This is a genomic window from Bradyrhizobium sp. CCBAU 11361 (assembly GCF_028128935.1).
GTDB lineage: Bacteria > Pseudomonadota > Alphaproteobacteria > Rhizobiales > Xanthobacteraceae > Bradyrhizobium > Bradyrhizobium niftali.
The window spans coordinates 57,150-114,820 of record NZ_LBJZ01000008.1 but is presented as its reverse complement, the minus strand read 5'-3'; the positions used below and the strand labels follow the sequence as shown (position 1 = coordinate 114,820).

Below are 57,671 nucleotides of genomic sequence, written 5' to 3'. Positions count from 1 at the left end.
GCGGTCCTCGCCATTGCCGATCAGCAGCAACTCGAAACGCCCGGTCCAGTTCGACGATGGCGGATCGTAGATGTGGCGCGTCGCGGCCTCGAAGGTCTGATGGCCCTTGTCGGCGAGACGATAGAAACTGTTGCGGCCGACCTTTTCACGCGTCAGCCAGCCGTCGGCCGCCAGGCGCGACATCGCGGTGCGCACCACACCGCTGTCGATGTCCAGGCTTTCGAAGAATTCCAGCAGCGTGCCGAGCCACACCGAGCCCCCGCGCGGCACGATGGCGTCGCCGAACACGGTGATGACGATGGAGCCGGTGCGCGACGGCTCGCGCTTGAGCTGGTCGATGATACGGGAGAGCGGATGCGCCATGCGCGAGGCATAGCGCGTTTGATGCGGGCGCGACAATGGACGGACGCGACAGCTTTACTCTCCCTCTCCCCGTTCTTACGGGGGCGCGACGAGCTTCGCTCGCGCTGAGAGGGTCGGGGTGAGGGGCTGCATCCGCAAACTCAGTGATAGACGGACTCGCGGAGAGTCCCCCTCACCCGGATCGCATCTCCGATGCGATCCGACCTCTCCCCGCAAGCGGGGCGAGGTGAAGAAGCCCGCTTACCGATGCGGATCGGGATACGCCAGGCTGCGCCAGCCACTGCGGTCGAAGGGCATCCACTGGCCTTCCTTCTGCGCAAGCCGGTCAGCTACGGCATAGACCGCGGCGGGGTGATGCCCCATGCCGCAATGGCTGCTCTCGATCTCGATGCTCTCGGTCTGCGCGCCCGACTTCTCCATGCAACCCTGCCAGGCGCAGACGCCGTCGGTGCGGCTGAAGATGGCGGTGGTCGGCACCGGCGGCGGCACGGCGAGCTCGCCGCCGAAGCGCGGATCGACCTGATCGGCCTTCTGCCCGCTCGCCCATTCGTAGACGCGCCAGGCATTGGTGGAGCGCGGATCGCCGGCAAAGGGGCTGCCGAGGGTGATCACCTGGCGCACGCGCTCGGGCATCATCTTGGCGAGTTGGCGCGCATAGAGGCCGCCGAGGCTCCAGCCGACCAGGCTGATCTTGCGGCCATGTTTGTCGCTGAGCTCCTGGACCAGATCGACCATCGCATGCTGCACGCCCGGACGCAGGCCGTAGTTGCGGCCCTGGCGCCAGCCGCTCACCGCGTAGCCCTTGCCGGACAGAAACGTGCGCAGCGCGCGCGTGGACGCGTCCGAGGCGACAAGGCCCGGGAGCACCAGCACCGGATGCCCATCGCCGCGCGGCGCGAGGCTCAGCAGCGGCAGCGCACCGAGGAATGCGCCGAACTCGTGGATCGCGCGCCCTTCCAGAAACATCAGGGTACGGGACGGCGGGCGCAGCGTCTGGGCAGTAGCGGTCATCAATGTTTCCCTTGGGAAGGCGCCGGCCGCGATGCCGGCAATGGGCATGAATTCCAATACGCCGGCTTCTTGAACGTTCCGCAGCGCAACATGAATCAGCTAGGCGGCCGGTTCCCGACATTCAAGCGGTAGAGACGCGGGGCCACAATAGGCCCGCGCGTTAATGCTAACGTCCGTGACGCAAAAGTCACAGCAATCGAAGCAGCAATTCTACGGAGTAGAGCGCGAGTCCGGCCAGGCCGCCGATCAGCGAGCCGTTGAAGCGGATGTATTGCAGGTCGCGGCCGATGTTGATTTCAATCAGCGAAATCAGCTGCGCCATGTCCCACGCCTTGACCTGGTCGGAGATGAAGGTGGAGACGCCGCTCTTCTGATCCGCGACGATGCTGCGCAGGACCGTCACCAGACCCTTGTTGATCTCGCCGCGCAGCTCGGAATCGCCGGCGAGCGCCTCGCCCGCGGCGACGAACATGCCGGCGAGATGATGCTGCAGCACCTGCGTCTCGCCGGAGGCGCTGCGCTCGATGAAGGAGCGTGTGTTGGCCCAGACGGTGCGGGCGAGATCGGCGAGCTCGGGCCGCGCCAGCAGATCGCGTTTCAGGCCGTCCATGCGATCGATGTAGGCCTGGTCGGTGCCGAGCCGGTCGACGAAGCTCAGCACCATGCGGTCGAACTCGCCGCGGAACGGATGTTTGGCATCGCTGCGCACCTCATTGAAGAAAGCGGTAGCGGACGCCACGATCTTGTTCACCAGAAACTTGTCGGCGCGGTAGAGCCTGAGCAGGGTCGGCAATTCCGCGCGCACCTTCTCGCGGATCATCGCCATCGTCTCCTTCTGGTTCAGCGTCTCGTGCATCACGCGCAGGAGATCGTCGAACAGGATCTGGTGCCGCCCCTCCGCGACGAAGCCGCGCAACGTGCCGGCCGCGAGTGGCGCAAGGTCGATCGCCTGGAGTTGCGAGGACATGCGGCGGATGATGAAGGTCATCAGGCCCGAGCTTTCGGTCGCGGAGAAGGCCTCCGGCAGCAGGCGCAGCGCGAAGCGCGCGAGATCATCGCTGCGCTTGCGGTCGCGCAGCCAGTCGGCAACGAAGGAGCCGAAATCGATCTCGTTCAGCTTGGCCTCGACGGGTCCGGCCTCGAGGAAATGCACCTGGATGAATTCGCCGAGCTTGTCGGCGATGCGGGCCTGGTTGCTCTGGATGATCGCGGTATGCGGGATCGGCAGGCCGAGCGGCCGCTTGAACAGCGCGACCACGGCATACCAGTCGGCGAGCCCGCCAATGGTCGCGGCTTCCGCGAAGGCTGCGATGAAGCCGAACACGGGATGCACGGGCAGAAGCCATTTCGCGACGACGAACAAGGCCAGCGTCGAGGCGAGCACCAGCGTCGCCAACGCTTTCACGCGGCGCAACTCGGCCGCGCGCTCGGCGTCGCCGGGAGTGTCGAAGGAGAAGGTGGCGGGTGGGGTCATGATTCACCGAGGTTACGTCATTCCGGGACGGTCCGCAGGACCGGACCCGGAATGACGACCGATCATGACGGCAGCGCAAAAAACAAGGCCCGCCGAAGCGGGCCTCAAAATTCAGTTTGTCAACGCGACCCGCAATCAGGCGGTCTTGTTGTAGACCTTGGCAAAGTTGTCCTGAGCGGACTTCGCGCCGTTGGCGGCAAGCTTGCCGAGATAGTCGGTGGTCGCCTTGGTGCGCGAGACGAAGGCTTCGCCGCGGGAGCGGAGCAGGCTCGACTGGATCTCGACGGCTTCGCTGAACGACTTGGCGGACGCGAGCTTGTCGATGCCCGAGAAGAACGCCTCGGCGTCCTCGTAGATCGCCTGCTGGATGTTGCGGCTGATCTTGCCGGCCTCGGTGACGGACTCAGTCACCGCGTTCTCGACGGCGGCAGTCACGCGCTCGGAGCCAGCGAACACCTCGGCAGCACGGTCCTTGGCGGTGTTGGCGGTCTTCTTGACGAACTCGCGGGCGGCCTCGGGAACTTCCAGGTTCTGGATGTTCTTGAAAGCGTCCTTGAAGCCCTCGAAGGCAGTGTTGGTTTCAGTGGTCATGGGGTTCTCTCCATCCTCATTGGGTTGAGCTATGGGCTCACCCCGTCCTCATTGGCCCGGGGCACGGCTTATATGGCATAGTTAATTGTGCGATGCAATATTCATATTGCACTGCGATATCACGAAATCGTGAACAGCCCTAACAGGAGGCAATATGATGCCTCCCTCAGCAATTGGTTCCCGAGCAACGGTGCCCGGCCGGTCTTTGTGATCCTAGTGCTGGACGGCGCCTGGCAGCCCATAGGCCTCCATCTGGGCCTGGACCTGCGCGATGTTGTGGCCAAGCACGACAATGTCGTGGGTCTTGCCGTCGACGTCGCGGACGTGGTCGCGCAGCAGCGCCTCGGCCTTGAAGCCGAGGCTTTCGAACAGCGCGATCGCCGCCTGCTGGTCGACCGTCATCTGGACCGAGAGCTTTTCCAGGCCTGCGCCGAGCGCCAGCGCAAAGGTCTCCTGCGACAGCGCCCGCCCCACCCCCTTCCCGCGCACGTCGAGCGAGACCACCATGCGGATCTCGCCGACATGGGGCGACCAGGAATGCGGATCGCGCACCAGCGTGCCGCAGCCGACGACCTTGCCGTCCTTCACCGCGAGCAAGCTCGTGATCGCACCTCGCTCGATCTCCTTGACCCAGGCCGAGAGCACTTTTGGCTCGCTGATGTTGCGTGGCAGGAAAAGGAGATCGTGCGTCGGCAGGCCCTTGCCGAAGGCCAGCACCGCGGCTTCGTCCGCAGGCGACATCAGGCGGATCTCGATCTCGCCGGCGTCGGTCTTGACCTGACGCGGATAGGAACGCTGCTCACTCATGTCGATCTCTTCCCCAGCCAGGAGTCCAGTTTCGGCCACAGCCGCTTCACCGCGTTGGCGCCGGCGACCAGCGAGACGTGACCGCCTTTCAGCATCACCTCCTCCTTGTCCGCCGATCCAATCTTCGCGATCAGGTGCTTTGCCGCATCATAGGGCACGATGTGGTCGTGCTCGGCGACCGCATGCAGGAACGGAACCTTGATGTCTTCGAGCTTCGCCGCGCGGCCGCCGACCGACATGGTGTCGTTGAACAGCTTGTTGTCCCACATCAGGTCCTTGGTGATGGTGCGGAAATATTCTCCAGCCAGCGGCAGCGTATCGGTCGCCCAGCGATCGAACATCCGGTAGGACTTGACGAACTCGTCGTTCCAGATGTTTTCCCAGAGCTGGATCTGGCTCACCGTGCGCGAGGCCGGACGCAGCATCTCGAACGAGGACAGGATCATCTCCGGCGGAACGTTGCCGACGCTGTCGACGAGGCGATCGACGTCGAAATAGCGGCGGTCGGAGAAATTGGAGAACAGCTTCATCTCGCGGAAGTCGATCGGCGTGGTGAAGCAGATCAAGTTCTTCATCGGCCCGTCCTTGTGGATCGAGCCATAGAGCAGCGACAGTACGCCGCCGAAGCAGTAGCCGATGACGGAGACGTCCTGCTCGCCGGAATCCGCCTGCACGCGGCGGACGCAATCCGGGATGAAGTCGAGGACGTAGTCCTCCATGCGCAGGCTCTTCTCTTCCGGACGCGGTGCGCTCCAGTCGAGCATGTAGACATCGTAGCCGCGCCTCAGGAGGAACTCGATGAAGCTCTGGCCGGGCACGAGGTCGAGGATGTAGCCGCGATTGGTGGTCGCCATCACGATCAGCACCGGCACGCGGTAGATCTCGTCCGACATCGGCCGATAATGGTAGAGGCTCATCGTGCCGCGCGAATGCAGCACGTCTTTCGGCGTCGAGCCGAGCGTCGGGCCGGAGGTCGAGAAATATTCGACGCCCTTGATGCTGCGCTGGATTGCGCGCTGCACCTCGGACTGGATGCGCTCCGGGATGGAAGCGAAATCAAGTCCCGTCGCCGCGTTCATTTGGGCTCTCCGCCTTCGGAGGGCGGGCGTTTCGTCCGCGGCGGCCGCGGCGCACCGTCGACGCCTTGCGAGATTCCGGAACCTGCCGCCATCTGGCTCAGCATCGACTTCATCTCGCCGATCTGGGCCTCGATGGACTGTAGCCGTTCCGCAAGACCCGTGACCTGCTCGCGGCTCGGCAGATTCATGCTGACAAGGTATTTCTCCATGAGCTCGCCGAGCTGCTTCTGAGCACCTGCAGCAACGCCGCCGGCTCGATTCATCGCTTGCGAGAACTCAGGCGACGACATGGCTTGATTGGCGAAAGAGTTGAACCCCTTCTCCATCTCGCCAACCATTTTCTGCCACACGGCAACGGGGTCGTTGGTCTTGTCGGTCATCGGCGTCCTCCTGAAATCGAGAGCTGCGATGCCCTTCTTTTTTTGCCATACGACACCGTTGCGCGGTGCCGGTCAACCGGCAAGCAGCGGGTGCGCTAATGTGCACGCCGCTTCTTTGCGGCGGGAAACCGTGCGATACAGCATCGATCAGCAGGAGGGACCGCGCCCGTGAACGCCCATCAGCCGCCCCAGACCGTCCGCGCCAACGGCATCGACATTTGCTACGAGATTTTTGGCGACGACAACGCCGAGCCGCTGCTGCTGATCATGGGGCTCGGGGCGCAGATGATCCATTGGGACGATGCGTTCTGCGAGCAGCTCGCCGTGCACGGCTTTCGCGTGATCCGCTTCGACAATCGCGACATCGGCAAGTCGAGCCATCTGACGGGCGGCAAACGCCTGACGCCGCTCGAGCTGCTGAAGCTTCGTTTCCTCAAGATTCCCGTCGCCGCAACCTACAAGCTGATTGACATGGCCAAGGACACCGTCGGCCTGATGGACGCGCTCGGCATCAAGTCGGCGCATCTGGTCGGCGCCTCCATGGGCGGCATGATCGCGCAGGAGGTGACGCTGTCGTTTCCGCAGCGCGTGCGCTCGCTGACCTCGATCATGTCGACGACGGGCAATCCGCGCGTGCCGCCGCCGACACGCGAAGCCGCCGCGATGCTGATGGCACCGCCGCCGCGCAGCAAGGAGGAGTTCATCGTCCGCTTCGGCCAGACCTGGAAGGTGCTGCGCGCCGGGTCCTTTCCGGAGGAGGAAGCGCTCGACCCTGGTCGTGCCGAGCGCGTGTTCGCGCGCGGGCTCAATCCGGCCGGCGTCGGCCGGCAACTGCGCGCCGTGCTTGCCTCCGGCAGCCGCAAGGAACGGCTGCATAGCGTGAAAGCACCGACGCTGGTGATACACGGCACGGTGGATCCCTTGGTCCATCCCGAAGGCGGCAAGGACACGGCGGCCTCGATCCCCGGCGCAAAGCTGTTGATGATCAACGGCATGGGCCACGCGCTGCCGATGCGCTTCTGGCCCGAGATCATCGGTGCCATCGATAAGCACGCGCATGGTGCGGCAGCACGGGCAGCGTAGACCGACGCAGGTCTCCTCACGGTGACCATGTGAGCTTCCGGTTACTCTCTTAACGCACGCCGGCACGGAAGCTATACAGGCCTCCCTCAATCGCAAGACAGAGGCTGCGGCCTCTCGGAGCTCCCATGCATCCCATCGTCCGGCCTGTCGCAATGATTGCGGCCTCCATTCTCATGCTGTCCCTCGGCAACGGCGCCGCGAGCGCCGGCAGCGCGCAGGAAGAGGCCAATCGCACCGCCGTGCTTGCCTTCTACGAGAAGGGCCTCAATCAGAAGGACGCCGATGCAGCCATCGCCTATATGGGCAATCGCTATGTGCAGCACAATCCAAACGCCGCCGATGGTCCGGACGGCTTCCGCAAGTTCATCGGCTTCCTCCGTGAAAAGTTTCCTAACTCGCACAGCGAGATCAAGCGCTCGTTCGTCGACGGCGACTATGTCATTCTCCACGTGCACGCGGTTCGCGAACCCGGCACAAGGGGCAACGCGATCGTCGACATCTTCAAGCTGGAAAACGGCAAGATCGTCGAGCACTGGGACGTCGTGCAGCCGATCCCGGAAAATCCGGCGAACAACAACACGATGTTCTAGCTCGGAGGCGTAGCCCGGATGGAGCGCAGCGTAATCCGGGATCACCTTGCATGCGGATCGATCGCCCCCGGATTGCGCGGAGCCTGTCATCGGGCGCGCATTCGCGCGACCCGTTGGCTCCATCCGGGCTACAAATAACCGCCTAGCCCTTCCTCGCGATCCAGATCACATGGCGCGCGCCGCCGCCTCTGCCGGTGGCGCGGACATTGACTTCATTCACGTCGAAGCCGGCGCTCCCAAGGCGCCTGGTGAATGCCGGGTTGGGCCCCGACGACCAGACGGCGAGCACGCCGCCCTGCCGCAGCGCCGTCTTGGCCGCTTTCAACCCGCTCGCGTTGTAGAGTGCATCATTGCCCTTCCGGGTCAGCCCTTCCGGCCCGTTGTCGACGTCGAGGAGAATGGCGTCGAAGGCCGATCCCTTCGTCCGGATGATTTCGGCGACATCGGTCTCGCGGATGCTCACCCTGACATCATCAAGACTGTCGCCGAAAACCTGCGACATCGGACCTCGCGCCCAGGCGACCACCGCCGGCACGAGCTCGGACACCACGATCTTCGCCTTGCTGCCGAGCACGGCAAGGGCTGCACGCAGCGTAAAGCCCATGCCGAGGCCGCCGATCAGGACGACGGGGTTTGCGACCTTCTCGATCTGCTTCGCCGCCAATGTCGCAAGCGCTGCCTCGGAGCCCGACAGGCGGCTGTTCATCAGCTCGTTGGTGCCGAGCATGATGGAGAACTCCTTGCCGCGCCGCATCAGGCGGAGCTCGCCATCGGAACCGGGGATTTGGGCGGTATCGATCTTTTCCCAGGGAATCATGCGCGAGCTTTAGCACGATCGGAAATCGTAGGGTGGGTTAGCCGAAGGCGTAACCCACCAACTTCGTTCTGCCTGCGCTGAAACATGGTGGGTTACGCTTCGCTAACCCACCCTACAATCTACGGCTAACCGCCCGCCCAGACGTCGAGCACATAGCGGTTCTTCGCGCCCATCTCCTCGATCCAGCGCGCACCGGCGGCGGCATCGCTACCGCTCTTCTCGCGATGGATCGCAACGAGCGCCGCCTTCACGTCGGGCTCCATTTTGCCGCCGTCACCGCAAACGTAGATGATGGCGCCCTGCTCGATCAGCGGCCAGACCTCGTCCTTCTGCGCTGCGATCACGTGCTGCACATAGGTCTTGGGTCCATCCGCGCGCGAGAATGCGGTGAAGAGCTCGGTGATGCCGCTTGCAGCCAAGGCCTTGAGCTCGTCGGCGTAGAGAAAATCCTGGTCGGGGTGGCGGCAGCCGAAGAACAGCATGGCCGGACCGAGCGCAGCGCCTTTCGCCTTGCGCGCGGCGCGCTCCTGGAGGAAGCCGCGGAACGGCGCAAGTCCCGTGCCCGGTCCGATCATGATGATCGGCACCGATGGATCATCCGGGAGCCGGAAGCCGGCCTTGGTCTCACGCACGGTGGCGTAGACGGCATCGCCCGCGCGCCGGTTGGCGAGATAGTTCGAGCAGATGCCCTTGTAGACGCCGCGTCCGGAGGCGGCCTGCCCTTCGACCACGCCGACCGTGACGCTGCAACGCGCCGAATCGACCGACGGCGAGGAGGAGATCGAGTAATAGCGCGGCGCCAGCAGCGAGAGCATTTCCAGATAAACGTGGAACGGCAATTCACAGGCCGGATACTCGAGCAGCAGGTCAAACACCGATTTGCGCCTCGCCAGAATCTCGGTGCGGTAGCGCTCGGCCGGCTCGGCCTCCTCGCCGACGAAGGCCAGCAGCTTCGGCTTGGTCACCGGGCAGCGCGTGTGCTCGGCCATGATCTGGATCTGCTTCCGCGTCGCCACCTGCTGCAGCTCGACGAACTCGCTGAGCAGGCGGCCGACCGACACGGCCTCGCCGACCGGCAATTGCGCGCGGCGGCCTTCGGCGACCTGAAGCCTGATCTGGTCGGCCGGCAGGAAGCCGAAGCGGCGGGCAACCGAATCCACCAGCGTCGGGTCGTTGCGCGGGACGACGCTCAAATGATCGCCGACGCGATAGGTGATATTGGACGGCAGCTGCACCTCGATATGGCGCGTCGATCGCTCCGACGGATTGGACCCGCTCTTGTTCTGAAGCTCGTCATTGACCAGCACCTTCATCGCCACTGCGCCGCCCTGGGCGACGATGGTGTTGACGGCGGTCACCGCGACAGGCTCGATCGCGTAGAGCGGGTCGTCCTCCGCGGTGCGGGTGAAGTTCCAGTCGATGCCGAACTCCTTGGTCGCGACCTGCGCAGCCGCCGGGAACCATTTCTGGAACTGGCCGTCGAGATCGCTGCGCGCATCGCCCTCGCCGCGCGGATAGACCGCGCGCGCGCCGTGCTTCGACAATTGCTCGTCGATGAAGCGCGGCACCGATTGATAGGTCGCGGCCCAGTCGCTGTTGCCGCAGCCGAATACGGCGTAGCGCACATTGGCAAAGGCATCCTTCGCCAGGTCGTCGCCGAGCCATTTGACGAATTGCGTCGCATTGTCCGGCGGCGCTCCGTTATAGGAGGCGCAGATGATCAGCACGCCGCCCTCCTGCGGCAGCTTGCCGACATACTCGTCGAGCGGCCCGAGATGCACGGCAAAGCCGTTGATCTCGGCAAGATCGGCCATGCGCGTCGCGAGTTCCTCGGCGGTGCCGAGATTGGAGCCGTAAAGCACCAGCATCGGCGTGTTGTGGCCGGGCCGCGCCGTCGGCTGGCGCGGTGCCTTTGGCCCTGAGGATGCAGCGGCGACTGGCCCGCCATAAGCACCGCGCTCGCGATCGGCGCGCGGGCGAACCTTGATCTTGAAGCCCTCCGGCTTCATCGTCAGCGTTTCCTTCAGGTGCATCTGGTAGCGCTGGTGGTCGATCAGCTTGAAACGCTGGAGGATCATGCCGAGTGCGAGCGCGGCCTCGTGCATGGCAAAGCCTCGGCCGATGCAGGCACGCTGGCCGTTGCCGAACGGCTTCCAGGCATTGATCGGCCGCTTGGCCTCCGCCTCGCGGCTGAAATTTTCGGGATCGAAGGCATCGGGATTTGGCCCCCAGACGGAGGGATCGCGATGCAGTGCCGTCACCAGAATGGTGATGAACGTGCCCTTCCTGAGCTTGTACTTGCCGCCGCCGATGGTCTCGTCGCTCAGCGGTGAGATGCCGTAGGCCGGCGCCGGTGGCCACAGCCGCAGCGCCTCTTTCAGGATCTGCGTGATGTAGGTGAGCTGTGTCACCTGCTGATAGGTCGGCTTCGCGTTGACATCGGGACCGAAGACGCGATCGACCTCGTCGTAGGCCTTCTTGAGAATGTCGGGATGCTTCAAGAGCGCATAGAGCGTATAGGACAACAGGCCGCTTGTGGTCTCGTGGCCAGCGATCAAGAACGTGTTGATCTGATAACGGATGTTGACGTCGTCCAGCTGCTCGCCGGTCGAGCGGTCGACGCCGGTCATCATCGCCGCGAGCATGTCCTTCTTGTCGTCGATCCCCTCTGCACTCTTGCGGCGCTCCGCGATGATCTCGTCGACCATCTTGTTCATGAAGGCGACGTCTTCGGCGAGCGTCTTGCGCCGCTTCTGCATCCAGATCTGCTCGAACGGCAGACCCCGCGTCATCATGATGGTTTCGAGCGAGCGCACCAGCGACTCGACGAAGGGATGGTAGTCGCGCCGGTAGAAGGAATTGAAGCGGTACTCGAAACCGCACAGGCCGATCGTATCCAGCGTCAGGGCGGTCATGTCGTGGACGACGTCGATCTCGTCATCGGCGTTGAGCCGCTCCCATTTGTTGACGAGCTGCTCGGCGATGTCGACCATGCTCGGGTGATAGGACTGCATGGCGCGGTTGCCGAAGGGCTGGAGCAGGATGTTGTGCGCCTTGCTCCAGTTCGGCTCGCGGGTGTCGGCCGTGAACAGGCCGTCGCCGCCGACCGCGCGCACGCGCCGCAGCGCGCCGCGCACCGTCTTGTCGAAGCGCTTCTCGTCGGAGAGCTCGTCGACGAGATCGTGGCCGGAGACGACGACGATCGGCGAGCCCATCATGTCGAGCCAGAAGATCGGCCCGAGCTCCTTGGCGAGCCGCGTCAGGTGCTGCACCGGGGCGGCCGAGTCCAGCGACAGCATGTTGCCGACCACCGGCTTGGTCGGCGGCTGCGGAATCGGGTCCAGACGATTCTTGGATGACATTGACGTGCGCTTCCCCCTCAGTAACCCTCGTCATTGCGAGGAGCTCGCGACAAAATTGCGAAGCAATTTTGCGCTGATGCGACGAAGCAATCCAGACCTTTACCGCGGAAGGATTCCTGGATTCCTTCGCTTCGCTCGCAATGACAAATTAGCCAAATCGCCTTCTACGCCATTCGATCAACTTGGCGCTGACCTCTTCTGGCTTCTCCTGCTGCGTCCAATGGCCGCTGTCGCGGACCAGATATTTTTCGAGATCGGGAATCAGCTTGTCCATGCCGTCGGCGGAAGACGGCGGCAACACCGCATCGTTCTCGGCCATGATCATCAGCGACGGCACGCGCACCGTATGATCGAGCCCTTCGGCGCGCATCCAGTTGCGCGACATGTTGCGGTACCAGTTGATGCCACCGGTGAAGCCGGTGCTGGTGAAATTGTCGACGAACACCTTCTTCTCTTCCGGCGACAGGATCGGCGTACGCGGATCGTGCTTCGCGTCGTAAGCCGCGATCATCTGCGGAAACGCGAGATTGACCCGCGGCGAAGCGCCCACGCCGGCAATCACTTCCTCTGCCGGCGCATCGGGCGGGCGCGGCGCCGGCTTGCGCATGAACGCATCGAAGGTCTGCTCGACGCGACTGCCAAAGATCCTGTCAGGTTCACGCGACGGGTCCTGGAACTGCACGATGTACATCTTGTCGCCAAACCGCGCGCGCAGCAGCTCGATCGGATCGGCCCAGGCACGGTTGGTATGCGGCGTGTTGATGCCGACAACCCCCGCAACCCGGTCGACGTGCCGCAACGGCATCTGCCAGACGATGAAGCCGCCCCAGTCGTGGCCGACGAAGATCGCCTTGTCGATCCCGAGATGATCGAGCAGACCGACGAGATCGCCGGTCAGGTGCTCGATATCGTAGTCCTCGACCGGCTCGGGCCGGTCGGTCGCGCCGTAACCACGCTGGTCCGGCGCGATCACCCGGATTCCGGCCTCGCTCAGCGCCTTGATCTGATGGCGCCAGGAGAAGGCGAGCTCCGGCCAGCCATGGCACAGCACCATCGGCGGGGCGTCGGAGACCGGACCCGCCTCGTAGTAACCCATGCGGATTCCGTTCGTCTGCACGAACTTGAGCGGCGGCATTTCGATCATCGGGACATTCCTACTCAGCAGCGCCCTTGACGTCGGCCTCTGGCGGCGCATAGGCCGCCTCCAGCAAAGCAAACTCCTCGGGCAGCATGTCGCACATCACCTGCACATGCGGAATGATGTTGGCGCCGACAATGAAACCGAAATCGAGCTGGTCGCGATAGCTCTGCACGGTGATGTTGAGCGCCTGCCCGTGCGTCGAGATTGACACCGGGAAGATATGCAACAGCTCGGCACCCGCGGCGTAGAGCGTCTGCCGCGGCCCGGGCACGTTGGACACCGTGATGTTGGCGGCCGGCGGCAGCACGTCCGACAGGTTCGAGCGGCTGTAGAGCAGCGCCAGGATCTGCACCATGATCGGCGCACCCAGCATCGAGATGTTGGACACTTGCGGCATGAGGGCGCGCAGCGGATGCGACATCTCCTTGGACTTGGTCGATTGCGCGATGATCGCCTCCAGTCGCGCCTTGGGATCGTCGATGTTGGTCGCGATCGCGCAGATCATGCCGAACACCTGGTTGTTGGCCTCGGTGTTGCCTTCCTCACGCAGCGAGATCGGCACGGCGGCGGTCAAGGATTTCGCCGGCAGCGTGCCGTATTGCTGGAGATAGCGGCGGACCACGCCGGAGGCGAGCGCCAGCACGACGTCGTTGAGCTTGCCGCCGGCCTGCTTGGCCAGCGCCTTCGCCCGCGACAGCGGGATCGACACGCCGGCGAAGCTGCGCTCCGAGGAGATGGTCTTGTTGAGCATGGTCGGCGGCGACACCATGCTGGCCAGGCTCTCGCGCGACTTCGGATCGGCGACCTTGCCGAGCACGTCGGACACGCTCTTGAGCACGGTCGGGATGTTGCCGGCGAAGCGCACCGCGCTCTCGATCTGGTACATCGCGTTGTCGAACAGGATCGAGCCGATGTCGCTCTTGCCGGTGCGCGGCAGCTGCAGGTTCTTCGCAGCCGCCGAGGCATCGAGCGGCTGGCTGAAGAGCTGCTGGTAGGAATCGAGCAGGTTGGCGGCGATGTCGCGCGGCTCCTGTCCGGGCTTGGCTCCCGCTGCCGGCGGATCGACCTTCCGCGGAATCGGCGAGATGTCGTAGATCATGTTGGTCAGCGCCGCACCGGCACCGCCGTCGATGGCGGCATGGTGCATCTTGGAATAGAGCCCGACCTCGTTGTCCTTCATGCCCTCGAACACGTAGAACTCCCACAGCGGGCGGGCGCGGTTCAGGAGCTTGGCGTGCATCCAGCCGACGATGCGCTCGAGCGTGGCGCGGTCGCGCGGCTGCGGCAGGCTGGCGCGGAAAATGTGACGGTCGATGTCGAACTGATCGTCCTCGACCCAGGAGGGATGATCGATGTCGAGCGGCGCCTTCTCCAGCCGCGCCTTCAGGATCGGCGCGATGTGCAGGCGCGAAACAATCATCGCCTTGAAGTCTTCGAAGAAGTCGCCCTTGTAATCGTCGGGCAGGCGAAAGATCGCCATGCTGCCGACATGCATCGGCATTTCCGGCGTTTCCAGATAGAGAAACGACGCATCCAGCGACGACAGCTTCTTACCGTCAGCCATAGTTCCCTCCCGCAAGATTTGACGGGCGCCTTGGACGGCGCTTCTCGTCAGGCCGATATTGCCCGCTCCGGCGGGGCATATGCAATGGCAAACGGCCCTGCCCGGTCAAATGGCGAAAATTCCCCCTCCGGTTGCGCCAGCCGGTCCGCCACGGCCCACAGCGCTGCGGGGTTCACGCCGAGCCCGATATGGCTCGCCAGGTGCACCTCGATGTTCTCGGCACGGTCCGAGGGGCGCAATAGGCAGGTCCGCCAGTTCACGACACCGTCGGCGCGGGAATAGATCGACGTCGCCGGCACCGGCAGATCGCCGGCGATCGCCTCGCGCAGGTCGGCAAAATCCTCGACCCGCTCGCCGGACAGCGCCTCGTAGAGCCGCGTGGCATTGGTCGCCCGCACATCGTTGGCGAAAGGACTGCCGAGCGTCACGACGTAACGGACCATGTCGGGCGCCTGGAGCGCGAGATCGCGGGCATAGACGCCGCCGAGGCTCCATCCGACCAGGCTGACCTTGCGCCCCGTCGCGGCGTGGATCTCGGCGAGGCGGACACGAAGAGCCTCCCGCATCCGCCCCAGTCCGCCGAGATTACGGCCCATCCGCCAGGCATGTGCCTCATGGCCGAGCTCACTGAGATAGCGCCGCATCGGCGCCATCGAAAGATCGCTAGCGAGAAAGCCGGGCAACGTCAGCACCGGATGGCCGTCGCCCCTGGGCGCGCGCATCAGGACCGGCGACAACAGCAGGCTGGCGTTGAACTCGAACAGCCCGCGGGCTTCGGCGAGCAGCAAACCAAGGCCCGGCGGACGAAGCCGGTCTGACGGTTGCGGCCCGTCCCGCCCGGGCGCCATTACTTCTTCTTGTCGCTGCTGCGCGTTCCGCCGAGGCCGGCCATGGTAACGAACATGTCCTGAAACCGCTCGGCGATCTTCGGATCGAAAGTGAACCAGCTCTGGATCAGCGATTCCGGCGAGACCTTGTCGATATTGCTCAGGACCTGCTGCTGTAGCTTGTCCATGACGGCAATCTGCATCGGCGAGACGTCCGGCAATCCGAAGAACTGACGGGCCTCGAGGGGGGTGCAGTCGATTTCGATGTTAACTTTCATGTCCCCTCCGGATGAGATTCGAGCAGTCTGTCCGAGTATCGCCGCGACACGGTGTGCAACGCAAGCGACCTCGGACGCGCTGTGGGGCGCAGGCTCCCGCAATCGGCGGGTATGGTCAATCAAATCGCTCGGCCGCGACCGCAGCGCGGACGGCCGAGACGCCAACGGCCGACAGGGCCAGTTTCCCTTTATCCCAGGACTTCACAGGTCGAAAGTCGAATGTCATTCGCGCGCCGACCTCCCCTAGATTGCCGGTCAGCATTGCTGCACAGCGGTGCAACTTGGCGCGTTCCTTGCTGGAATGGCGCTTGCACGGGTCGTGAACTCTGGGCAACATGGATTGATCAGCCCCGCCGAACAATCAAAAATCACGGCGCGGCAGAGTGGAGAGGGTTAAGAATGTCAGTCGGACGAACTCTGTTTGCGGCGACGCTCGCCGGTACGCTTGCGTTGGCGGTCTCGCCGGCGTCGAGCCAGACGCTACGTTATGCCAACCAGGGTGACCTGAAATCGCTCGATCCCTATACACTCAACGAGAGCACCACCCACGCCCATCTCGGTCACGTCTATCAAGGCCTCACCGCGCGCGACAAGGACCTCAAGATCATTCCGGCGCTGGCGGAAAGCTGGGAAACTCCAGAGCCGACCCGCTGGCGCTTCCATTTGCGCAAGGGCGTTAAATTCCACAACGGCGACCCCTTCACCGCCGACGACGTGGTGTTCTCGGCCGATCGCGTCCGCAAGAAGGGGTCGAACATGCAGACCCGCCTTGCGCCCGACGTCAAGGTGGTCAAGGTCGACGACTACACCGTCGATTTCGTCCTGCCCTCGCCCAACCCCATCCTGCATAACGCGTGGGATGTCTGGTACATCATGGACAAGAAATGGGCCGAGGAGAACAACGTCGTCGATCCGACGCCGGTGGCGGCGACCACGCCGAGCTACGCCTCGCTTCATGAGAACGGCACCGGTCCCTTCATCATCGAGAGCCATCAGCCCGGCGTGAAGACCGTGTTCAAGGCCAATCCCAATTACTGGGGCAAGGTCGAAGGCAATTTGAAGGAGATCATCTTCACTCCGATCTCCTCCGACGCCACCCGCGTCGCCGCCCTGCTCTCGGGCGAAGTCGACGTCATCGAGCCGGTGCCGATCCAGGACATCTCCCGCGTCGATTCCAGCCCGAATGCCCAGGTGCTGAAGGGGCCGGAGCTGCGCACCATCTTCATCGGCTTCGACCAGATGCGGGATGAGCTGCTCTACTCCAACATCAAGGGCAAGAACCCGTTCAAGGACATCAAGGTCCGCGAGGCGTTCTACAAGGCGATCGACATCGAGCTGATCAAGACGCGCGTGATGCGCGGGCTGGCGACGCCGTCGGCGCTGATGATCGCGCCGGAGCTGTTCATACTGTCCAAGGAATTCACGCGGCCGAAATTCGATCCCGACGGCGCCAAGAAGCTCCTGACCGAGGCCGGTTATCCCGATGGCTTCGAGGTCACCATGGATTGCCCGAACGATCGCTACGTCAACGACGCCGCGATCTGCCAGGCCGTCGTCGGCATGCTCGCCCGCATCGGCGTCAAGATCAATCTGCTGGCGCAGCCGAAGGCGCAGTACTTCGCCAAGGTGCTGAAGCAAGGCGGCTACCAGACCTCGTTCTACATGCTGGGCTGGACGCCGAGCACGATGGACTCCCACAACGTGCTCTTTGACATCATGGGCTGCCGCGACGATGCGAAATCCTCGCGGGGCGAGGCCAATCTCGGCGGCTACTGCAACAAGGAGTTCGACGCCATCACCGACAAGGTGCTGGTCGAAACCGACACCGCCAAGCGCAACCAGCTGATCAAGCAGGCCTACGAAATCGGCAACAAGGACTGGTCCTATATCCCGCTGCACCAGCAGGCGCTGGCCTGGGGCGTCTCGAAGAAGGTCAACCTGCCGCAGCGCGCCGACAATCTGGTCATGTTCCACTGGGCGACCAAGAAGGAATAGCGTCAGTTGAACACAAGGTCCCGGGAGCGTCAGGCTTCCGGGACCTTTCCTTTTTCCGGCTGACATAGGCGTCGGCTGCAAGCACACCCAAGGACAGTGGAAGAAATGCTCGCTTTCACTCTTCGCCGCGCCGTTCAGGCTATCGGCGTCATGTTCGCCGTCGGCATCATCGCGTTCTCGATGTTTCGATTCGCCGGCGATCCCGTGAACCAGATCGTCTCGATCGACACGTCGGCGGCCGAACGCCAAGCCGTGCGCAAGTCGCTCGGCCTCGATGATCCCGTGCCGGTGCAGTTCGTGCGCTATTTCGGCGATGCTGCGCAGTTCAAGTTCGGCATCTCCTATCAGTTCCGCCAGCCGGTCTCGACGCTATTGATGGAGCGCATGCCCGCGACGCTGGAACTTGCGATCTGCGCGACCGTATTTGCAATGGTGTTCGGCATCCTGATGGGCGTCTATTCGGCGCTGAAGCGCGACACCGCGCTCGCCAAATTATTCCAGGCGGTCTCATTGATCGGCATCTCGCTGCCGACGTTCCTGATCGGCATCCTCCTAATCTATCTGTTCGCGGTGACATTGGGCTGGCTGCCCTCCTTCGGCCGCGGCGAGGTGGTCAGGCTCGGCTGGTGGACGACGGGCCTGCTCACGCTGTCGGGCCTGAAGGCGCTGATCATGCCCTCGATCACGCTCGGCCTGTTCCAGATGACCTTGATCATGCGGCTGGTGCGCGCGGAGATGCTGGAAGTGCTGCGAACCGACTATATCCGCTTCGCGCGCGCCCGGGGGCTGACCACCCGTGCCATCCATTTCGGCCATGCGCTGAAGAACACGCTCATTCCCGTCATCACGGTAGCCGGGCTCCAGTTTGGCTCGGTTATTGCATTTTCGATCATCACCGAAACCGTGTTCCAGTGGCCGGGCATGGGACTTCTGTTCGTTCAGGCCGTGCAAAACGTCGATATCCCGATTATGGCCGCCTACCTGCTGATGGTCTCGCTGATTTTCGTCACCATCAATCTGGTGGTCGATATCCTCTACACCGTGGTCGATCCGCGCCTGCGCTCGACCGTCGGCCGCGCGACATAAGGCAACCTGCATGTCCGACGCAGTCGTCTCCAATTCCGACAAGCAGAGCACGCAGCCGACGCACGCCGCCCGCGGCTGGCTCAGCCGCGCGCTCGACAGCGACGTCTTCTATTCCTTCCGCCGCTCCAAGCTCACCATGGTTGCAGCGGCCATCACGGTCCTGTTCTTCCTGCTTGCGATCTTTGCCTCCTGGCTTGCGGTCCAGAACCCGTTCGATCCGGCGCAACTTCAGCTGATGAACTCGCGGATTTCGCCGCTGTGGACCGCCGACGGCCAGAGCCCGTTCCTGCTCGGCACCGATGAACAGGGCCGTGACGTGTTCTCCGCCATCCTCTACGGCATGCGCATCTCGCTCGCCGTCGGCGTGGCCGGCGTGATCTTTGCCGGTGCGCTCGGCATCGCGCTCGGCCTGATCGCCGGCTATTTCGGCGGCGCGGTGGACGGCGTGATCATGCGAATCGCCGACGTCCAACTCACCTTCCCCGCCATCCTGATCGCGCTGCTGGTCAATGGCATCGCCAAATCGATCCTCGGCAACCGACTGGATGCGACCAGCATGCTGGTGGTGCTGGTGATCTCGATCGGTCTGAGTTTCTGGGTGGGTTATGCCCGGACCGTGCGCGGTTCCGTGATGGTCGAGAAGAACAAGGACTACGTGGCCGCCGCGCAGCTGATCGGCCTGCCCGCTCCCGTGATCATGCTGCGGCACGTGCTGCCGAACACGATGGGCCCGATCCTGGTCATCGCCACCATCAACCTCGCGCTCGCCATCATCACCGAGGCGACGCTGTCCTTCCTCGGCGTCGGCCTGCCCGACACCATGCCCTCGCTCGGCACGCTGATCCGCATCGGCAACAACTATCTGTTCGCGGGCGAATGGTGGATCGTCGCCTTCCCCGGGCTCGCGCTCGCCGCGCTGATCCTCTCCATCAACCTGCTCGGCGACTGGCTGCGCGACGCGCTCAACCCGAAACTTCGATGAGTGTGCGTCGCCCATGACCGACCCTGTTCTCTCCGTCCGCAATCTCCAGGTGGAGTTCGCCTCCCGCCGCGGCACGTTGCGCGCCATCGACGACGTCTCCTTCGACATCGCCAAGGGCGAGGTGCTGGGGGTGGTCGGTGAATCCGGCGCCGGCAAATCCGTCACCGGCCTCGCGGTAATCGGCCTGATCGATCCTCCCGGCCGCATCGCCGGCGGCGAGATTCGTCTCGCAGGCATGCGCATCGACAATCTGCCGCCGGAGGAGATGCGCCGCATCCGTGGCAAACGCATCGGCATGATCTTCCAGGATCCCCTCACCTCGCTCAATCCGCTGTACCGGGTCGGCGACCAGATCGTGGAAACGATCCGGACCCACCTCAATCTGTCCGAACAGGCGGCTCGCCGCCGCGCCATCGACCTGCTCGCCGAAGTCGGGATTCCCGCGCCGGAAAAGCGCATCGACGGCTATCCGCACGAGTTCTCCGGCGGCATGCGCCAGCGCGTGGTGATTGCGCTCGCGATCTGCGCCGAGCCGGAGCTGATCATCGCGGACGAGCCGACCACGGCGCTCGACGTCTCCGTGCAGGCGCAGATCATCTCGCTGATCAAACGGCTCGGCCGCGACCACGGCACCGCGGTGATGCTGGTGACGCACGACATGGGCGTGATCGCGGAAACCTCGGATCGCGTCGCGGTGATGTATGCCGGCCGCGTCGCCGAGATCGGTCCGGTGCAGGACGTCGTGAGGAACCCGCTGCATCCCTACGCAAAAGGATTGATGGGCGCGATCCCGACGCTCGCGGGCGAGGACAAGCGCCTGGTGCAGATCCCCGGCTCCATGCCGCGCCTGTCGGCGATTCCGCGCGGCTGCTCGTTCAATCCGCGCTGCGCGTTCGCATTCGACCGCTGTCGTGTCGATCGGCCGGAGCCACTGCCGCGGGGCGCGCAATCGGTCGCCTGCCATCTCTATGATGATGTGCCGGCGGAGAGCGCGGCATGAGCGCCCCTTTCGTCCAGGCCACAAATCTGCGCCGCGTCTTCGACGTCTCGAAGCCCTGGCTGAACCGCGTGCTGGAAGGCGGGCATCTCGAATATCTCAAGGCTGTCGACAACGTCACCTTCGACATCAGGAAGGGCGAGACCTTTGCGCTGGTCGGCGAGTCCGGCTCCGGCAAGACCACGGTGGCGCGGATGGTGGTCGGCCTGTTGCCGCCGAGCTCCGGCGACGTCCAGATCGACGGCGTCTCGATGGCGGACCCGCGGCAGGCGCCGGCGCGGCGAAAGCTGCGCCGCCGCATCCAGATGATCTTCCAGGATCCCTATGCGAGCCTGAACCCGCGCTTCCGGGTCGATGCCATCATCTCCGAGCCGATCCGCGCCTTCGACCTGATCCAGGGCGAGCGCGACATCCAGGCGCGCGTCGGCGAGCTGCTCACCCTCGTCGGCCTGCATCCCGACGACCGGCTGAAGTTTCCGCATGAATTCTCCGGCGGCCAGCGCCAGCGTATCGCGATCGCGCGGGCGCTTGCCTCCGACGCCGAGTTCATCGTCTGCGACGAGCCGACCTCGGCGCTCGACGTCTCGGTACAGGCGCAGATCCTGAACCTGATGCGCGACCTCCAGGACAAGTTCGGCCTGACCTACATGTTCATCAGCCACAACCTTGCCGTGGTCCGCCACATGGCGAGCCGCGTCGGCGTGATGTATCTCGGCCGCATCGTCGAGATCGCGGAAGGACGCGAGCTGTTTGCCCGCCCGCGCATGCCCTACACCAAGATGCTGCTGGGCGCCGTGCCCGATCTTGCCATGAGCGGCCGCCAGCGCATTCCGGTCAAGGGCGAGATCCCGAACCCGATCAATCCGCCGCCCGGCTGCGCCTTCAATCCACGCTGTCCGCTGGCGTTCGATCTCTGCCGCAAGGAAGCCCCGGAGCTGATCGGTGGCGTCGCCTGCCATGCGGTTAACACCGCGCCGGTACCGGCGTGACGCGCGCGTGCCATGCGGCCTGCGCATTGGCGGCACGGCATCGCCTGTGATCAATTGCGCGCGCCACAACTAAGGTAACGAAATCCCATGGCCAGCAACGTCAATCCGGATCCCTTCACGACGCGTCCCGAGATCGAGGGCACGTTCGGGGTCGTCGCCACCACGCACTGGATCGCGACCGCCGTCGGCATGGCGATTCTGGAAAAGGGCGGCAACGCCTTCGATGCCGGCGTCGCCACCGCGTTCACGCTCCAGGTGGTCGAGCCGCATCTGAACGGCCCCGGCGGCGACGTGCCTGTTATCGTCCACGACGTGAAGCGCGGCCGCACCGAGGTGATCTGCGGCCAGGGCCCGGCGCCGGCGCGCGCCACCATTGCGCATTACAAGAGCGAAGGCCTCGACATGGTGCCGGGCACCGGCCTGCTCGCCGCCTGCGTGCCCGGGACCTTCGAATCCTGGATGATGCTCTTGCGAGACTACGGCACCATGCGCGTGCGCGACGTGCTGGAGCCCGCGATCTCCTATGCCCGCGACGGCTATCCGCTGGTCGAGCGCGCCTGCGCCACGATCCAGACCGTCGAGCAGCTATTCCGCAAGCACTGGCCGACCTCGGCCGCGGTCTACCTGCCGAACGGCGAAGTGCCGAGGCCCGGCACGCTCTTCACCAACAAGACGCTGGCCGCGACCTACGCCCGCATTCTCAGCGAGGCCGAGAGCGGCGACGGTGGCCGCGACTCCGAGATCGAGCGTGCGCGAAGGGCCTGGTCGCACGGCTTCGTCGCGGAAGCCATCGACAAATTCTGCCGCACGCAAGAGGTGATGGACGTCAGCGGCTCGCCGCATCGCGGCGTTCTCTCGGCCGACGACATGGCACGATGGCAGCCGACCGTCGAGGCGCCGCTCACCTACGACTATGGCCGCTTCACCGTCTGCAAGGCCGGCGTCTGGAGCCAGGGCCCGGTCACGCTGCAACAGCTCGCGCTGCTCAAGGGCTTTGCGCTCGACGGGCTCGACCCGACCGGGCCGGAATTCATCCATCTCCAGATCGAATGCGCCAAGCTCGCCTTCGCTGACCGCGAAAAGTTCTACGGCGATCCGAAGTTCAACGAGATCCCGATCGCGACGCTGCTGTCGGATGCCTATAACGACGAACGCCGCAAGCTCGTCACCGACAAGGCCTCGCTCGACTTCCGCCCCGGCTCGGTCGAGGGCTTTGGCGGTGTCGTCAAGCTACGGCGCGCCGAAGGCCAGCGCGAAGCGGTCGGCGCGCTTGGCGCCGGCGAGCCGACGGTCGGACGCTTCGGCGAGGTGCGCGGCGACACCGTGCATTTCGATATCATCGACAAGGCCGGCAATATGGTGTCGTCGACGCCGTCGGGCGGCTGGCTGCAATCTTCACCGATCATTCCTGAACTCGGCTTCTGCCTCGGCAGCCGCGCGCAGATGTTCTGGCTGGAGGAGGACCATCCCGCCGCACTCGCACCGGGCAAACGGCCGCGCACCACGCTGTCGCCGACCATGGCGCTGCGCGACGGCGAACCGTATCTCGCCTGGGGCTCGCCGGGCGGCGACCAGCAGGACCAATGGATCACGCAATTCTTCCTGCGCCACGTCCATTGCAATCTCAACCTTCAGGAATCGATCGACGCGCCGGCCTGGCATTCCGAGCATTTCCCGATCTCGTTCTGGCCGCGCACCGCGCGCCCCGGCGTGCTCGTGGTCGAGAACCGCGTACCGAAGGCGACGATCGAGACTCTGCGCGAGCGCGGACATATCGTCGAGATCGGGCCCGACTGGTCCGAGGGCCGCCTCACCGCGGCCTCGCGCGTCGGGGTGCGCCGCCGCGCCGCCGCTAATCCGCGCGGCATGCAAGGCTACGCAGCAGGACGCTGATGGACAGAATATGACCTGGTCGATCATCGCACGCGATCCTGCCACCGGCCAGTTCGGCATCGCGGTTGCAACCCGCTTCTTCGCCGTCGGCGCGCGCGTGCCCTATATCGCCGCCGGCCTCGGCGCGATCGCAACCCAAGCCTTCGTCAATCCTTATTACGGCATCGACGGCGTCAAGCTCTTGCGTGAAGGCCTGAACGCGCATGACGTGCTCGCCAGCCTGCTCGCGACCGACGACGGGCGCGAAAGCCGCCAGATCCACATCATGGACGCGAGCGGCGAGATTGCTGCGCATACCGGGCGCGACTGTGTCGACTGGTGCGGCCACATCGCCGGCAGCGGCTTCTCGATCGCAGGCAACATGCTCGCGGGCGCCGACGTGCTCGACGAGACCGCCAAGACCTACATCGCCAATGACAGCCTGCCCCTCCCGCGCCGCCTGCTCGCGGCGATGCGCGCGGGCGAAGCTGCCGGCGGCGACAAGCGCGGCAAGCAGTCCGCTGCACTCCTGATCCACGGCGAGGAGGAATGGCCGGCGCTGGACATTCGCGCCGACGATCATCCCGATCCGCTCGGCGAGCTCGAGCGGCTCGAACGGGTCAGCCACGAGCTCTGGGTGCACTTCCGCTCCTCCATGCCGACGCGGCAGAACCCGGCCGGCAACACCGATCGCAGCGTCATCGACGCAAGCATCGCCGCGGCCCGTGCAAGACGATCATGAGCACAAGCCCTCTCATCGAGATCAAGGATCTGCGCATCCGCTTCCACGGCGACGACGGCCGCGTCACCCACGCGGTCGACAGTGTCGATCTCAGCGTCGCCAATGGCGCGACCCTCGGCCTCGTCGGCGAATCCGGCTGCGGCAAGAGCGTGACATCGCTCGCGATCATGGGGTTGCTGCCGAAGCAAAGCGCGGAGATATCGGGCGCGATCCGCTTCGACGGCTTCGATTTGTTGAAGACCCCGGATCAGACCTTGCGCGATCTCCGCGGCAACCGGCTCGCGATGATCTTCCAGGAGCCGATGACCTCGCTCAACCCGAGCTTCACCATTGGCGACCAGATCATCGAGACGATCCTGCGCCATCGTGGCGGCTCGCGGCGCAGCGCACGGGAGCGCGCGATCGAGCTGTTGCGTCGCGTCCACATCCCCTCCCCCGAACGGCGCGTCGACGAATATCCGCACAAGCTCTCCGGCGGCATGCGCCAGCGCGTGATGATCGCGATGGCCCTGGCCTGCGACCCCCGCCTCCTGATCGCGGACGAGCCGACAACCGCGCTCGACGTCACCTTGCAGGCGCAGATCCTGGAGCTGATGCGGGAATTGAAGGCGGCGAGCGGCGCCGCGATCATCCTGATCACCCACGATCTCGGCGTGGTCGCCGAGGTCTGCGACGAGGTCGCGGTGATGTATGCCGGCGAGATCGTCGAGCGCGCGCCGGTGGATGAATTGTTCTCGACCCCGCAGCATCCCTACACCGTCGGCCTGCTCGGCTCGATCCCGCGGCTCGACCACCGAGCCGAGCAGCTTGCGACGATCGAAGGCATGGTCCCGAACATGGCGCAGCCGCCCGCCGGCTGCCGCTTCGCCGCACGCTGCCCCTTCGTGCTGGACGCCTGCACCAAGGCGCCGCCGCCGCTCGTGGAAATCAGCCCCGGTCACCTCTCGCGCTGCATCCGCGCGCCGCTCGAACTTCTGGTGTCGTGATGGCGCTGCTCGAGGTCGAAGGCCTGGTCAAGCATTTCGTCGCCGAGCGCTCGCTGTTCGGCCGGGCACTCGCGCATGTCAAAGCGGTCGATGGCGTCAGCTTCTCGCTCGAGGCGGGCAAGACGCTGGCCCTGGTCGGCGAATCCGGTTGCGGCAAATCCACCGTCAGCCGCCTGGTGCTGCGGCTGATCGAGCCGGATGCAGGCGCGATCCGTTTCGATGGCCGCGACCTGCTCTCGCTCGACGCCGGAGCGCTCCGCGCCTTCCGTCGCGAGGCGCAGATCATCTTCCAGGATCCCTACGCCTCGCTCAACCCGCGCATGACCGTCGGCCAGATCCTGACCGAGCCGCTGGCGCTGCACGATCTCGTTCCACCCGCACAGCGGCGCGAACGGGTCGCGGAAATCCTGCGGCTGGTCGGGCTGGAGCCGCGGCTCGAGCGACGCTATCCGCACGAATTCTCCGGCGGCCAGCGCCAGCGCATCGCGATTGCCCGCGCGCTCGCGGTCGAGCCAAAACTGATCATCTGCGACGAGCCGGTCTCGGCGCTCGACGTCTCGATCCGCTCGCAGATCCTCAACCTCCTGCGCGAGCTCCAGGACCGGCTCGGCCTTGCCTACATTTTCGTCTCGCACGACCTCGCCGTGGTCAAGCACATCGCCGACCATGTCGCGGTGATGAATCTCGGCCAGATCGTCGAGACCGCGGAGGCGGACGCGCTGTTCGCCGCGCCCCGGCACCCCTATAGCCGCGCGCTGCTGTCCGCGATTCCCGTGCCTAAACCGCGGGCAAAAAGCAGCCGGATTGTGCTCCAGGGGGAGATCCCCAGCGCGCTCAATCCGCCGCCGGGATGCCGCTTCCACACCCGCTGTCCCTATGTCGTGGACCGCTGCCGCAGCGAAATGCCTCAGCTTGTCTCGGATGGCATCGGACATGCAACAGCTTGCCACCGAACGTCGGAACTGCCGTCCTCCGCGGCCATCGTCCCCATGGATGGCGGTTTCTCGCCGGTTCTTGAAAAATTGGTTGCCGCCTTCAGCGGCGGTCCGGAAGCAGCACGCGGCGGCGGGGTTAGTCCATTGGGGACGGCCTCCGCATAGCCGTGAAATAGAGGTTGAGAGCGATGAGCTTTATCCGTTTGACAATCCTGGCGTCGGCCTTGCTGACGTCGCTCGTGGGCACGGCCCAGGCTCAGACCACGCTTCGCATCGGGATCGCCGAAGACCCTGATATCCTCGATCCCAGCATCGGCCGCACCTATGTCGGCCGCATCGTGTTCTCCGCGTTCTGCGACAAGCTGTTCGACATCGACGAGAAGCTCAACATCGTGCCGCTGCTCGCGCTGTCCCACGAGACATCGGCCGACGGCAAGGAGATGACGATCAAGCTCCGGCCAGGCGTCAAATTCCACGATGGCGAGCCGCTGGACGCCGAAGCCGCAAAATTCTCGATCGAGCGTCACATGACGCTGCCGACCTCGTTCCGCAAATCCGAGCTCGCCAGCGTCGATCATGTCGAGGTCGTCGATCCCCTCACCATCAAGCTGGTGCTGAAGACGCCGTACTCGCCGCTGATCGCCCAGCTCACCGACCGCTCCGGCATGATGGTCTCGCCCAAGGCGGCGAAGGAGGCCGGTGACAAGTTCGGCCTGCATCCGGTCTGCGCAGGTCCCTACAAGTTCGTCGAGCGCGTGCAGCAGGATCGCATGGTGTTCGAGAAGTTCGCCGACTACTGGAACAAGGACAACATCCATATCGACCGCGTCGTGTTCCTGCCGATCGTCGATGCCACGGTGCGCCTCGCCAACCTCAAGTCCGGCGGGCTCGATCTGATCGAGCGCGTGCTCGCCACCGACATCAAGGACGTCCGCGCCGATCCCAAGCTGGTGCTGTCGACGGCGCCCGAGCTCGGCTATCAGGGCCTGACCATCAACATCGGCAACGACAAGACCAAGGGGCCACTCAGCCAATCGGCGAAGGTGCGCCAGGCACTCAGCCTGTCGATCGATCGCGAGGCCATCAACCAGGTCGTATTCAACGGCGAGTTCACGCCGGGCAATCAATGGGTCAGCCCGACGCATCCGTACTATCAGAAGGCTTTCCCCATTCCGGGTCGCGACATCGCCAAGGCCAAGGCGCTGTTGAAGGAAGCCGGCGTCAGCCTGCCCGTCACCGTCGACTACATGGTGCCAAAGGGCACCGAGTACGAGGCCGTCGCCCAGGTCGTGCAGTCCATGGCCGCCGAAGCAGGCTTCGACATCAAGGTCCGCGTCGTCGAATTCGCGACCACCTTCAAGCAGGCGCAGGCCGGCGAGTTCCAGGTGTTCCAGATCAACTGGAGCGGACGCATCGATCCGGACGGCAATTCCTACATCTTCATGCGCAGCAAGGCGCCGCAGAACGACGGCGTGTACGCGAACCCCGAGGCCGATAAGCTGTTGGAAGAGGGACGGGCCACATCCAACGTCGAGGAGCGCAAGGCGACCTACGCCAAGCTGACCAAGGTCCTGCTCGACGACCTGCCGATCATCTACATCTATCATCGTACGCTCCTGATCGCGCATACGAAGAAGCTCGAGGGCTACCGGCAGATGCCTGATGGCCTCGTGCGCGTGGTCGGGTTGAAGTTCAAGTGATCGCGGCATCACCCGGGACACAGGTGGGGCCATGCTGAAGTTCCTCGCCCACCGCATCGCGCAGATCGTGCCGACGCTGTTCTTCGTGTCGGTGCTGATCTTTTCGCTCCAGCAATTGCTGCCCGGCGATCCGGCGCTGGTGATGGCCGGCGAGGAACGCGATCCCGCCGCGATCGAGCAGATCCGGCAGCAGTACAAGCTCGATCAGCCGATCCCCGTGCAATATGTCTACTGGCTCAAGGGCGTCCTCACGGGCAATTTCGGCGAGTCCTTGCGCAACAAGATGCCGGTGCGCGAGCTGATCGCACAGAAACTGCCGGTGACGCTCCAGCTCGGCTCGATGGCGATCCTGATCGCGTTCTTCATCGGCATTCCCGCCGGCATCGTCTCCGCGGTGAAGAAGGGCACGGCGTGGGACTATGGGGCGAATTTGTTTGCGCTGTGGGGCATCTCGACGCCCAATTTCTGGCTCGGAATCCTCTTGATCTTCCTGTTCTCGATCGAGCTCGGCTGGCTGCCGGCCTCGGGCTACGTGCCGCTCACCGAAAACTGGCGCGCGAGCCTGGCCGCCACCATCATGCCCGCCTTCGTGCTCGGCAACGCGATTTCCGCGATCCTGATGCGGCATACCCGCAGCGCCATGCTCCAGGTGCTGGAGAGCGACTATGTCCGCACGGCGCGCGCGAAAGGATTGTCGGAGCGCTCCGTCATCCTCAAGCACGCGATGCGCAATGCGCTGACGCCCATCATCACGCTCGGCGCGCTCGAGCTCGGCACGCTGTTGTCGGGCGCCGTGCTGACGGAGCAGATCTTCTCCATTCCCGGCTTCGGCAAGCTGATCGTGGACGCCGTCTTCAACCGCGACTATGCGGTGGTGCAGGGGGTGGTGCTGGTGACGGCCACGGTCTACATCACGCTGAACCTCGTTGCCGACGTCGCCTATATCCTCGTCAATCCGCGGCTGCGGGGCTAGCGCCATGACCGATGCCGCATTGCCCGCCGCCCCCTCCACCGCGCACGCGTCCGAACTTGACAGCCCGGCGCGCCGCGCACGGCGGCGGTTGTTCAAGCGCAAGGCCGCCGTATTCGGACTCGTCGTGATCACGGCGTTCATCCTGCTTGCGGCGCTTGCTCCTCTCATCGTCCCCTACGATCCCATCGCGACGAGCTGGAGCCTGGTGCGCAAGCCGCCGACCGCGGCGCACTGGTTCGGCACCGACGAGCTCGGCCGCGACATCCTCAGCCGCATCGTCTACGGCGCGCGCGCCTCCCTGCTCGCGGGCCTGATCTCGGTCGCAATCGCGCTCGGCGTCGGCGTGCCGCTCGGCCTGCTCGCCGGCTATCGCGGCGGATTTGTCGATGCGCTGATCAGCCGGATCACCGATGCAATGCTGGCCTGCCCGTTCCTGATCCTGGCGATCGCGCTGGCCGCGTTTCTCGGCCCGAGCCTCGGCAATGCCATGATCGCGATCGGCATCTCGGCGACCCCGATCTTCATCCGCCTGACCCGCGGCCAGGTGCTGAGCGTCAAGGCCGAGGATTATGTCGAGGCCGCGCGCGCCCTCGGCAACCCCGGCTGGCGGATCGCGTTCTCGCACATCCTGCCCAACATCCTGCCGGCGCTGCTGGTGCAGGCGACGCTGTCGATCGCCGCCGCCATCATCGCCGAGGCTGCGCTCTCATTCCTTGGGCTCGGCCAGCAGCCGCCCGCACCGTCCTGGGGCAGCATGCTCAACGCGGCGCAACGCTTCCTGACCCAGGCGCCGTGGATGGCGATCTGGCCAGGGCTCGCGATCTTTCTCGTGGTGCTGTCGCTGAACCTGCTCGGCGACGGCCTGCGCGACGCGCTCGACCCGCGACAGCGCTAGATCACCACTTCGCGCATCACGCGGCGACAATCCATCTCGTACTCGAGATCGACCACCGGCGGGCGGGCATAATGCCAGGTCAGGCCGGAGCGCAATGCGCCGCGGCGGACCAGCTCGTCGACCAGCGCATGGTGGAAGTCGTGCACAGAATAGGCCTGCACGCCCGTGGTGTCCTTCCAGCCGAAGCCGAAGGCTGCCATCCGGGTTTCCATCTGCGAGGTGGTGGTGAACCGCACCTTCTCGCGCAGCCCCTCCGGGCTGAGGTCGCGGTAGCGCACCGTGCGCTCGACATAGGTCCCGCTGCCCTCGCGCGCTTCGGCACCGCCGGCGATCACGAAGCTCGGGGCCTTCGACCGCGTCGGGCGCGTAAAGGAGAACGCATAGAACGACGGCTCGGACGGCGGATCGATCTCGGGACAGACATTGCTGCGCGCCACCGGATTGGTGGTGCCGTCGAAGATGCCCCATTCGGACAGCGTCTTCACATAGTGCAGGTTGAACGCACGGAAGCCCTCCTCGCTGAAGGCCACCGGCGAGCGCAGCTCGCAGGCGCAGAACGCGGTCAGCGGACGCCCTGCTTCCTGGATGAACTTCGCCGCCAACGCAAAACCCTCGGCCAGCGGAACCAGGCGATCGAAACGGACGCGCTCGATCTCATAGCCCTCGTCCGCGGCCGCACCGGCCGAATACTGGAACACGGACGGAATGAAACGGTAATTGCCGGCGGAGAATTCACGCGTCATGACGGGCTCCTATTCCAGTTGCATGCGAATGCCCTTGGCGCCGTTGAGCAGGCGCTTCAGGTGAAAACCGGCCAGCGGATCGTCGGCGTGCATCCCGACCAGCGCGGCAAAGGCCGGCATGGCGGCGGCGTCGCCGGCCTCCATCTTGGCAAAAGCCTCGGAATAGAGCGCCGTCACCGGCGCTTCGAATTTGGCCCGCGGCAGCGGTTCGAACGCGCGCAGCGGCTCGCTGCGCCCGCGCAGCATCAGCTCACCCACGGGACGGCCCTGAAAATTCTCGGCCGCCCCGGCGACGCTGGCGCTGACGCAGATGCGGGTGCCGAGATGCTTGTTGGCGGCTTCCAGCCGCGCCGCGATATTGATGGAGTCGCCATAGGCGGTGTAGTCGAAGAAGCGGTTGCCGCCGAAATTGCCGACCAGCGCCGGGCCGGCATGGGCGCCGATCCGGGTCGCCCCGAAATTCACGCCTCTCGCCCTCCAGCGCGCGGAGAAGTCCTCCGCCCAGGCGTCCAGATCATGGGCACAGGCGACCGCGCGCGTCGCAAAGTCCGGCTGGTCGCCGGGCGCGTTGAACAGCACCTGAATCGCATCGCCGATGATCTTGGCGACCGTCCCCTCATGCGCGAAGACGATCTCGGTCATGCCGCCGACATATTCGTTGAGGAGCTCGCCGAGCGTCTGCGGCGCCGCGCTCTCGACCAGCGACGTGAAACCGGTGATGTCGGTGAAGAGGGTGGCGACATCGCGCCACTGAACCTCCATGCCGCCCTCGACATCCGCAGCCAGGCGCCTTGCGATCTCCGGCGAGAAGAAACGCGACAGCGAGGCATGGGCGCGCTCGGCTTCCATCTGGCGCCGCCGCACCTCGCGCAGCATCTCCACGTGGCCGATGGTCTTCTGGATCGTGGCCTCCAGATCGGCGAAGTCGATCGGCTTGGTCAAGAAGTCGAACGCGCCGCGGTTCATGGCGATGCGGATGTTGCTCATGTCGCCATAGGCGGAGACGATGATGGTCGATTTCTTGTCCTCGGCCTCCTGGAGCTTTGCCAGCAGCGACAGCCCGTCCATCCGTGGCATGTTGATGTCGGAGACCACCATGTCGACATGCGGATTTTGCTCCAGCGCTTCCAGCGCCTCGAGGCCGTCGCGGGCGAACATGAGGGTGAGCAGCCCGTCGCGAATCTGCCTGCGGAACTTTTGCAGGATCAGCGCCTCGAGGTCCGGCTCGTCGTCGACGAAGAGGATGGTCGCAGTCATGCGGCTTGCTCGAGCCTCGTGTCGATCTCCTGGCGCAGCAGCGCAAAGTCGATCGGCTTGGTCAGGAGCCCGTGGGCGCCTCGCTCGATCGCCTTTCTGCGTGTCTCGGCGTCGCCATAGGCGGTAATCATGATGACGGGAACGTGCGGATAGTCGGCACGCACCTTCGGCAGCAGGTCGAGCCCGCTCATGCCGGGCATGTTGATGTCCGACAGAATCAGGATCAGCGAAGGATCGCGAACCTCGGCGGCACGCCTCAGCGCATCGGCCGCAGAGGGGGCAAACTCCATCTGGAAGCGTCCGGCGCGCAGGTCGCGCCGGAAGTGCTGCCTGAACAGCGGTTCGACGTCGGGCTCGTCATCGACGACCAGGATATAAACGTTCAATTCTTGCCTCCGGCAGTGTCGCCCGCTGCCATCGTGCGCGGCAGCGTGATGATGAATTCGGTGAATACACCCGGCTCGGTCTTCACGTCGATCGTGCCGCCATGCTGCTTCACGACGATGTCATGGCTCATGGACAGGCCGAGCCCGGTGCCCTCACCGGCCGGCTTGGTCGTGAAGAACGGATTGAATAGTTTCTCCTTCACCTCGGGCGGAATCCCGGTGCCGTTGTCGCGGATCCGGATCTCGACCTTGTCACCGAGGCTCCTGGTTGCGGCGCTCACGATCGGCTCAAAACCTTCCGCCGTGCCCTCCTTGCGCTTGGCCGCGGCATAGAAGCCGTTCGAGATCAGGTTGAGGAAGACGCGCGTGATCTCCTGCGGATAGATGTCGACCAGGCCGGCGGCGGGGTCGAACGCGCGCTGGAGCGTGACGTTGAAGGCGGGCCTTTCGGCGCGCGCGCCGTGATAGGCGAGATTGAGGCTCTCCTCCACGACAGCATTGATATCGATGGGGCGATGCTCGCCGGAGCCCTGGCGCGAATGCACCAGCATGTTCCTGACGATGGAATCGGCGCGCTTGCCGTGCTGCACCACCTTCTCGAGATTGCTCCTGAGCATGCCGGTCAGCTCGTCGACTTCCGCCTTGGTCTTGCCGTCGAGCGAGGCCGATTGCAGGGTCTCGTTGAGCTCGTCGATCAGCTCGGTCGAGACCGCGGAAAAATTGTTGACGAAGTTGAGCGGGTTCTTGATCTCGTGGGCGATCCCCGCCGTGAGCTGGCCGAGGGAGGCGAGCTTCTCGGTCTGGATCAAGCGATCCTGGGCGGCGCGCAATTCATCAAGGGACTGCGAGAGTTCCATGGTGCGCTGGCGCAACTCATTCAGCAGCCGCGTGTTTTCGATGGCGATGACGGCTTGCTTCGTGAAATTCTCGACCAGGGCTATTTGCTTGTCGGTGAACGGCCGAACTTCCTTGCGATAGACTGCGATCGTGCCGATCAGCTCGCTTTCCCTCAGCATCGGCACTATGACGATCGTGCGGGCGCCAGCGACATCGGAGATTCCGCGAATGCTTGAACCTCCAGCGAGATAGGCAGGAGTGTTTTGCACATCGTGAACGTGAACAACCTGACGTGTCCTGACGATGGCGGCGAGCGCGCTCTCCGGATGAGGACGGATCGCCACATCTCTTCGCGAAGCGGCGAACGCAGGCGGCACGTTGTAGTCAGCTGCGATGGTGAAACCTTCGCCGTCCCACAGATTCATGATCCCGAAACTCGCGCCACAGACCCGCGTGGCATTCTCGAGCATCTTGTGGAACACCGGCGTGAGTTCGCCCGGAGACGAACTAATCACCTGTAGTACCTCCGAAGTCGCCGTCTGTTGCTCCAGCGACTCGCTTAATTCGGCCGTTCGCACCTCGACCTTCTTTTCCAAGTCCGCGTAGGATTCCTGCAAGCGCGCGCCCATGTCGTTGAACTGGTCGGCGAGCCCTTCGAGCTCGTCACCGGTCCGGATCGCAATGCGCTGGGAGAAGTCGCCGCCCCCGATCCGCTCGGCGCCGCTGCGCAGCGCCTGGATCGGTCCCACCATGCGGCGCGCGAGGAATATCCCCGCAAGCACCGCGAAGATCGACGCCGCCAGCAGCACGATCGCAAGCCGCTGCAGCGAGGCATAGAGCGCGGCATAGGCCTCCTCGACCGGAAGCTCGACGAACATGGTCCAGTGCAGCGGCTCGATCGGGGCCGATGCGGTCAGCACCTTCTGCCCCTGGATGTTGCGCGCTTCGGGAAGCGGATCGGACATGGTACCGCCTCCGGCCTGCGCGGCGCGGACCTGCGCGAGGTTCGACATGTCGGTGTTGCGTAGGACCAGGCTGATATCGGGATGCGCGATCAGGCGCCCCTCCGGCCCGACCACATAGGCGTCTCCGTGCTCGCCGACCTTGATCTGGGAGACGACGTCCCAGATCAGCTTCAGATTGACCTCCGCGATGCTGACGACGGAATCCTTGCGCGCGCCGGCCAGCGCCAACGTCATGTAGGGTTCGGAGTCCCTGCGGAAATAGACCGGTCCGTAATAGACCTTGTGCGCGACCGCCTCGGTGAACTTCGGGTCGGTCGACAGGTCGATCCCGCTGTCGATTGCGTTCGTCGCCAGTCGCGAGACCCGCAACCGCTCCTTGCCGTTCGAATCCACCTGGGCGAGCTCGGTGATCCCTGGCACCTGGCGCAGCAGCCGCAGCGCGTCGAACCGGCGTTGCTCGATCGAGTCCGCCGACCACGGCAGCTGCGTGGTCCAGCCGAGCTGGCTCTCGATCTCCTTGACGAATTGGCCGATCTTGGCGGCCGCCGCCTCGGCCTGCTCATGCTGGACGCGGATCAGCGAGGCCTTGTGCTCACGATAGTAGAAGAAGACTTCGAACAGCCCGTTGGCAAGCAGCGCGACGGCGACGACGGCCACGAACAGTGCGACGTATTTGGTGAACAGCCGGATCCTGATCCCTCGCCCCGTCGCTTCGCCGGCCACGGCCCCATCCAGGGCCGCGCTCGGCGACGTCCTGGCTTGCGGGGTGTCGGGATGGAGGGAGAGGCTCATCCAGTGGAACCTAGCAAGAAGACGAGACCTTGTCTCTCGCGAGCCCAGCCAAGGCCCGTCCGACGGCCGCGGTGGCCACCGCATCAGCACCGGCGGGTACAACGAAAAAGGGCGGCAGCGGATTGGCCGCTGCCGCCCTCCGATTCGCTTGCTACCTCAGGTCGGCCGCAGCGCCTTGGAACCGAGGTCGAGCTCGTTGACCTGCTTGTTCCGCTCGGAATCCGCCGCCGCGCGATGGTCGGTCGCCAGCACCACGTAGACGGCGGGCAGCACGAACAGCGTGAACAGCGTGCCGATCGACATGCCGGCGACAACGACCAGACCGATCGAGAAGCGGCTGGCCGCACCCGCGCCGGTCGCGGTCAGGAGCGGGATCAGACCCGTCACCATCGCGGCCGTGGTCATCAGGATCGGCCGTAGGCGGATGCGGGCCGACATCTCGATGGCCGAGCGGCGGTCGAGCCGCTCGTTGATCTGGAGCTCGTTGGCGAACTCCACCATCAGGATGCCGTGCTTGGTGATCAGGCCGACCAGGGTGAGCAGACCGACCTGGGTGTAGATGTTCATGGTCGCGGCGCCGAAGAACAGCGGGATCAGCGCGCCGACGATCGCCATCGGCACCGAGATCATGATCACCAGCGGGTCACGCAAGCTCTCGAACTGGGCTGCCAGCACCAGGAAGATGATGATCAGCGCGAAGCCGAAGGTGATCGCGAGCTGGTTGCCTTCCTGCACATACTGCCTGGAGTCCGCGAGATAGTCGTGGCTGAAACCCTGCGGCAGCTTCTTGGCCTCGCTTTCGAGGAAGTCGACCGCAGCACCGACCGTCACGCCGGGCATCGGCACGGCCGAGAACGTCGCCGAATTGAGCTGGTTGTAGTGGGTCAGCGAGTTCGGATCGGTCTTGGTCCTGATCGAGACCACGGTCGACAGCGGAAGCTGCTGGCCGGTGTTGGTCGTCACATAGTAGCCGCCGAGCGATTCCGGTGAGAGCCGCTTGCCTCGGGGCACCTGTGGAATCACCTGGTAGGAGCGGCCCTCGAGATTGAAGCGGTTGATGTAATTGCCGCCGAGCAGCACCGCGAGCGTGCTGCCGAGGTTCTGCATGTTGACGCCGAGGTCCTGGGCCTTGGTGCGGTCGATCGTGACCTGCACGTTCGGCTGGTTATAGGCAAGGTCGCTGTCGGAGACGATGAACATGCCGCTCTTGCGCGCGGCGTCCTTCAGCTTCTCCATCTGCTCATAGACAGTCTGGAATCCGGCGGTGGAATTGATCACCATCTGCACCGGCAGGCCGCCGGGTCCGCCGGGCAACGGCGGCAGGTTGAAGGCGAAGGCCTGCACGCCCTCGATCTTGGAGAGCTCGGCCTGCACCAGGGGCTTCAACTGGATCGACGAGCGCTTGCGCTCCTCCCACGGCTTCAGCAGCATGCCGGCGATGCCGCCCTGCGGACCGTTGATGCCGTTCAGCACGAAGCGCAGATCGGTCTCCGGGAATTTCTGGAATTTCTCGTCGAGCTTCTCGCCGTAAAAATCGACATAGTCGATGTTGGCGTATTTCGGCGCCTTGGTCACCGCGAACACGATGCCCTGGTCTTCCTCCGGCGCCAGTTCCTTCGACGTGTGCATGTAGAGGAAGCCGACCAGCCCGAGGATCGTCACTGCGAACAGACCGGTAATGGCCTTGTAATCGAGCGAGCGGTCGAGCCTGCGGCCATACCAGCGCGTCAGCGCGCCGAACACCCTGTTCACCAACTTGGCGAACCGACCCTCTTCGGTGTTCTTCAGCAGCACCGAGCACATCATCGGCGACAGCGTCAGCGCGATCACGCCCGACACGATCACCGAGCCCGCGAGCGTGAAGGCGAATTCGCGAAACAGCGAGCCGGTGAGGCCGCCGAGGAAGCCGATCGGCGCGTACACGGCCGCGAGTGTGATGGTCATCGAGATGACGGGACCCACGATTTCGCGCGCGCCCTCTAGCGAAGCTTGAACCGGCGTCTTCCCTTCCTCCAGATGGCGGTGGATGTTCTCCACCACGACGATGGCGTCGTCGACGACGAGGCCGATCGCCAGCACCATCGCCAGCAGCGTCAGCAGGTTGAAGCTGAATCCCAGCGCCAGCATCAGCGTGCAGACGCCGATCATCGATAGCGGGATGGTGACGACAGGAATGATGACGGAGCGGAATGACGCCAGGAACAGGAAGATGACCACGATCACGATGATCACGGCTTCGCCCAGCGTCTTCTCGACCTCGTCGATCGAGGACTGGATGAACTTGGTGGAATCGTAGGCCACCTTCATCTTCATCGACGGCGGCAGGTTGCGCTCGAGCTCGGGGAACAGCGCGCGCACGCCCTTGACCAGCGTCAGCGGGTTGCCCTGCGGGGTCGCCTGCACTCCGATGAAGATCGCGTGCTCGCCGTTGAAGGCGACGCTCGCGTCCGTGCTTTGGGCTGCAAGCTCGACGGTGGCGATGTCCTCCATCCGCACGAAGCCGCCGTCCTTGGCCTTGACGATCATCTTTCTGAACTGGTTGACGTCTGTCAGGCCCGTATTCGTCGAGACGTTCGAGACGATCAGATAGCCCTTGGTCTGGCCTGCCGCGGACTGGAAGTTGTTGGCGGCGATCGCCGATGCGACGTCAGCCGGCGAGACATTGCGGCCGGCCATCTTCACGGGATCGAGCCACAGCCGCATCGCGAAGTTCTGGGCGCCAAGGATGTCGGCAGAGGCCACGCCGTCGACGGTCGACAGCACCGGCTGCACCACGCGCGTCAGATAGTCCGAGATTGCCGAGCCCGACAGCTCCTCGGAGGAGAAGCCGAGATACATCACCGCCGTGGTCTGGCCCGTCGTCTTGGTGACGATCGGGTCGTTGGATTCCTTCGGGATCAGGTATTTGACCGAGTTCGTCTTGGCCAGCACCTCGGTGAGCGCCTGGTTCGGATCGAAGTTCAGCTTGATGTAGACCTGGATCGTCGAGGTGCCGAGCACCGACGACGAGGTCATGTAATCGACGCCTTCCGCAGAAGCGACCGCCTGCTCGATCGGCGTGGTGATGAAGCCCTGGATCAAGTCCGCGGATGCGCCGGGATAGACGGTCGTGATGTTGATGACCGTGTTCGACAGTTTCGGATATTGCCGGATCGGCAGCACCATCGCCGCGCGCAGGCCGATCAGCAGGATCAGCAGGCTGACAACGACCGACAGGACCGGGCGTTTGATGAAAATATCAGTAAAGCGCATCGCGGCGATCTCGATTTCGTTGACTTGCACGAACATGATCCGGCCGTGCCGGATCATGCTGCGACGTTTGCGGTGTCAGTAGCGCGGCGGCTGCGCCGGGATCTGCGGGGCCGGGTCGGTCGAAATCGACACCGCCGCGCCCGATTGCAGCTTGAGCTGGCCGACGGCGACGACCTTGTCGCCCGGCTTCACGCCTTTGATGATTTCGACGCGGCCTTCGACCCGGTTGCCGGTCTGCACGAACGTGCGCACCGCGGAGAGGCTGGTCTTGCCGTCCTCTTCCTTCTTCTCGGTGATCACGAACACGGAGTCGCCGTACAGCGTGTAGTCGACCGCCGTCTCCGGGACGGTGATCACCGCCGGCTTGTCCGGCAGCACCACCGTGGTGGTCACGAACATGCCGGGCTTCAGGATCTTCTCCGGATTGGCGACGGTCGCCTGCACGCGGATGTTGCGGGTGTCGGTCGAGATCTGCGGCTCGATCGTGGTGATCTTGGCGTCGAAGGTGCGGCCCGGATAGGCGTCGACCTTCAGCCGGACCGCTTGGCCGACCTTGAGGTTGCCCGAGTCCTTTTCCGTCACCGTGAAGTTGGCCCAGAGCTCCGACAGATCGGTCAGCGACACGATCGCCGTACCGGCCGTCAGATATTGGCCGACCTCGACCTTGCGGACGCCGAGATCGCCGGAGAACGGCGCGCGCACGAACTTCTGCGAGATCAGCGCTTCGGTCTTGGCGATGCCGGCCAGCGCCTGGTCGTACGCGGCCTGCGCCGAATCGACGGTCGCCTGCGGGCCGAACTGGCGCGACGCCAGTTGCTTGGCACGATCGAGCGAGAGCTGCGCGACGGTCGCCTGCGCCTTGTAGTTGGCGAGATCGCCCTGATCGGGCGCGTCGAACAGCTGCGCCAGCGGCGTGCCGGCCTCGACATGCGAACCCGGCTCGAACTTGATCTCGGTGACGCGGCCGTTGACGTCGGCGCTGACATCGACCTGGTGCACGGCGGCGAGCCCGCCGACCGCGGTCAGCAGGTTAGGCACCACCTCGGACTTCGCCTCGGCCGCACTGACCACGGTCGGCGGCGGCTTGTTGTTGGCGAAGAACTGCTTGATCATCTGGCCGCGGAAGTAATTGAACCAGACGAGGCCGCCGACGAGCACGCCGAGCAGCGTGCCGACGATGACGAACCAGAGCACCGGCCGGACCGGACGCTTGGGAGCTTTGTCGATCGGTTCGCCCGAAATCTTGTGTTCGGTTACGATGTTCATGTCATGCACTTTCTGCAATCGCCGTCTTGCCGACACCCGGCGCCTGATCGCGGCCCAGATGTGAAGCAATTGCGGCGTCGTTAAGTCCGATACCTCTCAGGAGAAACTCACAGAGCTGACGCTCCAGATCGTTCGCCTTGCCGTAAGCGAGACAGGGCGTAGCCGGCAGCCTGGTCAGGGCCGCCGTCATCAACGAATGATGAGCAAACCAGAACAGGTTGAGTGGATCGCCAGTGCAGGGCCGCGCGTCCCCGGCGGCAACCGCACGCTCGAGCGAGGCGATGAAGACCGCCCCGATCAGCTTCTCGATCTTGGCATATAGCAAACGGGCGAATTCGCCATCATCCAAATGACTCGTGGCCATCAGTCGCAGGCGCTGGGCCTCTTCCTGGTCCGGACCATCGGCGATGCGGAGGAAGTGCTGGACCATGCCGCGGATCAGCTCGACCATGGTGGCGGTGGAGGGCTCCCGCTCGAGAAGGTCCGTCAGCGCCGGATCGGCTTCGCATTCGTCGCTGAGAATTTCAGCGTAGAGCGCCGCCTTGGAAGGGAAGTGCTTGAACAGCAGGGCTTCGGAAATGGCAGCGGCGGCCGCCACGCTCTTGGTCGTGGTGCCGGTATAGCCGTGTCGGGCAAAGCAGCGCTTTGCGGCGCCGAGGATCAATTGACGCCTCAGGTCGCTCGTCATTCGCAGTGAGCTCATGGGGTAGTGAGTAAGCACTCACCCACGCAAAAGTCAAGCATTATGCTGCATCGCAACCTGGAAGCGTTGTAATTTCAGTGGAAATTGCCCCACCTGCACGGCCTACGTGCAGGCGAGGTCGCCGCGGGGAATGGACCTAGATCGGCTGGAAGCCGAGATCGCCGCGGATCCGGTTGACGATGTAGGTCCCGTCCCGGCTCGGCAGGATCCGCTCAAGGCTGGCGCTGTCGATCTTCACATTGGCAAATCGCGGCCCCGCCGAGACGTCGTGGACGGCTTTGGCAAAGGCCGCGACCTCGGCCATGGTCGAGATCGCGCGGGCGTCCCGGATGCCGCAGGCCTTGGCGACGCCGACGAGGTCGGCGGCGGCCGAGGTGTGGCTGGTCTGGCCGCCGGTCTCGCCATAGGCCTCGTTGTCGAGCACCACGATGGAGAGGTTGGACGGCTTCTGGAGTCCGATGGTGGCAAGGCTGCCCATGCCCATCAGCATCTCGCCGTCGCCGGTGATGACCAGCACCGGCAGTTTCGGCTGCGCCAGCGCGAGCCCCAGCCCGATCATCGCGGCGCCGCCCATGCCGCCCCAGAGATAGAAGTTGCGGGCGTGATCGCCTGCGGCACACATGTCGTTGGTGGAGGCCCCGAGGCCGCCAATCGCAACCACATCCTTGCGGTCCGCAAGCAGCGTCGAGACGACCTGGCGACGGTCGAGGAGATTGGCCTTGCTCATCTGGTGAAGACCTTGGCGCCGATCAGGCGCTGCGACAACAGGACGGCGGTGGGCGTGAGCGCGTTGTAGGCCTGCGCTGCGGCTGCCTCCATCACCGCCGGCACCTCGGCCGCATTGGAGGCGCGCAGCACCTTGACGCCGGAGAGTTCGAACACGCCCTGCGTGGTCGATCCCATCGGCACCTGCCACGGATTGAACTCACCCCACTCGCCGCGCATGGTCACGAGCGTGAGGAACGGAAAGCGCAGGATCGGGATCAGCGACAGCATGTTGATGCAATTGCCGACCCCGCTCGATTGCATCAGCAGGACGCCGCGCTGCCCGCCGGTCCAGGCGCCCGCCAGAAGCGCCACGCCCTCCTCTTCCGTCGTCAAGGGAATCCCGCGCATCGTGGAGGACCCCAGCACGCGCTGGATCAGCTTCGAATGGCCGGCATCAGGCACGTAAGGCACCTGCCGGACGTCGAAGCGCTGCAATGTCGCGAAAATATCGTCGGGCCAATTCGGGGCCGTGTCGGCAGCGTCAGCGCGGGCGTGCATTTTCCTGTCCGGTCGGCTTGCAAATCACGGCACGACTGTAGACGGTGATCCGCGCCGCTCGAAAGAGCGAAAACGGCATATCGGTCTCAACCGGCGAGTATGGCGGCAATGAACGCAAGTGCGAAAGAACTGGCGGCGAATTTCGATCTCGAGAAGCTGACGCCGGAGTTCTACGACAACCCCTACCCGACCTATCGTGCACTGCGGGAGAACGAGCCGGTCAAGCGCCTGCCGAACGGCACCGTGTTCCTGACCCGCTACGACGACCTCGTCGCCACCTACAAGAACACCAAGTCGTTCAGCTCGGACAAGAAGCGCGAGTTCGCGCCGAAATACGGCGACACCCCGCTCTACGAGCATCACACCACGAGCCTCGTCTTCAACGATCCGCCGGCACACACCCGCGTGCGCCGCCTGATCATGGGCGCGCTGTCGCCGCGCGCGATCGCGGGGATGGAGGGCGATCTCGTCAAGCTGGTGGATGGCCTGCTCGATGCCATCGCCGCCAAGGGGCATTGCGAGCTGATCGAGGATTTTGCCGCCTCGATCCCGATCGAGGTGATCGGCAATCTGCTCGACGTGCCCCATGACGAGCGCGCGCCGCTGCGCGACTGGTCGCTGGCGATCCTCGGCGCCCTCGAACCCGTGGTGTCGAGCGAAGCGGCCGCGCGCGGCAACAAGGCGGTGAAGGACTTTCTCGCCTATCTCGAAACGCTGGTCGCGCGCCGGCGCCAGAAGCCCGGCAATCCCGACCGCGACGTGCTGACGCGCCTGATCCAGGGAGAAGGTAACGGCGAGCGGCTGACGGAGAAGGAGCTGCTGCACAATTGCATCTTCCTGCTCAATGCCGGACACGAGACCACCACCAACCTGATCGGCAACGGCCTCGTGGCACTGGACCGGAATCCGGACCAGAAGCAGCGGTTGATCGGCAACCCCGACATGATCAAGACAGCGGTGGAGGAGATGCTGCGCTACGAGAGCTCGAACCAGCTCGGCAACCGCATGACCACCGAACCCGTCGAGCTCGGCGGCGTCATGCTCGACGCCGGCACGTCGGTGACGCTGTGCATCGGTGCGGCCAACCGCGATCCCGCGCAGTTTCCCGCCCCCGAGAGCTTCGACATCGCGCGGACGCCGAACCGGCATCTCGCCTTCGCCACCGGCGCGCATCAATGCGCCGGCATGGCGCTGGCGCGGCTCGAGGGCGCCATCGCGATCTCGCGCTTCCTGGCGCGCTTCCCGAACTACGCCGTGAACGGCCAGCCGGTGCGCGGCGGACGGGTGCGGTTCCGCGGCTTTTTGAGCGTGCCCTGCGCGATTGGCTGAGGCCCGAAAACAAAAATGTCGAAAACGACCCCATGCACAGTAGCGGAGACTAACGGAAGATTGCCTCGGTGGATCCGCATAACCATTTGACAAGGGGAGGCAAACCAGCGGCTTCGCGCATCTCGCCGGGCCCGGATGAATTTGAGCGCGGTGCAGTCGGTTGTCGCCGGCACGCAACAATGGAGTGACGAAAGATGAGCTCGTCCGTCATTGATTACTTCGCAACGGAAGCACGCTTTGGCGCCCATAATTACGAGCCGATCGGGGTCGTCCTGTCGCGCGGCGAAGGTGTCTGGGTCTGGGATACCGACGGAAACCGTTATCTCGATTGCCTCTCGGCCTATTCCGCGGTCAGCCAGGGCCACTGCCACCCCAAGATCCTGGCGGCGATGGTGGAACAGGCACACCGGCTGACGCTCACCTCGCGCGCCTTCCACAACGACCAGCTCGCCCCGTTCTACGAGGAGATCGCGGCGCTGACCGGCTCCCACAAGGTGCTGCCGATGAACAGCGGCGCCGAGGCGGTCGAAAGCGCGATCAAGTCGGTGCGCAAATGGGGCTACGAGGTGAAAGGCGTGCCGGACGGCCAGGCCGAGATCATCGTCTGCGCCGACAATTTCCACGGACGCACGCTGGGCATCGTCGGCTTTTCAACGGACCCCGAGACCCGCGGACACTTTGGACCGTTCGCACCGGGCTTCAGGATCATCCCGTTCGGCGACGACGCGGCGCTCGAACAAGCGATCACGCCAAACACCGTCGCCTTCCTGGTCGAGCCGATCCAGGGCGAAGCCGGCGTCATCATTCCGCCAGCCGGCTATTTCACCAGGGTGCGGGAGCTCTGCACGGCCAACAACTTCATGCTGGTGCTCGACGAGATCCAGACCGGGCTCGGCCGCACCGGCAAGCTGCTCGCCGAACAGCACGAGGGAATCGAAGCGGACGTGACCCTGCTCGGCAAGGCCTTGTCCGGCGGCTTCTATCCCGTGTCGGCCGTGCTCTCGAACAACGAAGTGCTCGGGACATTGAGACCCGGGCAGCATGGTTCGACCTTCGGCGGCAACCCGCTTGCCTGTGCGGTGGCGCGCGCGGCGATGCGCGTGCTGGTCGAGGAAGGCATGATCGAGAACGCGGCCATGCAGGGCGCGCGCCTTCTGGAAGGCTTGAAGGACATCCGCGCCAACACGGTCCGCGACGTGCGCGGGCGCGGCCTGATGCTGGCGGTCGAGCTGCATCCCGAGGCCGGCCGCGCGCGCCGCTACTGCGAGGCGCTCCAGGGCAAGGGTATCCTCGCCAAGGATACCCATGGGCACACGATCCGCATCGCCCCGCCGCTGGTGATCACCAGCGACGAGGTCGACTGGGCGCTGGAGCAGTTCGCCACGACCCTGACGCAGGATTTCTCCTGACGCTGCCTGCGTCGGAAGATCGCAATGCCGGCCGCGGCCGACAACGAGTTAGCGGCCCGGCCAGAACCGGACTCGTGCAGCGCAGCAAATAGTGACGCATGGTCCTAAGGCAAAACTCTGCATGATCCCGGCAACCGGACGAACGGAGTGCGTGGAACCTATCGGAGCGACGGACGTTTTTGTCCGCGAATGAGCAGCGCCGTGCCCGGCGCAGCAAGCGCCGAGGCCGGCGCGCTGAGCTGCGCGGATCGGAGAAATGCTCATGAGACTCACTCTTTCAGTCATCAAAGCTGACGTTGGCTCCGTTGGCGGGCATACGAAACCGTCTTCACGCATGATGGCGACTGTCGAGGGCGAGGTTGCCAAGGCGATCTGCAATGGTCTGCTGATCGACGGTTTCATCTGCCACACCGGCGACGACATTGCGATCATCATGACGCACACACGGGGCGAAGGAAGCTCCGAGGTCCATCAACTCGCCTGGAAGACGTTCCTCGCGGCCACCTCGGTCGCGAAAACCTCCGGGCTCTATGGCGCTGGCCAGGATCTTCTCGCCGACGCGCCTTCCGGGAACATTCGCGGCGCCGGCCCAGGCGTCGCCGAGCTCAGCTTCGACCACAGCCTCTCCGGCGTGCGACCCGCGGAGTCCTTCATGGTGTTCGCGGCCGACAAATGCGGCCCCGGCGCCTACAACCTGCCGCTCTATCTCGCCTTTGCCGACCCCATGTACTGCGCTGGCCTGATGCTGCCTCCGATGATCAAGGGATTCCGTTTCCATGTCATCGACATGGACAACACAGCCGGCGACAGCCTGATCGAGCTCGACGCACCCGCCGACAGCTACCACATCGCCGCCCTGCTTCGCGACAACGAGCGCTTCGGCATCGATCGCATCATTTCTCGAACCCATGGCGAGGTCGTCGTGGCCGTTTCGGCACAGCGCCTCCACGCGATCGCAGGCAAGTACACCGGCAAGGATGATCCAGTCGCGATCGTCAGGAACCAGGGGATTTTCCCAGCTCCGGAGGAAATAATCTCGCCGTTCGCCAAAGCGCACTTCGTGGGCGGCGATGCACGCGGCTCGCATGTGATGCCGCTCATGCCGGTGCCACTCAACACGCCCGTTACCGGCATGTACTGCCTGCCGATCGTTTCTTGCGTCGGCTTTTCGATCGACAGGGAAGGCCGCTTTGCCGAGTCCTACACCGATTTCTTCGACAACCCGGCATGGGATGAGGTCCGCCGGCGCGCCCAGCGCAAGGCCATCGAGATGCGCAGCCAAGGCTGGTCTGGCGCCGCCATGCTACCCTATTCCGAACTGGAATATGGCGGCTTCCGCGACACCGTGTCCGGACTGCTGAAGCGTTTTCGACTGCGCGACGACCGCAAGCCGGAAGCGGCCGAGTAGCGACCGCCTCCAATCAGAAGCTGGAGCGACGTTCACCGTTCAATCGACAGATGCAGGCGCTATGACGACATGCCGATCCGGGAGGTGGACATGGCAAAAAAACGCATCGGCATTCTCACGGGCGGCGGCGACGTCGCCGGCCTCAATGCAGTCATCAAGAGCGTGACTTATCGCGGCAGTGAGGACGACATCGAGGTTGTCGGTCTGCGCCGTGGTTGGGAGGCCCTCACGCACCTGAACCTCGACGACCCAAACAGCAGGTCTCACTACGTCATCCCGCTGAACCGTGAAAACACTCGAACCATCGACCGGCGCGGCGGCACCGTGCTGCACTCGAGCCGCGTCAATCCCTCCAAGATACAAAAGCTGCCCGATCATCTCGTCGGCAATGATGTTCCGGTCTCGCTGAGCACCAAGGGCAGCATCGCGACAAAGACATGGGACCTCACCGGCCGGGTGCTCGCTAACCTTTCGGGACTTGGCATCGAACACCTGATCGCCATCGGCGGCGACGACACGCTCAGTTATGCGGCCAAGCTCAACGAACTCGGCGTCAAGATCATCGCCATCCCGAAGACGATGGATAATGACGTCCGCAACACCGAGTATTGCATCGGCTTCTCGACCGCGATCACCCGCGCCAGCGATGCCATCCAGCGGCAGCGCACCACCGTCGGCTCGCATGAGCGAATTGGCATTTTCCGCGTCTTTGGCCGCGATGCCGGATTTACGGCACTCTACACCGCGTATGCGACCTCGATACGATGCGTCATACCGGAGTATAAGGTCGACCTCGACAAGCTGATCCGGTTGCTCATCGAGGACAAGCGCGCCAATCCAAGCAACTACGCGCTGATCGTGCTCAGCGAGGGAGCTCAGTGGGAAGGCTACAAGCTGCAGGAATACGGCGAGCCCGACGCCTACGGTCACCGCAAGAAGGCCAACGTGGCGGAATCGCTTGCCGACGAGATCAAGCGGCGCACCGGCGAGGAGACGATCACCTCCGATCTCACCTACGATTTGCGATCGGGCGATCCGGACTTCATCGACAAGCTTGTGGCCCTGACTTTCGGTAACATGGCCTACGATGCCATGCTGGAAAGCAAGACCGGCCTCATGTCGGCGCTGGTCGAGGGCCGCTACGACCTCGTGCCCATCCCTGACGCCAAGCTCGGTCCGCGCAAATTGGACGTTGCGAGCAGCTACAACACGGAGCGCTACCGCCCCATCTACGCCAACAAGCAGGGGCTGCCGATCTTTCTTAACCGCGCGTCCTAGCGTGCCGCACCGGGCGAGCCAGCAGTAAGTCCGACCAATGTCCGTTCTGCCGCTGAAAGCGGAAGTCAATTCAGCGGGCTCACGCTGACGGCCGCCAAGCTGGTCGAACCCGCCCTGGACGAGTTCTCTGCCACGCTGAGCGGCGAGCAGAAGGCGCGCTTCAACGCGCTGCAACAGGTCGCAAGCCCGGGAGGGCAGCGCTCGTGACCGCCGTCCTGTGCCGTTCGATGTAGGTGCGCAGCACCTCGTCCAAGGCCCCTGCCCGCAATTGGCTCAAGCTGGACAGCCGCTTGAGGTCGACTGGGCGCTGGAGCAGTTCGCCACGACCCTGACGCAGGAATTCTCCTGACGCTGCCTGCGTCGGAAGATCGCAATGCCAGCCGCAGCCAACAACGAACGATTCCGCCACCCGCGCGTTAAGAGTCGTGGGCGGTTACTAGCTGGGAGCGACGATCATGCGTCCGCGTGGCGTTTGCGTGACTGCTTTTTTGGTTGGTGTCTCGATGCTGGCGACGAGCGTCGGCGCGTCCGCCCAGGGACCCGGCCAGGGACACGGAAGAGGTGGACCACCGGGGCCGGCCGCAGCGCCGGCGGCTCGGCCGGCAGCACCTCCACCTGCAATGGCCCGTCCGGCAGCACCACCACCTGCAATGGCCCGTCCGGCGGCGCCGCCAGCCATGGCGCGTCCCGCCGCGCCGGCATTCCATCCCCCGGCCATGCAGCAGCGACCGGCCATGGCGCCGCGTCCGGCGCCGCACATCGCCTCACCGCCGCCGCGCCCGACTCCCCACTTCGCTGCACCGCCGCAGCGGGCTGCCCCGCACATAGCGGCACCCCGGCCTGAACTTCATCGGGCGCCGGCAGCGCCGCAACGTCCGGCCATGGCACCGCGACCGGCGCCGCATATCGCCGCCCCCTCCCGTCCAGGCGCAGCGCCGGCCGTAAGCGAGCGGCTGTCGCGACGCGAGCAGATCGATCAGCGCGCGCAACAGCATCAGCAAAAGATCCAACAGCGCCAGCAGATGGTACAGCAGCGGCAGCGCGAGATGCTGTCGCGCCAGACCGCGGACCGCCAGACCCGCATCGATCGCCTGCAGCAGCGCGTGCAGCAATTGCAATCGCAAAAGCCGGAAGGCGTGCGGGCGCAACGCGAGCAGCAACGGATGCTCCAGACGCAGAACCGCCTGCTGCAGCGCGAGCAGCGCACGCAGCAAACTGATCTGGCGCGCCAGCAGCGGCTGGGACTGCAGGCTCCCGCTGCAACCGCAGCGGCGGCCGCCGCGCGCGCCGCCGAGCGCGGCCGGTTTGCCGCGCGCTTCCGAGACCGAGAGCAGACCACCGCGCAAACCCAAGCGGCCCTCGTCACCCGTCAAAGCGGCTGGTATCCCCGGCAGGCCTGGCGACACCGCCATCCCGCAGTGTTCGTGGCGTGGCTTGGGCCCGTGTTCTGGCCTTACGCCTACTCCGACATTTTTGACTACACGTTCTGGTCCTACGCTTACGAGCCCGGCTATTGGGCGTACGCGTATGACGACTTCGTCGACACCGTGTTCTGGGGTGGTGACAGCCCCTATTCCGCCTATGCCAGCATCAACCCGTACGACTATCCGCAAGCCGGCGGCGGCTCCCGCGCGCGCCAGCGCGCCAGCGTGAGCCCGCAAACGCTACAGCAATTGTGCGGCACACCGGACAAGGGTGTCACCGCCTGGCCGCTTGCCGATATCGCGCGGGCGGTGCGGCCGACGCCGGAGCAACGCGCACTGCTCGACGAATTGAAGACCGCGGCGACCAACGCTGCCGGTGTGTTCAAGGACTCCTGCGCAGAGACTTATGCGCTGACTCCGCCCGGCCGCTTGCGGGCGATGATGAACCGCGTCAGCGCGACGCTGGAAGCGGTCAAGATCGTGCGGCCGGCACTGGAGAATTTCTACAACTCGCTCAGTGACGAGCAGCAGGCCCGCTTCAACGCGCTCGGCCCCAATGTCGGCGACCGCTCGCCGCAGCAGCAGGAAGCCGGCGCCCAGGAAGCCCGTGCCGAGGCCTGCGGCGATCCGAAGTCCGGCCTGACCCAGTTGCCGATCCAGAGGATCGAGGCTGTGCTCCACCCCGCGGGCAAACAAAAGGAAGCGCTCGACCGTCTCAGCGAAGCGACGACGAAGGGCGTTGAGGGCCTGCAGGCGGCCTGCCCGAACGATGTGCCGCTGACGCCGGTCGGACGGCTGGAGGCGATGCAACGCCGGCTCGAGGCCATGCTGACGGCCGCCAAGCTGGTCGAACCTGCCCTCGACGAGTTCTATGCCACGCTGAGCAGCGAGCAGAAGGCGCGCTTCAACACGCTGCAGCAGGTGGCAGGCCCGTGAGGGCCGCGCGCGCGGGAGCTACACGTCCTGTGCCGCTCGGGGTGCGGACCGTTACTGATTGCACGCTTTGCAAAAAGCATATTCGCACCAGGGCCGGAATCGGGGGTCAGTCGGCGTGTGTATTCAAGCCCGGCATGCCAATTCCTAACGTTTGGCCTCGTCCTCCCAGTCCACCCACTCCACATCATTGATTTCCAGGTAACTGGAAACGGCTGCGCCAATGGTTGGGAAAAAATACTGCTCGCCAAGCTGCGAGAACAGTCCAAATCTCTTCAGCTTGTCCTTGACTGGATCCTTCAGTTCGGCAAAGCAGAACTCGATACCCTGTGCGTGCAGCGCCTCGTCCAATTCGGCGACCGTATCGCCGGCGGAGACGTCCACGCTGGTGACAGGCTCCGCCGCAACGACCAGCCAGCGTACCGGCGTCGGCGATTTCGCCACGGCGTCCAGTACGCGCTCTTTGAAGAATTCGGCGTTGGCGAAGAACAGCGGCGCATCCCACCGAAACAGGACCAGCCCGGGGATTTGGCGTGCATCCGGATATCTTGTGATGTCGTGATAACCTTTGACGCCATGGGCGCGACCCAACACGGCGGAGTGTGGGCGCCAACCGTCCCACAAGAACTCGGCGATGGCGATTGCTATTGCCAGACCAATTCCTGGAATCACTCCGAGCACCGCCACGCCGACAAAGCAGACCATCGATAGCCAAAACTCCCACTGCTGAATCCGATAGATTCGCTTGAGGTCGGTGACCTCAAACAAGCCGATCGCAGCGGCGATTACGACGGCCGCCAATGCAGCGGTGGGCAGATGCTGAAGCAGGTTTGGTGCCACCAGCAGAAGGACGGCGATGGCAAGCGCGCCGATGACGCTGGTTAGCTGGGTACGGGCGCCGGCGGCTTCTGCAACGGGAGTGCGCGAAGCGCTGCTGCTGATCGGGAAGCCCTGAAAAAAGCCGGTTGCCAGATTGGCCGCGCCAAGCCCCACCATCTCCTGGTTGGGATCGACATGAGTGCCCAATCGTGCGGAGTAGGCGCGCGAAAGCACGCTGGTGTCAGCGAACGATACCAGCGCGATTGCGCAGCCGCCGACCAGTACCGGGACGATATCGCCGTAGGTGATCCAGGGGATCGCGAAACCCGGCAGGCCCTGCGGAAGAGGACCCAAAACCGCCACGCCGTAACGAGTCCCAAGATCAAGCGCACCGACGATGGCGGTCGCCCCAACTACTGCAATCAGAATGCCCGGCAGCCGCTTGTTGTTCTGGAGCAGCAGGATGGCCATCAGCGTGCCGAGCCCAATCCCGAATGCGACCCAGTTTGTCTTTCCTCCAAGGATTGCATCGGCGATCGCCCATAGGCTTCGTAAAGGTCCTTCGCTCTCGATCGAGAAGCCGAACAGCTTTGGCAGTTGGCTGATCAAAACGGTCAATGCAATTCCGTTCATATAGCCGTACCTTATCGGCTTGGAGAGCAGCTCGGTGACGAAACCCAGGCGCGCGATGCCGGCTAGAATGCATACCGTCCCCGAAACGATCGCCATCATCGCAGCGAGCGTTGCGGCGCGAAGAGGATCGCCACCAGACAGTGGGGCGACAACGCCAAGGATGACAGCTGCCAGCGCCGAGTCAGGGCCCAGCACGAGGATGCGGCTGGGGCCAAACAACGCGTAGACCAACAGCGGTACGATCGTTGCGTACAGACCAGAGATGCCAGGCAAGCCCGATGCTGTCGCGTAGGCAATTCCAACCGGGACCAGCATCGTCGCCAGAACGAGTCCGGCGAAGATATCGCGCGGAAGCCACGCCGCCTCATATCGGCGGAGGGTTTCGATTGCCGGCAGCCAGTCGGTCCAATGCTTCATTGGCGGTCACTTCCAGACCCGGCCGGGCTCGTTGGCCACACTCACGCATTGGCCGCGCTTGGCCCAGCCAGAACCCAGTCTAGGCTGCTGCGTCCCCCGACAGGTGGAAAAATGTCACATCTCCGCTCATTCGCGCCAATTTTGCCAGGTCCGCGGCATGTCCGTTCTGGAGTCATTTGCGACCGGGTCGAGCCAGCAGGAAGTCCGACCATTGTCCGTTCTGCCGCTGAAAGCGGAAGTCAATTCAGAGGGGCCATGCTGAGGGCCGCCAAGCTGGTCGAGCCCGCCCTGGACGAGCTCTACGCCATGCTGAGCAGCGAGCAGAAGGCGCGCTTCAACACGCTGCAACAGGTGGCAGGCCCGTGGGGGCGGCGTCGCATTCTCTCGTTGCAATTGCGCAGCGGCCGAACGACGTGGGGTGAGGTAATCGCTCTGTCGCAACGCTCGACGAGAATATGCGTGTCCGGGCCGCGGTTCCCTCCGAGAAGCGCGGAGGCACGGGATTCAACCGGCAGCTCGTTCTGACCTCACGCGGCCGGAATCGTCTTCTGGCCAGCCTCATTCGTGTTTGTGATCGCTTGCGACCGCTCCATCTCGTCCGAGCCTGTGGCGTTGCACTGCTGGAAGTAAGAAGACAACTCAAGATCGGCCAGGTGATCCCAGTATTCTGCTTCTGCGAGCAGCTTCCATTTGTTCATGCTGTTGTATGCGGCCTGTTGACGGCACAGCGAACCCATCGCACGCAAGCGTTGCACCTTCTCCACTGCGAACCTCCTTCGCGCTTGTTTGCTTACAGGCGCATTTGTGTTGTCACAGCTTTGCAGATTGAATTGACGAGTGATAGTCCGGTGTTTGACGGTCAATCGATGACAGCGCAATCGTCTGACTTTTCAGCGAATAGTCGGGCCGAACGACGCCGGCATCGACGGCAGCAAAAGACGCGGCGCGGCAAAACTCGCTAGCCTTGCCACGCCGATCACAACAATGGCCCCGACGATTGCACGCCGGGGCCATTCAAGATCATCAGGCATGGGTACATCCGCCGGGCCTGCTGATCGTTGATGCCACCGATTACCTCATCCGATCTGGCACAGAGTGTGGCGAGGCTGCGGCATCGGGGCGATGACATTCTGCTTGAAAGCCGATGGCTGTCCACCTCATCATTTGGTGGTACTCCGACCAGCGCGCTGATCCGCACGAGCTGGCCCCTTCATCGTGGGAGCCGGGGGCCAACCGACACTCGCCTCAATTAAGATTGCGCGAGCCTCAGCAGGCAAGCTTCGGTTCACCGGAAGCGCCAGACCTGCGCCTAGATGCTAGTGCCTTTTATGCGTTACTAAACGAAGGCATTAAACCTCAGCGAGTTCCTGCATGAGTGCCTTTGCGGAACGAAGCTCTGTGGTTTCGAAGCCTTCCGTAAACCTGCCGTAAACGGAGCCAAGGAGGCCTTGCGCATCGGCCATCCGGCCCTGGTCGCGCCAAAGCCGAGCCAGACTCATGGCCGCACGCAGTTCAAAAGATTTCGCGCTTTGGCTCTGGGCAATCTTGAGCGCAGCTTGCAAGTAATTCTCGACTTCCTCAGCTGGGGCACCACGAATGTGATGCAGTTCGCCATCTAAGCATGCAAGTTCCGCCTCCCACATATGTTCTTCGTTGCGCGCTGCGATGGCCCTCGCTTCCGCCAGGGTGGCCAAGCCGTTTTCGTCGTCACCCAACCGGCGGTACGTCGCCGCGAGCATCCACAAGTACCGGACCTGGTACCAACCGGCTCCGAGCATGTCCCGCTCGTTCAGACTGAGGCGCATGAGCGCCAGACCGCCATCTATGTTACCTTCTTGTGCCACTGCCCAACCCTGCAGGATGAGGCCGCTCAAGCGCCAATAATTCAGGCTGTGCTGATCGGCGAGATCGATGACAGCATCGGCGTGCGCATGCACAGCCGCGATGTCACCCATCAGCTCCGCAAGCCCCGCGCCGCCATAGACCTGCACGTGCGCAGTAAGGTTCGTCTGGTTTAGCTCCGCAGCGTATTCAAACGCCGCGCGGCTGGTCATCAGGGCCTGCTCGGGGTAGCCTAGGATCCAAAGCACAACTGCCAGGTAGGGTAACGCCGAGGCCTTCGGGTCATGTACATAGTGAACTGGCGGTGGCCGATGCGTGTCTGGCTGATAACGACTCAGGATCGTTTCGAGCTCCGAGCGAGCCGTAAGAAAGTCGCCGGCATGCATGGCGGTTAGCGCCGCCAAACGATGTGTTGCTAATTCAAGTGCCGTGTCGCCGGTGCGCTCGGCGGCGCGCTGTGCCTCGGCAACGAGGCTCTGCATGGCACCAAAGTCGCCGCGCACGAAGTGGAAAATGAACTTCCCGCTAAGAGTAGCGAACAAGGCACCCGTGTCGTCGAGTTCATAACAGAGCGCGTGAGCCCTGCTGAAGGCCGTGCCCAGTTGCGGAGCCGTGTATCCGTGAATGGCAATCAGCGGACCTCCGATCGCCGTTTGCAGCGCGAGTTCCTGGCGATCACGCTCCGGTCCTTGTGGATTGGATTTGAGTGCCTCCAGTCCCCTTGTGAGGTGAGTAATCGCTTCGAGATTGGCGGAACGTCCCGCTGCAATCCGGCCGGCCCGCAGCCAATAGCCGACTGCCTTTCCCGCCAGCCCACCCTGCGTAAGGTGTGAAGCAATCGTCTCCGGCTCGGCCTCCGCGCGGGCAGGATACTGTTCTTCGAGAGCTGCAGCGATGCGGGCATGGATCAGCTGCCGCTTGCTCTTTAAGAGGCTCTCATGCGCGATGTCCTGGACCAGCGCGTGTTTGAAGCTGTAGCCGATATCCGGAGGTGCTCCACGCCGGAATATGAGCTCGGCTCTTAATAACTCATTGAGAGCACGCTGGAGCGCGTGTTCGTCGAGCGCTGTAACTGATCGCAAGAGGTCGTGTCCGAATTCGCGACCGATGCAAGCAGCGATCTGCGCGACTTCCTTGACCGGCGCCAACCGATCGAGGCGGGCCATCAAGGAATCCTGGAGCGTCGTCGGGATCGCCAGCGGCGGCAACGGGCCTATCAACTCATAGCGGTTGCCATGGTCTTTGAGCAGTCCGGACTCAACGACGGCCTTGGTAAGCTCCTCGACAAATAACGGCACGCCATCAGTTTTGGCCAAAATCTGCTCAAGCACCTCTTGTGGAAGTATTTTGCCGCCAGTGATCCGGTCAACGACAGCCGTCCCTTGCCTGCGACCCAGTCTGCGTAAAGAGAGCGCTGTCACGTGCCCATGACCTGTCCAGCGCGGAACGAACTCGGGCCGGAAGGTGACAATCATCAGAATCGGAAGTTGCTGCACCTCGTCAATCGCCCGGTCGAGGAGTTCGAGCATCGTGGGGTCTGCCCAGTGAACATCCTCGTAAACGGCGAGAACGGGCTGCTTTGCCGCCAGGCCTTGTATTTGCTCCAGGAGAGCCTGGAATGTCCGCTCCTTCTTCTGATGTGGACTAAGTGCAAGTGGCGGGTATCGCTCACCCGTCGGGATTGACATGAGATCCGCCAGAACCGGCGCGCACCCACGCACGTCGTTTGTAGCAAGAGCGAGCATGGCCTCGAGTTTGTCGAGCTGCTCTTCGGGAGCGTCCTCTCGCCGTATTCCTGCTGCCCGCTCGAGGAGGCCAATGATCGGGTACAACGCAGTGCTGGTATGGAACGGAGAACAGAAATGGCTCAGTGGCGTGTGCGGCGCACCTGCGAGGTGGTCGCGCAGCGCCCGCACGAGCCGGGACTTGCCAATGCCTGCTTCGCCGCCGAGCAGGACAATCTGTCCCTCTCGCTCTTTCGCCTGCTCCCAGCGGTCCAAGAGCAATGCAAGTTCTTGATTCCGCCCGACGAGCGCGGTCGTTGCCATACCGTGCTGGGCATCGAACCGACTCTCGGCCGCGCCCTCGCCAAGGACAAGCCAAGCCTGCACTGGTTCCGGGAAACCCTTGAGAGGCACCGTGCCGAGGTCCTGGTACATGAAGGCTTCGGCGAGTAGGCGGCGCGTTGACTCGGCGATCACCACGTCACCAGGCTCGGCCAGACTCTGCAGTCGGGCAGCCAGGTTCGGGGTTTCGCCGATCACCGCGCGCTCGCGAGCATCTCCCTCGCCTATCAGTTCGCCGACCACGACGAGACCGGTTGCAATGCCGACGCGAGCGGCAAGCGCTACACCGCCCGGCTCGGTGAGGGAGGCGACCGCCTTGGTCACTCGAAGCCCGGCGCGGACGGCACGCTCCGCCTCATCTTCATGCGCCCGCGGCCAACCGAAATACGCGAGAACGCCGTCGCCCAAGAGCTTGGCTATGTGGCCTTCGAACCTCGCGATCTCGCCCGCCACGCTGTTGTGGTAGGCCTGCATCAGGTCACGCAGTTCCTCGGGGTCGCGCCCTGAGGCGAGCGCGGTTGAACCGACCAAGTCGACGAACATGACCGTAAGCTGCCGACGGTCCGCCTCCGAGGGTAGTGCCGGCCTTATCTGTTCAGTTGGCTCAACAGCATCAATGGAGACGGGAACGACCGATGTTGAGCGTGCTTGAATCGCCCTCAGTACGGTCTTGCGCGGGCCGAGCGGCAAGCCAAGTTCTCGCAGATCGGCTTCAGTCAGATACTGCAGGACATCAGGCGTGACTTCGGCTTCCTGGAAGGCCTGAGTGTAGCGCTCCAGCCCAAGACTGCGAAGCCATTCGGCTATATCCACGCGAAGTCTCCTCGCGCGGCGCCAAGCGATACGACGGCGAGCTCAGTTGAAGGTATGCAACCTCAGCTTCAATGAGCCATCCGCTTGACGCTCGAACACATGGGTGGCAATGCCGCCAGCACTTTGGCGGCTCCCATCGGGTCCCTTGCCTTTGGCCGTCCATTTTGCGGTACTGTAGACGACCTTCTCATCTCCACCCACGTCTATGATCGTAAGTTTGTGATCAGTGAATCCGCCTGAAAACAGCCCAGCGAAAAAATTCTCGATTTCTTCCGGACCCGATATGACCTGATGCGTTGGTGGCAGCACTTTAGCGTTCGAAATATAGGCTGCGGCGACCGCTTTAGCGTCAGCTTTGTTGAACGCCGAATCCCAGGCGGCATAAGCTCCACTAACTTCAGCTCCAACGTCGAAGCCCGTCGAGGAGGCCAAGTTCGTCATGATTCCCTCCCTCAGGTTAAGCCTTGGTGACGAGTGCATCCTATCACTGCAGGGCAGTGCGCGAAATCGAGAACGTGCGGGAACCGGGCTAGATCGAAGGATCTAACGAAGGCATATCCATAATATCCATACTTCCGCTCACTCATTCGCGGCGAGCAGCGAGCAGAAGGTGCGCTTCAACACGCTGCAACATGTCGCAGGCCCGTGAGGGAAGCGTCGCATTCTCGCGTTGTAATTGCGCAGCGGCCCCACGACGTGGGTGACGTATTCGCCGTGCCTCAAGGCTCGACGAGAAGATGCGTATCCGGGCCGCTGCTCCCTGCGAGAAGTGCGGTGGCACGGAATGCAAGCGACAGCCTCATTCCGTCCTCACGCGGCGGAAATCGTCTCTCGTCGAGCGTCATCCGTGTTTGTGATCGCTTGAGGCCGCTCTAGCTCATTCGAGCCGGTGGCATTGCATTGCTGGGAGTAAGAAGACAGCTCGAGATGAGCTAGGTGATCCCAGTATTCTGCTTCTGCGAGCAGCTTCCATTTGTTCATGCTGTTGTACGCGGCCTGTTGACGGCACAGCGAACCCATCGCACGCAAGCGTCGCACTTTCTCCACTGCCTCCACTGCGAACCTCCCTTCGCGCTTGTTTGCTTACAAGCGCATTGTGTTGTCACAGCTTTGCAGATTGAATTGACGAGTGATAGTCCGGTGTTTGACGGTCAATCGATGACAGCGCAATCGTCTGACTTTTCAGCGAATAGTCGGGCCGAACGACGCCGGCATCGGCGGCAGCAAAAGACGCGGCGCGACAAAAATCGCTGGCCTTGCCACGCCGATCACAACAATGGCCCCGACGATTGCTCGTCGGGGCCATTCAAGATCATCAGGCAGGGGTACATCCGCCGGGCCTGCTGATCGTTGATGCACCGATTACCGCATCCGATCTGGCACAGAGTGTGGCGAGGCTGCGGCATCGGGGTGATGACATTCTGCTTGAAAGCCGATGGCTGTCCACCTCTCGTTGGTGGTACTCCTACCAGCTCGCCGTCGGATGCGTCGCACGGACGATTTCCAGCCAGATCCAACGGGGCACAGCACCGACGTGGCGTGCTTCTTAACTCGTTAACCACATGTCCGGCATTCGGCCGAGAGCGACCCAATGCGGTCAAGGGCCCACGGTCCGAGATCGGCCAGAAGCTGCGACTTGAATTGCCTCCTCGTCTTCAGTTGCAGGCCGAGGACGGAGGACTGAGTTACTGGGCCTCGGCGATCTTCGGTCCGGATGACAGCATCTGCGCGTTAGCTGCCGAGGGCCGGTTCGACGGCGATGCCGGGTCCGGCGATCGGGAAGCGGCGTCGGGCGGCGCTCCCTGGGATGGTCGACGGGCCGCGGTTCCCGGAAGCACGATCACTTTCGCTCCGACTTTCACCCGCTCATAGAGGTCCTCGACGTCCTCGTTGGTCAGCCGGATACAGCCGGACGAAACCCGCTTCCCGATCGTATCGGGCTTGTTGGTGCCGTGAATTCTATATTCGGTCTCGCCCAGATACATCGCCCGAGCGCCGAGCGGGTTGCCGGGACCGCCCGCCATGAACCGTGGCAAATAAGGCTGGCGCGAGACCATCTCCGCAGGCGGACGCCAATCCGGCCATTCTGCCTTACGAGCCACAGTCTGCTCACCGGACCATGCGAAACCTTCGCGGCCAACACCGATGCCGTAGCGCAGTGCCTGCGTGTCGTTCAGAACGAAATAAAGGAATGTGTTTTTGGTATCGATGATCACGGTGCCCGGCGTCTGGCGGCTGGCGTAATCAACCACCTGCCGGACAAATGCTCCGGGACCGTCAGCGGCTTTTGGCGGTTCGACCAGGGGGGCCGGGG

The 57,671-nt window shown here is 64.0% G+C and carries 49 protein-coding genes and 1 pseudogene (2 of these 50 cut by a window edge); 21 read left to right on the top strand and 29 right to left on the bottom strand.

The features are described from left to right. The 7 genes from paaX to XI08_RS04180 all read right to left on the bottom strand — a co-directional run. Nucleotides 1-363: the beginning of a phenylacetic acid degradation operon negative regulatory protein PaaX gene (paaX, locus tag XI08_RS04210; protein ID WP_271573467.1), read on the bottom strand. Its footprint begins 504 nt before the window's first position; 363 of the gene's 867 nt are visible here — the first part of the coding sequence; its start codon is at nucleotides 361-363; its stop codon lies beyond the left edge, outside the window. A gap of 240 nt (nucleotides 364-603) precedes the next feature. Next, the gene (locus tag XI08_RS04205) at nucleotides 604-1,374 is read right to left on the bottom strand and encodes an alpha/beta fold hydrolase (protein ID WP_271573466.1); all 771 of its coding nucleotides are present in this window, start codon (nucleotides 1,372-1,374) and stop codon (nucleotides 604-606) included. Nucleotides 1,375-1,561: 187 nt separating this feature from the next. Beyond that, nucleotides 1,562-2,848, bottom strand: coding sequence for a DUF445 domain-containing protein (locus tag XI08_RS04200; protein ID WP_271573465.1), 1,287 nt, complete (start codon nucleotides 2,846-2,848; stop codon nucleotides 1,562-1,564). A 135-nt stretch (nucleotides 2,849-2,983) separates the two neighbouring features. Next, entirely contained in the window at nucleotides 2,984-3,439 is a 456-nt protein-coding gene (locus XI08_RS04195) for a phasin (protein WP_135172383.1), read from the bottom strand. A 213-nt stretch (nucleotides 3,440-3,652) separates the two neighbouring features. After that, a complete protein-coding gene (locus XI08_RS04190) occupies nucleotides 3,653-4,246 on the bottom strand; it encodes a GNAT family N-acetyltransferase (protein WP_027543985.1) in 594 nt (197 codons plus the stop codon). Further along, a complete protein-coding gene (locus tag XI08_RS04185; RefSeq protein ID WP_027543984.1) occupies nucleotides 4,243-5,325 on the bottom strand; it encodes a PHA/PHB synthase family protein in 1,083 nt (360 codons plus the stop codon). Before XI08_RS04185 ends, XI08_RS04190 begins: the two co-directional genes overlap by 4 nt. Continuing rightward, nucleotides 5,322-5,705 carry a hypothetical protein gene (locus tag XI08_RS04180; RefSeq protein ID WP_271573464.1) on the bottom strand — a complete coding sequence of 128 codons (384 nt, stop codon included), beginning with the start codon at nucleotides 5,703-5,705 and terminating at the stop codon, nucleotides 5,322-5,324. The genes XI08_RS04185 and XI08_RS04180 overlap by 4 nt, the downstream gene beginning before the upstream one ends. A 168-nt stretch (nucleotides 5,706-5,873) precedes the next feature. Between XI08_RS04180 and XI08_RS04175 the strand changes: the two genes are divergently transcribed. After that, nucleotides 5,874-6,788 carry an alpha/beta fold hydrolase gene (locus XI08_RS04175; RefSeq protein WP_271573463.1) on the top strand — a complete coding sequence of 305 codons (915 nt, stop codon included), beginning with the start codon at nucleotides 5,874-5,876 and terminating at the stop codon, nucleotides 6,786-6,788. A 125-nt stretch (nucleotides 6,789-6,913) separates the two neighbouring features. Continuing rightward, on the top strand, nucleotides 6,914-7,378 hold the full coding sequence (locus XI08_RS04170; RefSeq protein WP_271573462.1) for a nuclear transport factor 2 family protein: 465 nt from the start codon (nucleotides 6,914-6,916) through the stop codon (nucleotides 7,376-7,378). A 142-nt stretch (nucleotides 7,379-7,520) separates the two neighbouring features. On the opposite strand, the gene XI08_RS04165 is transcribed toward XI08_RS04170, so the two are convergent. The 6 genes from XI08_RS04165 to XI08_RS04140 form a co-directional block, all read right to left on the bottom strand. Then, complete coding sequence (locus XI08_RS04165) at nucleotides 7,521-8,195, bottom strand: spermidine synthase (RefSeq protein WP_271573461.1); 675 nt, start codon at nucleotides 8,193-8,195, stop codon at nucleotides 7,521-7,523. Nucleotides 8,196-8,320: 125 nt separating this feature from the next. Continuing rightward, a complete protein-coding gene (locus XI08_RS04160) occupies nucleotides 8,321-11,557 on the bottom strand; it encodes a bifunctional cytochrome P450/NADPH--P450 reductase (RefSeq protein WP_271573460.1) in 3,237 nt (1,078 codons plus the stop codon). 148 nt (nucleotides 11,558-11,705) lie between these two features. Further along, nucleotides 11,706-12,701, bottom strand: coding sequence for an alpha/beta fold hydrolase (locus tag XI08_RS04155; RefSeq protein ID WP_271573459.1), 996 nt, complete (start codon nucleotides 12,699-12,701; stop codon nucleotides 11,706-11,708). A gap of 10 nt (nucleotides 12,702-12,711) precedes the next feature. Next, nucleotides 12,712-14,262: a WS/DGAT/MGAT family O-acyltransferase gene (locus XI08_RS04150; RefSeq protein ID WP_271573458.1), complete on the bottom strand. Its 1,551-nt coding sequence runs from the start codon at nucleotides 14,260-14,262 to the stop codon at nucleotides 12,712-12,714. Between the two features lie 47 nt (nucleotides 14,263-14,309). Next, on the bottom strand, nucleotides 14,310-15,110 hold the full coding sequence (locus XI08_RS04145) for an esterase/lipase family protein (protein ID WP_271573457.1): 801 nt from the start codon (nucleotides 15,108-15,110) through the stop codon (nucleotides 14,310-14,312). Beyond that, nucleotides 15,110-15,367 (bottom strand): DUF6489 family protein, encoded by a 258-nt coding sequence (locus XI08_RS04140; protein WP_135172372.1) that lies wholly within the window; start codon nucleotides 15,365-15,367, stop codon nucleotides 15,110-15,112. Before XI08_RS04140 ends, XI08_RS04145 begins: the two co-directional genes overlap by 1 nt. A 399-nt stretch (nucleotides 15,368-15,766) precedes the next feature. Between XI08_RS04140 and XI08_RS04135 the strand changes: the two genes are divergently transcribed. From XI08_RS04135 to XI08_RS04080, 12 genes are all read left to right on the top strand, one after another. After that, nucleotides 15,767-17,362: an ABC transporter substrate-binding protein gene (locus XI08_RS04135; RefSeq protein ID WP_011085661.1), complete on the top strand. Its 1,596-nt coding sequence runs from the start codon at nucleotides 15,767-15,769 to the stop codon at nucleotides 17,360-17,362. 105 nt (nucleotides 17,363-17,467) lie between these two features. Next, a complete protein-coding gene (locus XI08_RS04130) occupies nucleotides 17,468-18,448 on the top strand; it encodes an ABC transporter permease (protein WP_271573456.1) in 981 nt (326 codons plus the stop codon). Between the two features lie 10 nt (nucleotides 18,449-18,458). Further along, entirely contained in the window at nucleotides 18,459-19,430 is a 972-nt protein-coding gene (locus XI08_RS04125; protein WP_271571041.1) for an ABC transporter permease, read from the top strand. A gap of 13 nt (nucleotides 19,431-19,443) precedes the next feature. Next, complete coding sequence (locus tag XI08_RS04120) at nucleotides 19,444-20,430, top strand: ABC transporter ATP-binding protein (protein ID WP_271573455.1); 987 nt, start codon at nucleotides 19,444-19,446, stop codon at nucleotides 20,428-20,430. Further along, nucleotides 20,427-21,416: an ABC transporter ATP-binding protein gene (locus tag XI08_RS04115; RefSeq protein ID WP_271573454.1), complete on the top strand. Its 990-nt coding sequence runs from the start codon at nucleotides 20,427-20,429 to the stop codon at nucleotides 21,414-21,416. The genes XI08_RS04120 and XI08_RS04115 overlap by 4 nt, the downstream gene beginning before the upstream one ends. 87 nt (nucleotides 21,417-21,503) lie before the next feature. Beyond that, a complete protein-coding gene (locus tag XI08_RS04110; RefSeq protein WP_271573453.1) occupies nucleotides 21,504-23,309 on the top strand; it encodes a gamma-glutamyltransferase family protein in 1,806 nt (601 codons plus the stop codon). A 10-nt stretch (nucleotides 23,310-23,319) separates the two neighbouring features. Beyond that, complete coding sequence (locus XI08_RS04105) at nucleotides 23,320-24,030, top strand: DUF1028 domain-containing protein (protein WP_271573452.1); 711 nt, start codon at nucleotides 23,320-23,322, stop codon at nucleotides 24,028-24,030. Continuing rightward, nucleotides 24,027-25,016 carry an ABC transporter ATP-binding protein gene (locus XI08_RS04100; RefSeq protein WP_271573451.1) on the top strand — a complete coding sequence of 330 codons (990 nt, stop codon included), beginning with the start codon at nucleotides 24,027-24,029 and terminating at the stop codon, nucleotides 25,014-25,016. Before XI08_RS04105 ends, XI08_RS04100 begins: the two co-directional genes overlap by 4 nt. Further along, nucleotides 25,016-26,116 carry an ABC transporter ATP-binding protein gene (locus XI08_RS04095; RefSeq protein WP_271573450.1) on the top strand — a complete coding sequence of 367 codons (1,101 nt, stop codon included), beginning with the start codon at nucleotides 25,016-25,018 and terminating at the stop codon, nucleotides 26,114-26,116. The genes XI08_RS04100 and XI08_RS04095 overlap by 1 nt, the downstream gene beginning before the upstream one ends. A 23-nt stretch (nucleotides 26,117-26,139) precedes the next feature. Continuing rightward, nucleotides 26,140-27,651: an ABC transporter substrate-binding protein gene (locus tag XI08_RS04090; protein ID WP_271573449.1), complete on the top strand. Its 1,512-nt coding sequence runs from the start codon at nucleotides 26,140-26,142 to the stop codon at nucleotides 27,649-27,651. Nucleotides 27,652-27,682: 31 nt separating this feature from the next. Further along, nucleotides 27,683-28,624, top strand: a complete 942-nt coding sequence (locus XI08_RS04085) for an ABC transporter permease (protein ID WP_027543964.1) — start codon at nucleotides 27,683-27,685, stop codon at nucleotides 28,622-28,624. A 4-nt stretch (nucleotides 28,625-28,628) separates the two neighbouring features. After that, nucleotides 28,629-29,519 (top strand): ABC transporter permease, encoded by an 891-nt coding sequence (locus XI08_RS04080; protein WP_271573448.1) that lies wholly within the window; start codon nucleotides 28,629-28,631, stop codon nucleotides 29,517-29,519. On the opposite strand, the gene cnbZ is transcribed toward XI08_RS04080, so the two are convergent. From cnbZ to XI08_RS04035, 9 genes are all read right to left on the bottom strand, one after another. Next, on the bottom strand, nucleotides 29,516-30,262 hold the full coding sequence (cnbZ, locus tag XI08_RS04075; protein WP_271573447.1) for a 2-amino-5-chloromuconate deaminase CnbZ: 747 nt from the start codon (nucleotides 30,260-30,262) through the stop codon (nucleotides 29,516-29,518). The two genes, XI08_RS04080 and cnbZ, sit on opposite strands and share 4 nt — an antisense overlap. Nucleotides 30,263-30,271: 9 nt before the next feature. Continuing rightward, a complete protein-coding gene (locus XI08_RS04070) occupies nucleotides 30,272-31,519 on the bottom strand; it encodes an adenylate/guanylate cyclase domain-containing protein (protein ID WP_271573446.1) in 1,248 nt (415 codons plus the stop codon). Next, entirely contained in the window at nucleotides 31,516-31,905 is a 390-nt protein-coding gene (locus tag XI08_RS04065) for a response regulator (protein ID WP_018648152.1), read from the bottom strand. The genes XI08_RS04070 and XI08_RS04065 overlap by 4 nt, the downstream gene beginning before the upstream one ends. Beyond that, complete coding sequence (locus XI08_RS04060; RefSeq protein ID WP_271573445.1) at nucleotides 31,902-34,499, bottom strand: ATP-binding protein; 2,598 nt, start codon at nucleotides 34,497-34,499, stop codon at nucleotides 31,902-31,904. Before XI08_RS04060 ends, XI08_RS04065 begins: the two co-directional genes overlap by 4 nt. A 156-nt stretch (nucleotides 34,500-34,655) precedes the next feature. After that, nucleotides 34,656-37,751 (bottom strand): MexW/MexI family multidrug efflux RND transporter permease subunit, encoded by a 3,096-nt coding sequence (locus tag XI08_RS04055; protein WP_027543960.1) that lies wholly within the window; start codon nucleotides 37,749-37,751, stop codon nucleotides 34,656-34,658. A gap of 75 nt (nucleotides 37,752-37,826) precedes the next feature. Beyond that, nucleotides 37,827-39,017, bottom strand: a complete 1,191-nt coding sequence (locus tag XI08_RS04050; RefSeq protein WP_271573444.1) for an efflux RND transporter periplasmic adaptor subunit — start codon at nucleotides 39,015-39,017, stop codon at nucleotides 37,827-37,829. A gap of 1 nt (nucleotide 39,018) precedes the next feature. Continuing rightward, nucleotides 39,019-39,720 carry a TetR/AcrR family transcriptional regulator gene (locus XI08_RS04045; RefSeq protein ID WP_198033731.1) on the bottom strand — a complete coding sequence of 234 codons (702 nt, stop codon included), beginning with the start codon at nucleotides 39,718-39,720 and terminating at the stop codon, nucleotides 39,019-39,021. Between the two features lie 136 nt (nucleotides 39,721-39,856). Then, entirely contained in the window at nucleotides 39,857-40,447 is a 591-nt protein-coding gene (locus XI08_RS04040; RefSeq protein ID WP_271573443.1) for a thiamine pyrophosphate-dependent enzyme, read from the bottom strand. Continuing rightward, the gene (locus tag XI08_RS04035; protein WP_271573442.1) at nucleotides 40,444-40,986 is read right to left on the bottom strand and encodes a phosphonopyruvate decarboxylase; all 543 of its coding nucleotides are present in this window, start codon (nucleotides 40,984-40,986) and stop codon (nucleotides 40,444-40,446) included. Before XI08_RS04035 ends, XI08_RS04040 begins: the two co-directional genes overlap by 4 nt. Before the next feature lie 108 nt (nucleotides 40,987-41,094). Here XI08_RS04035 and XI08_RS04030 point away from each other — a divergent pair, with 108 nt between their 5' ends. The 6 genes and pseudogenes from XI08_RS04030 (at nucleotide 41,095) to XI08_RS04010 (ending at nucleotide 48,770) form a co-directional block, all read left to right on the top strand. Then, nucleotides 41,095-42,315: a cytochrome P450 gene (locus tag XI08_RS04030; protein ID WP_271573441.1), complete on the top strand. Its 1,221-nt coding sequence runs from the start codon at nucleotides 41,095-41,097 to the stop codon at nucleotides 42,313-42,315. 194 nt (nucleotides 42,316-42,509) lie between these two features. After that, nucleotides 42,510-43,724 (top strand): ornithine--oxo-acid transaminase, encoded by a 1,215-nt coding sequence (rocD, locus tag XI08_RS04025; RefSeq protein ID WP_271573440.1) that lies wholly within the window; start codon nucleotides 42,510-42,512, stop codon nucleotides 43,722-43,724. 256 nt (nucleotides 43,725-43,980) lie between these two features. Then, the gene (locus tag XI08_RS04020) at nucleotides 43,981-45,132 is read left to right on the top strand and encodes a fructose-1,6-bisphosphatase (protein WP_333926878.1); all 1,152 of its coding nucleotides are present in this window, start codon (nucleotides 43,981-43,983) and stop codon (nucleotides 45,130-45,132) included. Nucleotides 45,133-45,222: 90 nt separating this feature from the next. After that, nucleotides 45,223-46,410, top strand: a complete 1,188-nt coding sequence (locus XI08_RS04015) for a 6-phosphofructokinase (protein ID WP_271573438.1) — start codon at nucleotides 45,223-45,225, stop codon at nucleotides 46,408-46,410. Nucleotides 46,411-46,485: 75 nt separating this feature from the next. After that, a pseudogene (locus tag XI08_RS46140) lies at nucleotides 46,486-46,617 on the top strand (Spy/CpxP family protein refolding chaperone); the annotation flags it as partial. A gap of 470 nt (nucleotides 46,618-47,087) precedes the next feature. Beyond that, nucleotides 47,088-48,770, top strand: coding sequence for a Spy/CpxP family protein refolding chaperone (locus XI08_RS04010; protein ID WP_271573437.1), 1,683 nt, complete (start codon nucleotides 47,088-47,090; stop codon nucleotides 48,768-48,770). 144 nt (nucleotides 48,771-48,914) lie between these two features. Here the strand turns inward: XI08_RS04010 and XI08_RS04005 are convergent, their stop codons facing one another. After that, a complete protein-coding gene (locus tag XI08_RS04005) occupies nucleotides 48,915-50,636 on the bottom strand; it encodes a SulP family inorganic anion transporter (RefSeq protein WP_271573436.1) in 1,722 nt (573 codons plus the stop codon). Here XI08_RS04005 and XI08_RS04000 point away from each other — a divergent pair. Further along, a complete protein-coding gene (locus XI08_RS04000) occupies nucleotides 50,628-51,161 on the top strand; it encodes a Spy/CpxP family protein refolding chaperone (protein ID WP_333926875.1) in 534 nt (177 codons plus the stop codon). The genes XI08_RS04005 and XI08_RS04000 overlap by 9 nt on opposite strands. A 2-nt stretch (nucleotides 51,162-51,163) precedes the next feature. Here XI08_RS04000 and XI08_RS03995 read toward each other — a convergent pair whose 3' ends face one another. From XI08_RS03995 to XI08_RS03970, 6 genes are all read right to left on the bottom strand, one after another. Then, nucleotides 51,164-51,400 carry a hypothetical protein gene (locus XI08_RS03995; protein WP_271573434.1) on the bottom strand — a complete coding sequence of 79 codons (237 nt, stop codon included), beginning with the start codon at nucleotides 51,398-51,400 and terminating at the stop codon, nucleotides 51,164-51,166. A gap of 126 nt (nucleotides 51,401-51,526) precedes the next feature. Continuing rightward, complete coding sequence (locus tag XI08_RS03990) at nucleotides 51,527-51,667, bottom strand: hypothetical protein (protein WP_271573433.1); 141 nt, start codon at nucleotides 51,665-51,667, stop codon at nucleotides 51,527-51,529. Nucleotides 51,668-51,985: 318 nt separating this feature from the next. Continuing rightward, complete coding sequence (locus tag XI08_RS03985) at nucleotides 51,986-55,357, bottom strand: adenylate/guanylate cyclase domain-containing protein (protein WP_271573432.1); 3,372 nt, start codon at nucleotides 55,355-55,357, stop codon at nucleotides 51,986-51,988. A gap of 42 nt (nucleotides 55,358-55,399) precedes the next feature. Beyond that, entirely contained in the window at nucleotides 55,400-55,798 is a 399-nt protein-coding gene (locus XI08_RS03980; RefSeq protein WP_271573431.1) for a YybH family protein, read from the bottom strand. Between the two features lie 369 nt (nucleotides 55,799-56,167). Further along, nucleotides 56,168-56,413, bottom strand: a complete 246-nt coding sequence (locus XI08_RS03975; protein WP_271573430.1) for a hypothetical protein — start codon at nucleotides 56,411-56,413, stop codon at nucleotides 56,168-56,170. A gap of 629 nt (nucleotides 56,414-57,042) precedes the next feature. Beyond that, nucleotides 57,043-57,671: the 3' portion of a L,D-transpeptidase gene (locus XI08_RS03970; protein ID WP_271573429.1), read on the bottom strand. It continues 244 nt past the right edge of the window; 629 of the gene's 873 nt are visible here — the last part of the coding sequence; its start codon lies off the right edge, out of view; it ends in the stop codon at nucleotides 57,043-57,045.

Excerpts from the sequence above, each read along its gene's own strand:
- XI08_RS04205 (WP_271573466.1), bottom strand. The coding sequence starts at position 1,374 with ATGACCGCTACTGCCCAGACGCTGCGCCCGCCGTCCCGTACCCTGATG.
- XI08_RS03990 (WP_271573433.1), bottom strand. The coding sequence starts at position 51,667 with ATGCCTGATGATCTTGAATGGCCCCGGCGTGCAATCGTCGGGGCCATT.
- XI08_RS04085 (WP_027543964.1), top strand. The coding sequence starts at position 27,683 with ATGCTGAAGTTCCTCGCCCACCGCATCGCGCAGATCGTGCCGACGCTG.
- XI08_RS04015 (WP_271573438.1), top strand. The coding sequence starts at position 45,223 with ATGGCAAAAAAACGCATCGGCATTCTCACGGGCGGCGGCGACGTCGCC.
- XI08_RS04185 (WP_027543984.1), bottom strand. The coding sequence starts at position 5,325 with ATGAACGCGGCGACGGGACTTGATTTCGCTTCCATCCCGGAGCGCATC.
- XI08_RS04170 (WP_271573462.1), top strand. The coding sequence starts at position 6,914 with ATGCATCCCATCGTCCGGCCTGTCGCAATGATTGCGGCCTCCATTCTC.
- XI08_RS04110 (WP_271573453.1), top strand. The coding sequence starts at position 21,504 with ATGGCCAGCAACGTCAATCCGGATCCCTTCACGACGCGTCCCGAGATC.
- XI08_RS04145 (WP_271573457.1), bottom strand. The coding sequence starts at position 15,110 with ATGGCGCCCGGGCGGGACGGGCCGCAACCGTCAGACCGGCTTCGTCCG.
- cnbZ (WP_271573447.1), bottom strand. The coding sequence starts at position 30,262 with ATGACGCGTGAATTCTCCGCCGGCAATTACCGTTTCATTCCGTCCGTG.
- XI08_RS04155 (WP_271573459.1), bottom strand. The coding sequence starts at position 12,701 with ATGATCGAAATGCCGCCGCTCAAGTTCGTGCAGACGAACGGAATCCGC.
- XI08_RS04000 (WP_333926875.1), top strand. The coding sequence starts at position 50,628 with ATGCTTCATTGGCGGTCACTTCCAGACCCGGCCGGGCTCGTTGGCCAC.
- XI08_RS04115 (WP_271573454.1), top strand. The coding sequence starts at position 20,427 with ATGAGCGCCCCTTTCGTCCAGGCCACAAATCTGCGCCGCGTCTTCGAC.
- XI08_RS04165 (WP_271573461.1), bottom strand. The coding sequence starts at position 8,195 with ATGATTCCCTGGGAAAAGATCGATACCGCCCAAATCCCCGGTTCCGAT.
- XI08_RS04035 (WP_271573442.1), bottom strand. The coding sequence starts at position 40,986 with ATGCACGCCCGCGCTGACGCTGCCGACACGGCCCCGAATTGGCCCGAC.
- XI08_RS04120 (WP_271573455.1), top strand. The coding sequence starts at position 19,444 with ATGACCGACCCTGTTCTCTCCGTCCGCAATCTCCAGGTGGAGTTCGCC.
- XI08_RS04060 (WP_271573445.1), bottom strand. The coding sequence starts at position 34,499 with ATGAGCCTCTCCCTCCATCCCGACACCCCGCAAGCCAGGACGTCGCCG.
- XI08_RS04045 (WP_198033731.1), bottom strand. The coding sequence starts at position 39,720 with ATGAGCTCACTGCGAATGACGAGCGACCTGAGGCGTCAATTGATCCTC.
- XI08_RS03980 (WP_271573431.1), bottom strand. The coding sequence starts at position 55,798 with ATGACGAACTTGGCCTCCTCGACGGGCTTCGACGTTGGAGCTGAAGTT.
- XI08_RS04190 (WP_027543985.1), bottom strand. The coding sequence starts at position 4,246 with ATGAGTGAGCAGCGTTCCTATCCGCGTCAGGTCAAGACCGACGCCGGC.
- XI08_RS04140 (WP_135172372.1), bottom strand. The coding sequence starts at position 15,367 with ATGAAAGTTAACATCGAAATCGACTGCACCCCCCTCGAGGCCCGTCAG.
- XI08_RS04100 (WP_271573451.1), top strand. The coding sequence starts at position 24,027 with ATGAGCACAAGCCCTCTCATCGAGATCAAGGATCTGCGCATCCGCTTC.
- XI08_RS04040 (WP_271573443.1), bottom strand. The coding sequence starts at position 40,447 with ATGAGCAAGGCCAATCTCCTCGACCGTCGCCAGGTCGTCTCGACGCTG.
- XI08_RS04150 (WP_271573458.1), bottom strand. The coding sequence starts at position 14,262 with ATGGCTGACGGTAAGAAGCTGTCGTCGCTGGATGCGTCGTTTCTCTAT.
- XI08_RS04180 (WP_271573464.1), bottom strand. The coding sequence starts at position 5,705 with ATGACCGACAAGACCAACGACCCCGTTGCCGTGTGGCAGAAAATGGTT.
- XI08_RS04135 (WP_011085661.1), top strand. The coding sequence starts at position 15,767 with ATGTCAGTCGGACGAACTCTGTTTGCGGCGACGCTCGCCGGTACGCTT.
- XI08_RS04050 (WP_271573444.1), bottom strand. The coding sequence starts at position 39,017 with ATGAACATCGTAACCGAACACAAGATTTCGGGCGAACCGATCGACAAA.
- XI08_RS04020 (WP_333926878.1), top strand. The coding sequence starts at position 43,981 with ATGCTCATGAGACTCACTCTTTCAGTCATCAAAGCTGACGTTGGCTCC.
- XI08_RS04080 (WP_271573448.1), top strand. The coding sequence starts at position 28,629 with ATGACCGATGCCGCATTGCCCGCCGCCCCCTCCACCGCGCACGCGTCC.
- XI08_RS04095 (WP_271573450.1), top strand. The coding sequence starts at position 25,016 with ATGGCGCTGCTCGAGGTCGAAGGCCTGGTCAAGCATTTCGTCGCCGAG.
- XI08_RS04130 (WP_271573456.1), top strand. The coding sequence starts at position 17,468 with ATGCTCGCTTTCACTCTTCGCCGCGCCGTTCAGGCTATCGGCGTCATG.
- XI08_RS04070 (WP_271573446.1), bottom strand. The coding sequence starts at position 31,519 with ATGACTGCGACCATCCTCTTCGTCGACGACGAGCCGGACCTCGAGGCG.
- XI08_RS04090 (WP_271573449.1), top strand. The coding sequence starts at position 26,140 with ATGAGCTTTATCCGTTTGACAATCCTGGCGTCGGCCTTGCTGACGTCG.
- XI08_RS04030 (WP_271573441.1), top strand. The coding sequence starts at position 41,095 with ATGAACGCAAGTGCGAAAGAACTGGCGGCGAATTTCGATCTCGAGAAG.
- XI08_RS04195 (WP_135172383.1), bottom strand. The coding sequence starts at position 3,439 with ATGACCACTGAAACCAACACTGCCTTCGAGGGCTTCAAGGACGCTTTC.
- XI08_RS04105 (WP_271573452.1), top strand. The coding sequence starts at position 23,320 with ATGACCTGGTCGATCATCGCACGCGATCCTGCCACCGGCCAGTTCGGC.
- XI08_RS04125 (WP_271571041.1), top strand. The coding sequence starts at position 18,459 with ATGTCCGACGCAGTCGTCTCCAATTCCGACAAGCAGAGCACGCAGCCG.
- XI08_RS04010 (WP_271573437.1), top strand. The coding sequence starts at position 47,088 with ATGGCGCGTCCCGCCGCGCCGGCATTCCATCCCCCGGCCATGCAGCAG.
- XI08_RS04160 (WP_271573460.1), bottom strand. The coding sequence starts at position 11,557 with ATGTCATCCAAGAATCGTCTGGACCCGATTCCGCAGCCGCCGACCAAG.
- XI08_RS04055 (WP_027543960.1), bottom strand. The coding sequence starts at position 37,751 with ATGCGCTTTACTGATATTTTCATCAAACGCCCGGTCCTGTCGGTCGTT.
- XI08_RS04005 (WP_271573436.1), bottom strand. The coding sequence starts at position 50,636 with ATGAAGCATTGGACCGACTGGCTGCCGGCAATCGAAACCCTCCGCCGA.
- XI08_RS04200 (WP_271573465.1), bottom strand. The coding sequence starts at position 2,848 with ATGACCCCACCCGCCACCTTCTCCTTCGACACTCCCGGCGACGCCGAG.
- rocD (WP_271573440.1), top strand. The coding sequence starts at position 42,510 with ATGAGCTCGTCCGTCATTGATTACTTCGCAACGGAAGCACGCTTTGGC.